Origin of the sequence: Streptococcus infantis, from assembly GCF_047463175.1 — a bacterium.
Classification (GTDB): domain Bacteria; phylum Bacillota; class Bacilli; order Lactobacillales; family Streptococcaceae; genus Streptococcus; species Streptococcus infantis_AC.
Window position 1 is genome coordinate 403,701 of the sequence record NZ_JASHEJ010000002.1, and the last position, 57,373, is coordinate 461,073.

63 protein-coding genes, 1 tRNA gene and 1 pseudogene (3 of these 65 cut by a window edge) are annotated in these 57,373 nt (G+C 39.8%); 5 read left to right on the forward strand and 60 right to left on the reverse strand.

Going from position 1 to position 57,373, the window contains the following annotated elements:
- A protein-coding gene (gene pepA, locus QM859_RS05825; protein ID WP_414262413.1) for a glutamyl aminopeptidase crosses the window boundary here: on the reverse strand, positions 1-122 show its 5' end (the start). The gene continues 943 nt to the left of window position 1, outside the view; the window shows 122 of its 1,065 coding nt (coding positions 1-122); its start codon is at positions 120-122; its stop codon lies beyond the left edge, outside the window.
- A 267-nt stretch (positions 123-389) separates the two neighbouring features.
- Between pepA and galE the strand changes: the two genes are divergently transcribed.
- On the forward strand, positions 390-1,388 hold the full coding sequence (galE, locus tag QM859_RS05830) for a UDP-glucose 4-epimerase GalE (RefSeq protein WP_414262414.1): 999 nt from the start codon (positions 390-392) through the stop codon (positions 1,386-1,388).
- 97 nt (positions 1,389-1,485) lie between these two features.
- On the opposite strand, the gene yidD is transcribed toward galE, so the two are convergent.
- From yidD to QM859_RS05880, 10 genes are all read right to left on the reverse strand, one after another.
- Positions 1,486-1,722 (reverse strand): membrane protein insertion efficiency factor YidD, encoded by a 237-nt coding sequence (gene yidD / locus QM859_RS05835; RefSeq protein WP_414262415.1) that lies wholly within the window; start codon positions 1,720-1,722, stop codon positions 1,486-1,488.
- On the reverse strand, positions 1,722-2,447 hold the full coding sequence (locus QM859_RS05840; protein ID WP_004251725.1) for a pseudouridine synthase: 726 nt from the start codon (positions 2,445-2,447) through the stop codon (positions 1,722-1,724). The genes yidD and QM859_RS05840 overlap by 1 nt, the downstream gene beginning before the upstream one ends.
- Entirely contained in the window at positions 2,434-3,003 is a 570-nt protein-coding gene (gene scpB, locus QM859_RS05845) for an SMC-Scp complex subunit ScpB (protein WP_414262416.1), read from the reverse strand. The genes QM859_RS05840 and scpB overlap by 14 nt, the downstream gene beginning before the upstream one ends.
- Before the next feature lie 12 nt (positions 3,004-3,015).
- Positions 3,016-3,750, reverse strand: coding sequence for a segregation/condensation protein A (locus QM859_RS05850; protein ID WP_414262417.1), 735 nt, complete (start codon positions 3,748-3,750; stop codon positions 3,016-3,018).
- Positions 3,750-4,484, reverse strand: coding sequence for a site-specific tyrosine recombinase XerD (xerD, locus tag QM859_RS05855; protein ID WP_414262418.1), 735 nt, complete (start codon positions 4,482-4,484; stop codon positions 3,750-3,752). The genes QM859_RS05850 and xerD overlap by 1 nt, the downstream gene beginning before the upstream one ends.
- A complete protein-coding gene (cbpB, locus tag QM859_RS05860) occupies positions 4,481-4,942 on the reverse strand; it encodes a cyclic-di-AMP-binding protein CbpB (RefSeq protein ID WP_414262419.1) in 462 nt (153 codons plus the stop codon). The genes xerD and cbpB overlap by 4 nt, the downstream gene beginning before the upstream one ends.
- Positions 4,939-5,460, reverse strand: coding sequence for a metallophosphoesterase (locus QM859_RS05865; protein WP_414262420.1), 522 nt, complete (start codon positions 5,458-5,460; stop codon positions 4,939-4,941). The genes cbpB and QM859_RS05865 overlap by 4 nt, the downstream gene beginning before the upstream one ends.
- On the reverse strand, positions 5,436-6,446 hold the full coding sequence (locus tag QM859_RS05870) for a nucleoside-triphosphate diphosphatase (RefSeq protein ID WP_414262421.1): 1,011 nt from the start codon (positions 6,444-6,446) through the stop codon (positions 5,436-5,438). The genes QM859_RS05865 and QM859_RS05870 overlap by 25 nt, the downstream gene beginning before the upstream one ends.
- Positions 6,404-7,198, reverse strand: a complete 795-nt coding sequence (gene racE / locus QM859_RS05875) for a glutamate racemase (protein WP_414262422.1) — start codon at positions 7,196-7,198, stop codon at positions 6,404-6,406. The genes QM859_RS05870 and racE overlap by 43 nt, the downstream gene beginning before the upstream one ends.
- 207 nt (positions 7,199-7,405) lie before the next feature.
- Positions 7,406-7,651, reverse strand: coding sequence for a YneF family protein (locus QM859_RS05880; protein WP_004251708.1), 246 nt, complete (start codon positions 7,649-7,651; stop codon positions 7,406-7,408).
- 310 nt (positions 7,652-7,961) lie between these two features.
- Here QM859_RS05880 and QM859_RS05885 point away from each other — a divergent pair.
- Positions 7,962-10,717: pseudogene (locus QM859_RS05885) on the forward strand (glycoside hydrolase family 95 protein); the annotation flags it as partial.
- Between the two features lie 363 nt (positions 10,718-11,080).
- On the opposite strand, the gene QM859_RS05890 reads toward QM859_RS05885, so the two are convergent.
- From QM859_RS05890 to QM859_RS05915, 6 genes are all read right to left on the reverse strand, one after another.
- Positions 11,081-11,281: a mechanosensitive ion channel protein MscL gene (locus QM859_RS05890; protein WP_074324326.1), complete on the reverse strand. Its 201-nt coding sequence runs from the start codon at positions 11,279-11,281 to the stop codon at positions 11,081-11,083.
- Positions 11,282-11,434: 153 nt separating this feature from the next.
- Complete coding sequence (locus QM859_RS05895) at positions 11,435-12,361, reverse strand: ATP-binding cassette domain-containing protein (protein WP_195183709.1); 927 nt, start codon at positions 12,359-12,361, stop codon at positions 11,435-11,437.
- A gap of 10 nt (positions 12,362-12,371) precedes the next feature.
- On the reverse strand, positions 12,372-13,439 hold the full coding sequence (locus tag QM859_RS05900) for an ABC transporter ATP-binding protein (protein WP_414262423.1): 1,068 nt from the start codon (positions 13,437-13,439) through the stop codon (positions 12,372-12,374).
- Between the two features lie 8 nt (positions 13,440-13,447).
- On the reverse strand, positions 13,448-14,374 hold the full coding sequence (gene oppC, locus QM859_RS05905; protein WP_414262424.1) for an oligopeptide ABC transporter permease OppC: 927 nt from the start codon (positions 14,372-14,374) through the stop codon (positions 13,448-13,450).
- Positions 14,374-15,870, reverse strand: coding sequence for an ABC transporter permease (locus QM859_RS05910; RefSeq protein ID WP_414262425.1), 1,497 nt, complete (start codon positions 15,868-15,870; stop codon positions 14,374-14,376). Before QM859_RS05910 ends, oppC begins: the two co-directional genes overlap by 1 nt.
- A gap of 65 nt (positions 15,871-15,935) precedes the next feature.
- The gene (locus QM859_RS05915; RefSeq protein WP_414262426.1) at positions 15,936-17,930 is read right to left on the reverse strand and encodes a peptide ABC transporter substrate-binding protein; all 1,995 of its coding nucleotides are present in this window, start codon (positions 17,928-17,930) and stop codon (positions 15,936-15,938) included.
- A gap of 178 nt (positions 17,931-18,108) precedes the next feature.
- On the opposite strand from QM859_RS05915, the gene QM859_RS05920 reads away from it, so the two are divergent.
- A tRNA-Cys gene (locus QM859_RS05920) sits at positions 18,109-18,179 on the forward strand.
- Between the two features lie 84 nt (positions 18,180-18,263).
- On the opposite strand, the gene QM859_RS05925 is transcribed toward QM859_RS05920, so the two are convergent.
- The 11 genes from QM859_RS05925 to QM859_RS05975 all read right to left on the reverse strand — a co-directional run bounded on the left by QM859_RS05925 (position 18,264) and on the right by QM859_RS05975 (position 27,040).
- Entirely contained in the window at positions 18,264-19,595 is a 1,332-nt protein-coding gene (locus QM859_RS05925) for a hemolysin family protein (protein ID WP_414262427.1), read from the reverse strand.
- Between the two features lie 118 nt (positions 19,596-19,713).
- Positions 19,714-20,541: a DNA/RNA non-specific endonuclease gene (locus tag QM859_RS05930; protein ID WP_414262428.1), complete on the reverse strand. Its 828-nt coding sequence runs from the start codon at positions 20,539-20,541 to the stop codon at positions 19,714-19,716.
- 46 nt (positions 20,542-20,587) lie between these two features.
- A complete protein-coding gene (locus QM859_RS05935; protein WP_052689733.1) occupies positions 20,588-20,782 on the reverse strand; it encodes a DNA-directed RNA polymerase subunit beta in 195 nt (64 codons plus the stop codon).
- Complete coding sequence (murA, locus tag QM859_RS05940) at positions 20,769-22,061, reverse strand: UDP-N-acetylglucosamine 1-carboxyvinyltransferase (RefSeq protein WP_414262429.1); 1,293 nt, start codon at positions 22,059-22,061, stop codon at positions 20,769-20,771. Before murA ends, QM859_RS05935 begins: the two co-directional genes overlap by 14 nt.
- Positions 22,062-22,085: 24 nt before the next feature.
- A complete protein-coding gene (locus QM859_RS05945; protein WP_033587493.1) occupies positions 22,086-22,316 on the reverse strand; it encodes a DUF1146 family protein in 231 nt (76 codons plus the stop codon).
- 57 nt (positions 22,317-22,373) lie between these two features.
- Complete coding sequence (locus tag QM859_RS05950; protein WP_049494509.1) at positions 22,374-23,411, reverse strand: SepM family pheromone-processing serine protease; 1,038 nt, start codon at positions 23,409-23,411, stop codon at positions 22,374-22,376.
- On the reverse strand, positions 23,395-23,883 hold the full coding sequence (gene coaD, locus QM859_RS05955; protein ID WP_004251661.1) for a pantetheine-phosphate adenylyltransferase: 489 nt from the start codon (positions 23,881-23,883) through the stop codon (positions 23,395-23,397). Before coaD ends, QM859_RS05950 begins: the two co-directional genes overlap by 17 nt.
- A complete protein-coding gene (gene rsmD, locus QM859_RS05960; protein WP_195183718.1) occupies positions 23,873-24,412 on the reverse strand; it encodes a 16S rRNA (guanine(966)-N(2))-methyltransferase RsmD in 540 nt (179 codons plus the stop codon). Before rsmD ends, coaD begins: the two co-directional genes overlap by 11 nt.
- A gap of 59 nt (positions 24,413-24,471) precedes the next feature.
- Positions 24,472-25,464: an aspartate--ammonia ligase gene (gene asnA / locus QM859_RS05965; RefSeq protein ID WP_414262430.1), complete on the reverse strand. Its 993-nt coding sequence runs from the start codon at positions 25,462-25,464 to the stop codon at positions 24,472-24,474.
- A 97-nt stretch (positions 25,465-25,561) separates the two neighbouring features.
- Positions 25,562-26,245 carry a Bax inhibitor-1/YccA family protein gene (locus tag QM859_RS05970; RefSeq protein ID WP_036752231.1) on the reverse strand — a complete coding sequence of 228 codons (684 nt, stop codon included), beginning with the start codon at positions 26,243-26,245 and terminating at the stop codon, positions 25,562-25,564.
- 54 nt (positions 26,246-26,299) lie between these two features.
- Entirely contained in the window at positions 26,300-27,040 is a 741-nt protein-coding gene (locus tag QM859_RS05975; protein WP_414262431.1) for a TrmH family RNA methyltransferase, read from the reverse strand.
- 33 nt (positions 27,041-27,073) lie between these two features.
- Between QM859_RS05975 and QM859_RS05980 the strand changes: the two genes are divergently transcribed.
- Both QM859_RS05980 and yidC read left to right on the forward strand, forming a co-directional pair.
- Entirely contained in the window at positions 27,074-27,352 is a 279-nt protein-coding gene (locus QM859_RS05980) for an acylphosphatase (RefSeq protein ID WP_414262432.1), read from the forward strand.
- Positions 27,353-27,428: 76 nt separating this feature from the next.
- Positions 27,429-28,355: a membrane protein insertase YidC gene (gene yidC, locus QM859_RS05985; protein ID WP_414262433.1), complete on the forward strand. Its 927-nt coding sequence runs from the start codon at positions 27,429-27,431 to the stop codon at positions 28,353-28,355.
- Between the two features lie 141 nt (positions 28,356-28,496).
- On the opposite strand, the gene QM859_RS05990 is transcribed toward yidC, so the two are convergent.
- Positions 28,497-29,588, reverse strand: a complete 1,092-nt coding sequence (locus QM859_RS05990) for a sensor histidine kinase (protein WP_414262434.1) — start codon at positions 29,586-29,588, stop codon at positions 28,497-28,499.
- Positions 29,558-30,244 carry a response regulator transcription factor gene (locus QM859_RS05995; protein ID WP_414262435.1) on the reverse strand — a complete coding sequence of 229 codons (687 nt, stop codon included), beginning with the start codon at positions 30,242-30,244 and terminating at the stop codon, positions 29,558-29,560. The genes QM859_RS05990 and QM859_RS05995 overlap by 31 nt, the downstream gene beginning before the upstream one ends.
- Before the next feature lie 62 nt (positions 30,245-30,306).
- The gene (locus QM859_RS06000; protein ID WP_414262436.1) at positions 30,307-31,026 is read right to left on the reverse strand and encodes an ABC transporter permease; all 720 of its coding nucleotides are present in this window, start codon (positions 31,024-31,026) and stop codon (positions 30,307-30,309) included.
- Between the two features lies 1 nt (position 31,027).
- Positions 31,028-31,813, reverse strand: coding sequence for an ABC transporter permease (locus tag QM859_RS06005; protein ID WP_014713379.1), 786 nt, complete (start codon positions 31,811-31,813; stop codon positions 31,028-31,030).
- A gap of 1 nt (position 31,814) precedes the next feature.
- Positions 31,815-32,525, reverse strand: a complete 711-nt coding sequence (locus QM859_RS06010) for an ABC transporter ATP-binding protein (RefSeq protein WP_414262437.1) — start codon at positions 32,523-32,525, stop codon at positions 31,815-31,817.
- A 195-nt stretch (positions 32,526-32,720) separates the two neighbouring features.
- Positions 32,721-33,515, reverse strand: coding sequence for a pyruvate formate-lyase-activating protein (gene pflA / locus QM859_RS06015; protein WP_414262438.1), 795 nt, complete (start codon positions 33,513-33,515; stop codon positions 32,721-32,723).
- Positions 33,516-33,647: 132 nt separating this feature from the next.
- Positions 33,648-34,901 (reverse strand): diaminopimelate decarboxylase, encoded by a 1,254-nt coding sequence (locus QM859_RS06020; protein WP_414262439.1) that lies wholly within the window; start codon positions 34,899-34,901, stop codon positions 33,648-33,650.
- Positions 34,902-34,973: 72 nt separating this feature from the next.
- Complete coding sequence (gene purR / locus QM859_RS06025) at positions 34,974-35,798, reverse strand: pur operon repressor (RefSeq protein ID WP_414262440.1); 825 nt, start codon at positions 35,796-35,798, stop codon at positions 34,974-34,976.
- A gap of 102 nt (positions 35,799-35,900) precedes the next feature.
- Complete coding sequence (locus tag QM859_RS06030; protein WP_414262441.1) at positions 35,901-36,842, reverse strand: 3'-5' exoribonuclease YhaM family protein; 942 nt, start codon at positions 36,840-36,842, stop codon at positions 35,901-35,903.
- On the reverse strand, positions 36,832-38,088 hold the full coding sequence (locus QM859_RS06035; protein ID WP_414262442.1) for a DNA recombination protein RmuC: 1,257 nt from the start codon (positions 38,086-38,088) through the stop codon (positions 36,832-36,834). Before QM859_RS06035 ends, QM859_RS06030 begins: the two co-directional genes overlap by 11 nt.
- A gap of 1 nt (position 38,089) precedes the next feature.
- The gene (locus QM859_RS06040) at positions 38,090-38,752 is read right to left on the reverse strand and encodes a thiamine diphosphokinase (RefSeq protein WP_414262443.1); all 663 of its coding nucleotides are present in this window, start codon (positions 38,750-38,752) and stop codon (positions 38,090-38,092) included.
- Positions 38,715-39,371: a ribulose-phosphate 3-epimerase gene (gene rpe, locus QM859_RS06045; protein WP_414262444.1), complete on the reverse strand. Its 657-nt coding sequence runs from the start codon at positions 39,369-39,371 to the stop codon at positions 38,715-38,717. The genes QM859_RS06040 and rpe overlap by 38 nt, the downstream gene beginning before the upstream one ends.
- 10 nt (positions 39,372-39,381) lie before the next feature.
- Entirely contained in the window at positions 39,382-40,260 is an 879-nt protein-coding gene (gene rsgA / locus QM859_RS06050; RefSeq protein ID WP_414262446.1) for a ribosome small subunit-dependent GTPase A, read from the reverse strand.
- Position 40,261: 1 nt separating this feature from the next.
- Positions 40,262-41,134, reverse strand: a complete 873-nt coding sequence (gene rsmA, locus QM859_RS06055) for a 16S rRNA (adenine(1518)-N(6)/adenine(1519)-N(6))-dimethyltransferase RsmA (protein ID WP_414262447.1) — start codon at positions 41,132-41,134, stop codon at positions 40,262-40,264.
- Positions 41,135-41,163: 29 nt separating this feature from the next.
- The gene (locus tag QM859_RS06060) at positions 41,164-42,591 is read right to left on the reverse strand and encodes an SseB family protein (protein WP_414262448.1); all 1,428 of its coding nucleotides are present in this window, start codon (positions 42,589-42,591) and stop codon (positions 41,164-41,166) included.
- 133 nt (positions 42,592-42,724) lie between these two features.
- Positions 42,725-43,288 (reverse strand): ribonuclease M5, encoded by a 564-nt coding sequence (gene rnmV / locus QM859_RS06065; RefSeq protein WP_414262449.1) that lies wholly within the window; start codon positions 43,286-43,288, stop codon positions 42,725-42,727.
- The gene (locus tag QM859_RS06070) at positions 43,285-44,061 is read right to left on the reverse strand and encodes a TatD family hydrolase (RefSeq protein ID WP_414262450.1); all 777 of its coding nucleotides are present in this window, start codon (positions 44,059-44,061) and stop codon (positions 43,285-43,287) included. Before QM859_RS06070 ends, rnmV begins: the two co-directional genes overlap by 4 nt.
- Positions 44,062-44,236: 175 nt before the next feature.
- On the reverse strand, positions 44,237-44,371 hold the full coding sequence (rpmH, locus tag QM859_RS06075; RefSeq protein WP_000831905.1) for a 50S ribosomal protein L34: 135 nt from the start codon (positions 44,369-44,371) through the stop codon (positions 44,237-44,239).
- 144 nt (positions 44,372-44,515) lie between these two features.
- Positions 44,516-45,730 carry a pyridoxal phosphate-dependent aminotransferase gene (locus QM859_RS06080; RefSeq protein ID WP_004251584.1) on the reverse strand — a complete coding sequence of 405 codons (1,215 nt, stop codon included), beginning with the start codon at positions 45,728-45,730 and terminating at the stop codon, positions 44,516-44,518.
- 469 nt (positions 45,731-46,199) lie between these two features.
- Positions 46,200-47,660, reverse strand: coding sequence for a glutamate--tRNA ligase (gltX, locus tag QM859_RS06085; RefSeq protein WP_414262451.1), 1,461 nt, complete (start codon positions 47,658-47,660; stop codon positions 46,200-46,202).
- Between the two features lie 129 nt (positions 47,661-47,789).
- Positions 47,790-49,139, reverse strand: coding sequence for a glucose-6-phosphate isomerase (locus tag QM859_RS06090; RefSeq protein WP_414262452.1), 1,350 nt, complete (start codon positions 49,137-49,139; stop codon positions 47,790-47,792).
- A 178-nt stretch (positions 49,140-49,317) separates the two neighbouring features.
- Positions 49,318-50,007: a gamma-glutamyl-gamma-aminobutyrate hydrolase family protein gene (locus QM859_RS06095; protein WP_247912870.1), complete on the reverse strand. Its 690-nt coding sequence runs from the start codon at positions 50,005-50,007 to the stop codon at positions 49,318-49,320.
- Positions 50,008-50,143: 136 nt separating this feature from the next.
- On the reverse strand, positions 50,144-51,910 hold the full coding sequence (locus tag QM859_RS06100; RefSeq protein ID WP_414262453.1) for an ABC transporter ATP-binding protein: 1,767 nt from the start codon (positions 51,908-51,910) through the stop codon (positions 50,144-50,146).
- A 1-nt stretch (position 51,911) separates the two neighbouring features.
- Positions 51,912-53,618 (reverse strand): ABC transporter ATP-binding protein, encoded by a 1,707-nt coding sequence (locus tag QM859_RS06105; RefSeq protein WP_414262454.1) that lies wholly within the window; start codon positions 53,616-53,618, stop codon positions 51,912-51,914.
- 188 nt (positions 53,619-53,806) lie between these two features.
- A complete protein-coding gene (locus QM859_RS06110; protein WP_414262455.1) occupies positions 53,807-54,508 on the reverse strand; it encodes a histidine phosphatase family protein in 702 nt (233 codons plus the stop codon).
- A gap of 58 nt (positions 54,509-54,566) precedes the next feature.
- Positions 54,567-55,004, reverse strand: coding sequence for a competence type IV pilus minor pilin ComGG (comGG, locus tag QM859_RS06115; RefSeq protein WP_414262457.1), 438 nt, complete (start codon positions 55,002-55,004; stop codon positions 54,567-54,569).
- A complete protein-coding gene (gene comGF, locus QM859_RS06120; protein ID WP_414262458.1) occupies positions 54,982-55,443 on the reverse strand; it encodes a competence type IV pilus minor pilin ComGF in 462 nt (153 codons plus the stop codon). Before comGF ends, comGG begins: the two co-directional genes overlap by 23 nt.
- Entirely contained in the window at positions 55,406-55,708 is a 303-nt protein-coding gene (comGE, locus tag QM859_RS06125; RefSeq protein WP_414262459.1) for a competence type IV pilus minor pilin ComGE, read from the reverse strand. Before comGE ends, comGF begins: the two co-directional genes overlap by 38 nt.
- A complete protein-coding gene (gene comGD / locus QM859_RS06130) occupies positions 55,671-56,105 on the reverse strand; it encodes a competence type IV pilus minor pilin ComGD (protein ID WP_006155689.1) in 435 nt (144 codons plus the stop codon). Before comGD ends, comGE begins: the two co-directional genes overlap by 38 nt.
- Complete coding sequence (gene comGC / locus QM859_RS06135; protein WP_049494534.1) at positions 56,068-56,391, reverse strand: competence type IV pilus major pilin ComGC; 324 nt, start codon at positions 56,389-56,391, stop codon at positions 56,068-56,070. The genes comGD and comGC overlap by 38 nt, the downstream gene beginning before the upstream one ends.
- On the reverse strand, positions 56,392-57,373 hold the 3' portion of the coding sequence (gene comGB / locus QM859_RS06140; RefSeq protein ID WP_414262460.1) for a competence type IV pilus assembly protein ComGB. It continues 62 nt past the right edge of the window; the window shows 982 of its 1,044 coding nt (coding positions 63-1,044); its start codon lies off the right edge, out of view; the stop codon is at positions 56,392-56,394.
- On the reverse strand, positions 57,356-57,373 hold the 3' end of the coding sequence (gene comGA / locus QM859_RS06145; RefSeq protein WP_070676995.1) for a competence type IV pilus ATPase ComGA. 924 nt of this gene lie beyond the right edge of the window; the window shows 18 of its 942 coding nt (coding positions 925-942); its start codon lies off the right edge, out of view; the stop codon is at positions 57,356-57,358. The genes comGB and comGA overlap by 80 nt, the downstream gene beginning before the upstream one ends.

Below are 57,373 nucleotides of genomic sequence, written 5' to 3' on the forward strand. Positions count from 1 at the left end.
GTCACTACTTCATCCACGTGAGGTGTTAATTTTTCACGAAGATAAGCGCGAACAGGTGCTTCATGACCTGAGATAGCAGAAAGCTCTGTTACTTCTTTGATTTTAGAAAATAATGTTGTCATTTCTATCCCTTCTTTCTTTCAACCATTTTACCACTTTTTATAGGAGAAGGGTAGTGGAAAGGTGGATTTCTAAATTTGTATCTTATTCTGCTTTCTACAAATCATATCTTATTTTCTAAGTAGAAAAAACGGTATTCCCTTGTGTATGAGGGAAGGTCTAAAAAAATTATAACACCGACGTCTTTACTTTTATGAAACTATAAAAAATATTTGACTTTTTCTTCTACATTTTTTAAAATAGAACAAAATTAGAAAAAGGAAAAAATCATGACTAAAACAATTCTTGTTACAGGCGGAGCTGGCTACATTGGCTCACATACTGTCAAAGCTCTTTTAAATGCTGGATATCAGGTTCATGTCCTAGATAACCTTTCTACAGGACACCGTTCAGCTGTAGATAATCGTGCAAACTTTAAACAACTTGACGTTTATGATGCTAGTGCCTTAAAAGCCTACTTGGAAGAAAATAAAATTGATGCAGTTCTGCATTGTGCAGGTGAAATTGTTGTTAGCGAAAGCATTGAAAACCCAAGCAAATACTTCACTGCCAATGTTGCTGGCATGAACCAAGTTCTTAAAGTCTTATCTGAAGTTGGTATTCAAAAAATCATGTTCTCTTCAACTGCTTCCCTCTATGGTAATAACTGTATTGACAAGCCAGCGACTGAAGATACCTTGCTCGACCCTGTCAACCCTTATGCAGAAACAAAATTGATGGGCGAACGAATGATTTACTGGATGGCTAATCGCTATGATTGGAAATATGTCATTTTCCGCTATTTCAATGTAGCTGGTGCAGAAATGGATGCTTCAAATGGTCTCCGTGTAAAAAATCCAACTCACATCATTCCGAATATCAATAAGACTGCATTGGGACAAAATGATAGCCTGAAAATATTTGGAGATGACTACGATACGCGCGATGGTTCATGTATTCGAGATTACATCCATGTTTTAGATCTTGCACAAGCCCATGTTAAAGGGATGGATTACCTATTCCAAGAAACTAGTTCTTCTCAAATCTTTAACTTAGGAACTGAAAAAGGTTATACCGTCAAAGAAATCTTTAAAACTGCTGAAGAATTACTTAATCAAGAAATCCCACACGAAATTGTTGCTCGCCGTGCTGGGGATCCAGCTAGCGTCCTTGCAGATGCCTCAAAAGCTAAAAAATATCTTGATTGGGAAGCTAGTTACTCTCTAAAAGATATTATTTTATCGGATTATCATTGGCGTGTTAAAGAAGGCAAAAACATTTTGGAATAAATAACAGAAACATCAATAATAAATAAAAACACAGATAGATGGCACTTGATAAAAACCAAGTATCATCTATCTGTGTTTTATACATTAGGAGCCAATTTTATCTTGTATTTCTCTTTAAAGAAAAGTGATCTGGTACGGGGTCCTTACCTATTTCAGACCAAGGATGACATCGCAATATCCGTGCCAATCCCATCAGAACCCCCTTAAATCCATGCTTTTCAATAGCCTGAATCATGTAGTTTGAACAAGTAGGCTCAAATCTACAAGAAGGTGGGAATGCAGGGGATATAAAGCGTTGGTAAAAGCGCACAGGCGCAATTAAAATTCGTTTCATTATTTATTAGTTGTTACAGCCATGGTGTGTAGTTGGCTGATTTCTTTTTTGTTAAGACGACGGGATTCTCCTGGACGGAGACCTGTCAAGTCTAGGTGTCCAAAACGTGTCCGAGACAACTTATCCACTTGAAGCCCAACTGCTTCAAACATCTTTTTAACCTGGTGGTTACGTCCTTCATGGATGGTCAACTGTACAACAGAACGGTTTTTGACTGGGTCTACTTTAAGAATCTCATAAACCGCTGGCTTAGTTTTCTTACCATCAATCTCAAGACCACGGGTCAAGGGGCGTAGATTTTCCTTGTTAGCAATCCCTTTTACACGCGCTACATAGACCTTATCGATTTCATTACGTGGGTGAATCATCTCATCGGTAAAGTCACCATCATTGGTCAAAATCAAGACACCTGACGTATCCCAGTCCAAACGTCCCACAGGGTAGATACGCTCTTTCACATTAGGCAAAAGATCGACAACCGTCTTACGTCCTTTATCATCTGTTACACTGGAAATCACACCACGTGGTTTATTGAGCAGATAGTAGACCTTTTCTTCGTTGTAGATTGGTTGACCTTCAACTTCTACCTTATCGCCAGACTTAATGGTTGTCGCTAGTTCACGCACTACCTGACCGTTAACAGTCACCAAGCCTTGTTTGATCAACTCTTCTGCTTTTCTCCTACTGGCCACACCTGCGTGGGCAATATATTTATTGATTCTCATCTTCTTCTATCCTTTCACCAAATAATTGGCTTTCTTGTGCTTGAATTTCAAGCTCGTCAATCACAGGCAATTCTTCCAAATGATTAATACCCATGTAATCTAGAAAATAATCCGTAGTTACATAGAGATTAGGGCGCCCAAGAACTTCTTTTTTCCCATCTTCTCTTATCAAATCGAAAGCCTGTAACTTAGCTAGAGCTCCGCTTGAATTAACCCCACGAATAGCATCAATCTCAATTCTTGTGATAGGCTGCTTGTAGGCAATGATGGACAGCGTTTCAAGGGCAGCTCGAGATAGGCTCTGGTTGATTGGCGCCTTAGAGTATTCTTTTAAAATCGCTGCAAATTGAGCCTTGGTTACCAATCTATAAGCACCACCTGTCTCAATCAAGTCTAAACTAGAATCCTGGTCTTTTTCATACTTTTTGGCTAATTTTTCTAAGCTTTGCTGAATTCCTGTTGGTGGAAGCGATAGGACCTCCGCCAGCTGGCGGACTCTAATGCCATCCTCCCCCGCTACAAACAGGAGCGCTTCTATTTTTGCTAAAGTACTCATACTTCCTCTCTATCAAGCCTGACTTTGCTCTGCTTGATTTTCGTCTTTCTTTTTCATGAGATAGATATCTCCAAAACTCTCTTTTTGAATCAAGAGAATTTCTTGGGTTTTAATCAACTCCAGGGTCGCTAAAAAGAGTGTAATAACCTCTTGCAAATCCTTTGTTTCTTTAAACAAATCCTGCAAGCATAATTGCTGACCTTCAACCAAGGCTTCTCGAACGATAACCATCATATCCTCAATCTTATACTCATCTCGTAAAATGGTTGTATGGTTTTTCGAGAATTCTTCCTTTTTCTTGGTCAATAAAGTTGAAAAGGCTAAGAAAAGATCGATCGTGGTCTTATCATGCACAAGTTCAGCATCTTCGTAAATTAACTCTGTCGGTGCTTTTGAGTAATACTGGGCTCGATCTTGGTGCTTGACTTCCAACTGCTCTCCCAAAAGTTTAAACTTGCGGTATTCTTCGATTTGAGAAAGAAGGTCCTGTTCAAGATCATCTTCTAAATCTGTCACTTCCGCAACCTTTGGCAAGAGCTTACGACTTTTGATCAGCATGAGTTGGCTAGCCATCACCATATATTCACCTGCCACTTCTAAACGCATGGCTTGTAAGGTTGATACATAGGCTAGATACTGCTCAATAACTTCTGTAATCGGTACATCATAGATATCCATCTGATACTTTGAAACCAAGTGTAAGAGCAAGTCCAAAGGCCCTTCAAAATCTTTTAATTTAATATCCATTATCTATACTTTTCTAAGGTCATGACTGTTTTTAATCCCAATTTTTTAGCGATTTCATACAAATCAACCTTCTCTTCAATTTGTCTCAGTATAAACTGTTCTCTCAATCCTTGAGCCGATAAATCTGCAAAACCTTTTTCCTTTAGAACGGCTTCTAACTGACGAAAGGCCCATTGACGAGAGTATGGCTTACCAGTTTTTTCAAAGAGGTAGGTCTTTCCCATCAAGGGTTCTAACTCTGCAAGTAATTTTGTGGGAAGACTCAAGATTCTTTGTTGAGAGGCTTTATTGATTCTCAACACTTGAAAATCTAGATTCACATCACTTATTTTTATGGCTAGAATTTCACTAGGCAAGAGGCCCAATTCAACTATCAATAAGGCTATTAAACGCCCTTCTGGATAGGTACTTTCTTGCCAGAAAGAACTCAAGTCTAAAAGCTCTGACTTGACTTGTTTTTTCTCAGCCTGTTTCGGCAATTCCAAACGATAAAAGGTGCCAATCTTTCCTTTCTGGTATAAAAAGTAAAGAAATTGATTGCAGGCAGAAACTTTACGCTTTTGGGCACTAATTTTAAAATTTGATAGTTGAGCTTGGTAGATTTTTAAACTTGTCTCAGAAATTCGTTCTCCAATAAGGTCTAAAAACTGCTCCAAGTCATATTTATAAGACTGTTTAGAATTACTAGATAGATTTTGCTTTTCTTCTAAAAATGATAAAATCCATTCTCTCATTTACTTCGAATCTCATATTCCTTACTAAAGTCATGTAAGAGGGCATTAACAGCCTTTAGGATAGACTTACGTGTGATAATTCCCTGGAAGACACCATCCTTATCTACGACAGGGAGGAAGGACTCATCCACTAGCTTGTGCAATACATCCGTTAGATGATAATCTGGCTCCACAACTGCAACATTCTTTTTAGTCATATGAACAATGTCTGTATCCGCCATGGCCTCTTGACTCAAGCCATTCTCCATTTGGTAGGCTAAAATATCTCTTAGGCCAATTGTTCCGACAAATTTTCTCTTATCTGTTACTACTGGAACCCTACTATAGGTCATCTGACTAAGCAAGAGGATTGCATGATCTGCATTGTGAGTATCAATGAGTACAGCCAAATTTTCAGCAGGAGTCAAAAAGGTTTCCTCTTGTTCCAGCAAAAAGAGTTCAAATTCTTTGGCAATCATCGAGCAAACTCCTTGGACAAACCTGGATAAACCTCATGATCACGTGTCAAAAAGTCCACTTTGAAATAGCTGTCATCAATTTCCACACGAGCGTAGAGGCATTCTCTGATGGTTCCACGTGGTTGGCTGATAGAACCTGGATTTAGAAAGAGGGTCTTCCCTTCCATCCAAGCATTTGGTACATGCAAGTGACCATAGAGACAGATATCAGCATCTTCCTCTTGAGCCCAGAAATCTAGTTTTTGGAAATTGAAGTTAATGTTAAATAAGTGTCCGTGAGTCTGGATAATCTTGGTAGGACCCAGTTGAGTCACTAAGCGTTCTGGATAATCTGAATAGAAATCCATGTTTCCTCTAACTACCTGAATCCCTTCCCAGAGTGGTGAATCTGGGCGAAGCTCCGAGTCACCATCGTGAAAAATGGCATCAACTTTCCCAAGATAGCGATCACGTATTTCTTCTACAATCAAGCTATCTCCATGGGAATCGCTCATTACAATGATGGTTTGCTTTGCCATGATGGAAATACCTCCAAAAGTTTCTTAACGGCTAAGGCACGGTGAGATTGACTATTTTTTTCTTCAAGGGTTAATTCAGCTGATGACTTGCCTGTTTCTCCTACTAGGAAAAGAGGATCATAGCCAAAACCATTTTCACCCTTAGGTTCAAAGTTAATGTATCCTGGCCAATCAGCTTCGACCACCAAGCTTTCCTTACCTGGGCTAGCCACAACCAAAGTGGTGTGGAATTGTGCCGAACGGTCCTTGAGTTCAAAGACCATGGCTAATTCGTGCAAGAGTTTAGCATTGTTTTCCTGGTCAGTGGCTCCCACTCCTGCAAATCGAGCTGACCAAACGCCTGGCAATCCACCGAGGACATCGACTTTAAGACCTGAATCATCTGCTAGAACCATCTTGCCTGTTAACTGTGAAATAGTTTCTGCCTTAAGGCGAGCATTTTCTTCAAAGGTCATACCAGTTTCAGCAACTTCAGGCAGATCTGGGTAATCATTGAGATTCTCCACATCATATCCAAGTTTGTCAAAGATAGCACGAAATTCCTTGGTCTTCCCTTCATTACGAGTCGCTATCAACAAGGTTTCTCTGACTTTGCTAGTTTCAAAGAAGGCTTCGACATCTACTCCTTCTTTAGGTAATTCCACATGCAAGAGTTGTCCATTTTCAACTAAGAGCAAGGCACCTTGGCGTTGAATGACTTCCAAGTTTCGACCGGCTTCTGCATTTAAAATCTCAACGATAAAAGAGAGTAAACGGAAGTTGGAAGACCAGCGCATTACCGTAATCGTGATTGGAAAACCATTTTCCTCATCACGGAAAATGCGAGCCAAATCCATAAAATCGAGATCAAGAGGATCTTTTATGAGACTATAGATTCCACCGTAGACGTCCCAGACACCTACATACCAGTCCTGGTCATCCTTGTATTCATAAATTTTGTTTGTCATAATGTTACATGCTCCACATGAATCTCTTTTTCTAGCCATTCCGCTCCAATCTGAGCAAAACTATGGCTATTTGCAGTAGTATAAAAACGGTGTTGTAAAGGCCCTGCATCACGGCTACGATTGATTTCAAAATAATTGAGTAAGACAGAGATATCTCGTACACACTCTGCTCCACTATCAATCAGTTTCACTTCCGGTCCCATCACATTTTGGATAATGGGTCTGAGAAGCGGGTAGTGGGTGCAGCCCAAAATCAAGCTGTCTACCTTGCCCACTAATGGGCGCAAGGTTTCATAAACTACTTTCTTGGTCACACTGGTTGAAAGTGCACCAGACTCAACCAAGGGAGCAAACTTAGGGCAGGCTAAACTTTCAACTTGCAAACTTGGATCTAGGTCATGAATTTTTTGACGATAGATATCTGATTGTACTGTCATCGGTGTTCCAATCACACCGATTCTCCCACCCTGACTAGCTTTGATAGCAGCTGAAGCACCCGGTAAAATCACTCCAAGAACAGGAATATCGAGTTTGGATTTAATTTCTTCCCAAACAACTGCTGTTGCAGTATTACAAGCGATGACAATCATCTTGACATCCTTAGTCAAAAGAAAGTTGACCAACTGCCAAGTATATTCACGAATTTGCTCAGCAGGACGAGGCCCGTAAGGTGCCCGTGCCGAATCTCCAATATAGACGATTTCTTCATGAGGAAGCTGGCGCATGAGTTCACGTACAACAGTCAAGCCTCCAACGCCCGAATCCAAAAAACCAATTGGTCGATTATCCATACAGTCTTCTTTCTAGTCTTATTTTTCTGATTGATAGTTCATTATCATTACATTTCTCACTGAAATTTCTGACAGACTGGTAAACTCCAGACTATCTCCCTCTTAATCATAATCAAATATCAATAGAATGCAAGGAAAAAGTCTTATCCTTAAATATCAGTTGAACATAGTGAGAAGTCTGGAATTTTCATCCCAGACTTTTCCTATTTATTTCTTTTTATTGTTAGCAAGGGCTGCTTTTTGTTGGCGAATGATTTGGTGGTACACTTGTTGTACCTTAGCTTCGCTTGGCTTTTGACCATTTGCACTCAACAGAGTACGAACTGCTTCTGCATTCAAACGTGGGTTATCAGCAAATTCTTTTTCGATTTGCTTGCGCACCAAGTACATTCCTCCAAGTGCTCCACCAAGAAAAGCTAAAACAATCAATACAATTGCTAAAATAAGGTCCATAATATTTCTCCTGTTTCTTTTTGAATCTTCTATATTATACCATAAAGTCCCACGCCTGACTAGTTTGATTTACGCTTTCAAAAGGGTAGGGCATTCCTCAGATTCTTTTTCAGCTCTAATCTTTTTTAATTCAATAAGATTAAAAAAATAACTAAAATTTGGTAAAATAATTCATTTTTTCCTAAAAAACCTTGCATTGGATTGATTTATTTGCTATATTAAAATTATACAAAACAAAGAAACATCTTTCTGCAAGACTTATTTTTTACAGGAAAATGTATGCGCTTACAGATTCAAGAAAGGAGTTTTTTTGGAGAAGAGCTATTGGGAAAATCCTGTAAGTATAGCATCCGAAAATTGACCGTTGGAACTGCTTCTGTTTTTCTAGCGACACAGAATGTAGCTGCCGATGGCATCGAAGTGAAAGAAAATCAAGCAAGTGTCAGTGAGAATACGGTTCAAGTGAATACAAAAGTAGAGGAACCCACTCAAGAGGATAAGGAAAATCAACCAAGCACAGAAAATCCAACTTCTACTGAATTAGCTGCCAAAGAGGTAAAACCTGAAAAGGAAACACCTCAAATACATCATCAATCAGAGACTAACGCTGTAGTTGAACCTTCTGAAAATAAGGAGAGTGAAAAACCAGAACTTCCTATGACTAAGCAAAAAAACTATCAACTTCATTATGACCAACCAACTGCTCCTTCTTATGACGGCTGGGAAAAACAAGCCCTGCCAGTCGGAAATGGAGAAATGGGGGCAAAAGTTTTTGGGCTCATCGGTGAAGAAAGAATCCAATACAATGAAAAAACTCTCTGGTCTGGTGGACCGCAACCGGATAGCACCGACTACAATGGAGGGAATTATCAAGACCGCTATAAGGTCTTAGCAGAAATTCGTAAGGCATTAGAAGAAGGAAACCACCAAAAAGCAAAACAATTAGCGGAGCGCAACCTAGTCGGACCAAACAATGCTCAGTATGGTCGTTACTTATCTTTTGGTGATATCTTTATGGTCTTTAACAACCAAAAGAAAGGCTTGGAGAATGTTACCGACTATCATCGTGGTTTAGATATTTCTGAGGCCATCTCGACCACTTCTTATACCCAAGATGGTACAAACTTTAAACGCGAAACCTTCTCTAGCTATCCTGACGATGTTACTGTGACCCACTTGAGTAAAAAAGGTGATAAAACCCTTGATTTTACACTCTGGAATAGTTTGACTGAAGATTTGATTGCGAATGGCGACTACTCCTGGGAATATTCGAATTATAAACAAGGAGCAGTTACGACTGATTCTAATGGTATTTTGCTCAAAGGAACTGTCAAAGACAATGGTCTGAAATTTGCTTCCTATCTCGGAATCAAGACAGACGGACAAGTCACTGCACAAGATGGCTATTTGACTGTCACCGGAGCCAGCTATGTGACCCTTTTACTCAGTGCCAAGACCAACTTTGCTCAAAATCCAAAAACTAATTATCGCAAGGATATTGACCTAGAAAATACTGTTAAGTCTATCGTAGAAGCTGCCAAGGCAAAAGATTATGAAACCCTAAAAAATAACCACATCAAGGATTATCAAAGTCTCTTCAACCGTGTTCAACTAAATCTTGGTGGCAACAAGTCTAGCCAAACTACAAAAGAAGCTCTGCATACCTACAACCCAGAAAAAGGGCAAAAACTAGAAGAGCTCTTCTTCCAATACGGACGTTATCTACTCATTAGTTCTTCTCGTGACCGGACAGATGCCCTTCCTGCCAACTTGCAAGGAGTCTGGAATGCTGTAGACAATCCACCTTGGAACTCAGATTACCACCTCAATGTCAACCTTCAGATGAACTACTGGCCTGCCTACATGAACAATCTTGCAGAAACTGCTAAGTCAATGGTCAATTATATTGATGACATGCGCTACTATGGTCGTATCGCTGCTAAAGAATATGCAGGTATCGAATCCAAAGAAGGCCAAGAAAATGGTTGGTTGGTTCATACTCAGGCAACACCATTTGGCTGGACAACTCCAGGTTGGAATTATTACTGGGGTTGGTCTCCTGCTGCCAATGCTTGGATGATGCAGAACGTCTATGACTACTACAAATTCACCAAGGATGAAACCTATCTCAAAGAAAAGATTTATCCAATGCTCAAGGAAACAGCCAAGTTCTGGAATTCCTTCTTGCACTACGACAAATCTAGTGACCGTTGGGTTTCTTCGCCATCCTACTCACCAGAGCATGGAACTATCACGATTGGAAATACCTTTGACCAATCTCTAGTTTGGCAACTCTTCCACGACTATATGGAAGCAGCCAATCATCTCAATGTCGACCAAGATTTGGTGACAGAAGTGAAGGCTAAATTTGACAAACTCAAACCACTTCATATCAACCAAGATGGCCGAATCAAGGAATGGTACGATGAAGACAGTCCTCAATTCACTAATGAAGGACTTGAAAACCATCACCGTCACGTTTCTCATCTGGTTGGGCTCTTCCAAGGAACCTTATTTGGCAAGGATCAGCCTGAATATCTGGAAGCAGCACGCGCAACCCTAAACCATCGTGGAGATGGTGGAACGGGTTGGTCTAAGGCTAATAAAATCAACCTCTGGGCTCGTCTGCTTGATGGAAATCGTGCCCATCGTTTGCTGGCAGAACAACTCAGATCCTCAACTCTAGAAAATCTCTGGGATACGCACGCGCCTTTCCAAATTGATGGGAACTTTGGTGCAACTAGCGGTATGGCAGAAATGCTCCTTCAGTCTCACACCGGCTACATTGCCCCATTACCAGCCCTTCCAGATGCATGGAAAGATGGGCAAGTTTCAGGTTTAGTCGCTCGTGGTAACTTTGAAGTCAGCATGAAATGGAAAGAAAAGAATCTTGAAACGCTATCCTTCCTTTCTAATGTGGGTGGAGACTTAGTCGTAGACTATCCAAATATCGAAGCTAGCATTGTCAAGGTAAACGGTAAGGAAGTACAAGCTACCCTCATCAAAGACAATCGCATCCAGCTTGCTACTCAAAAGGGCGATGTCATTACCTTTGAAAACTTCCCTGTGCCTATACTGTCTGAATTTGATTAGACTAAATCTAATCTATATCATAGACTCTCTACGAATCTATTATTTGCATCAGCTTTTTAAAACTTCGCCTTAATCTTATTGCTATAAACAAAAAAGATGGAATATCTTCCATCTTTTTTGTGATAATAAAGTTATATATGAGTATATATATGTACGTACTTCCAATTTCTAGTCTCTAAAATAAACTAAAAAGCCAGTTATAAATCCAGTTAAAAATCGAATATAACAAATTCAAAAGGAATTCATAAAAAATTAAACAAATGTGATACCAAATGAATTCTACAATCGTAATCAGTGGCTTGACTAGGACATAAAACAAAATATCCAAAATAAATTTCATTTTCTGTCTTCTTTCTTAGGAAGTCCCACAATCCAAGGCAGAGTAGATATCATTTTATAAGTCGCAAGAAATTTAGCAACCTCTAGGGCTTTTGGCTCAGATTCCTTCTTCTCAGTCAGCACTTCCATTCCTTTTACCCAGAGGCATATCCCAATCGTTCTAGCCATTCCTGTAAAAAAATTTGGTTGGTTGTCCATGTGATTCTTCCGTAGTTCATATCATTTCTAACAGATTAGTTCTTATTGTATTCAGTATATCAAATTAATGTAGATTATCAAGTTTTTATCTGCAAAATAAAAAAGTTTCATAACCTTTCTAGAATAATACTAGGAAGATTATAAAACTTTTCATTAGTTCATATCTTTTTTATAGCGTTCCAATTCTGCTTGGTTAGCCCAAACATAATGTCCTGGACGAATTTCAACCATAGACGGTTTATCAGTTTCGTAGTCATGTTGATTAGGATCATAGACTTTCAAAACTTTCTTTCGTTCCAAGATTGGATCTGGAATCGGCACAGCTGATAAAAGCGCTTGTGTGTATGGATGAACTGGATTGTTAAACAATTCTTCAGTTTCAGCCACTTCAACAATGACTCCCTTATAAATTACCGCGATACGATCAGAGATGAAACGAACTACTGACAAATCGTGAGCGATAAAGAGATAAGTCAAGCCCAATTCTTTTTGAAATTTCTTGAGCAAATTCAAAACTTGGGCACGCACTGAAACGTCCAAGGCTGAAATTGGCTCATCCGCGATCACGAAGTCAGGTTGCATAACCAAGGCACGAGCAATCCCGATACGTTGACGTTGTCCACCTGAGAACTCATGAGGGTAACGTGTCAAGTGTTCAGCCAAAAGTCCTACTTCACGAATGATGTTTTGAACTTTTTCTTTTCTTTCTTCTTCATCTTTAAATAAATGGTGATTGTAAAGACCTTCTGAGATGATATAGTCAACTGTTGCACGTTCATTCAAACTTGCAGCTGGGTCTTGGAAAATCATTTGAATGCGACGGATTAATTCCGCTGCTTGTTCACGTGATTTTTTACCATTGATTTTTTGCCCATCAAAGATGATATCCCCTTTGCTGGTATCATTAAGGCCGATAATGGCACGACCAATTGTTGTTTTACCACTACCTGACTCACCAACTAGAGAGAAAGTTTCACCTTTGTTGATAAAGAAGTTAGCATTTTTAACGGCTACAAACTTTTTGCTTCCTTCACCGAAGGAAATCTCTAAGTCTTTAATTTCTACTAATTTTTCAGACATTTCCTTCCTCCTAGTTTTCTAGATGAACAAGACCCATTCTCTGACGAATCTTGTCATGTAAATTTGAAATTACTGCTGGTTTTTCAACTTTTGGAGCTCGTTCATCAAGCAACCAAGTTTTAGCCCAATGAGTATCTGACACAGCAAATTGAGGTGGTTTTTCTTCGAAATCAATCTTCATCGCATAGTCTGAACGTAGAGCAAAAGCATCTCCCTTCAATTCAGTATAAAGCGATGGAGGTGTTCCAGGGATTGAGTACAATTCACCTTTATCATCAGCTAATTGTGGCAAACTTGATAGTAGGCTCCAAGTATAAGGATGACGAGGATCATAAAAGATTTCTTCAACAGTACCGTACTCAACAATCTCACCAGCATACATAACTGCAACTTTATCTGCAATACTTGCTACAACACCGAGGTCGTGTGTGATAAAGATTGTTGTAAAGTGATATTCATTTTGAAGAGACTTAAGCAAGTCAATAATCTGAGCTTGAATGGTAACATCAAGGGCCGTAGTTGGCTCATCACAGATCAAAACATCTGGGCGACATGCAAGAGCAATAGCGATAACGATACGTTGACGCATCCCTCCAGAATATTGGAATGGATACTCCTCAAAACGCTTTTCAGCATCAGGAATACCAACCTTATTCATGTAGTCAATAGCCATTTCTTTTGCTTCTTGAGCTGTTTTCCCTTGGTGTTTAATGATAACCTCAGTAATTTGGCTTCCGATTGTTTTGATTGGATCCAAACTAGTCATCGGATCTTGGAAGATAGTTGCAATCTTTGCCCCACGAATTTGTTCCCAATCCTTGTGAGACGAAAGTGCTGTTAGGTCTTGTCCACGGTAATCGATGCTCCCCTGAGCGATACGCCCGTTTTCTTCTAACATTCCTGTAAAAGTTTTTGTCAAAACTGATTTACCCGAACCAGATTCTCCAACCAAGGCAAGAACTTCTCCTTCAATCAACTCCAGAGATACTCCACGAATAGCGGTCAAAACTTTGTCACGAACATCAAATTCCACGACAATATCTTGAGCAGATAAAATTACATTTTTATTGTTCGTCATTTCTACTCCTATCTGTGTGTACGTGGATCACTAGCATCGGCTAAGTTTTGTCCAACAATGAAAAGTGACAAGGAAACCAAAACCAAAATTGTCAATGGAATCCAGAAGAGGTAGGCATTTGTAGTTACGTTCTGAGAATAATCTGAGATCAAACGTCCCAAACTTGGTACTGTGATTGGTAAGCCAAGTCCAAAGAATGATAGGAAGGCTTCATATGAGATAAATGCAGGGAGCATTTGTGACATAGTCGTAACAATAACAGATACCAATTGAGGCATGATGTTTTTTATGACGATTTTGTAAGTTGGTGTTCCGAGTGTACGTGAAGCAAGGTTGTACTCCAAATCACGGTAACGCATGATTTGAATACGGATTGAATAAGCAATACCAATCCATGTAGTCACACTCATGGCAAAAATCAAGTTCCAGAAACCTGCTCCGATAGAGTAAGTCAAAACGATAACGATCAATAGCGATGGAATATTGTTGATAACGTTGTAGACTTCCATCATGATACGGTCTACCGATTTTGAAATACCCCAGATTCCACCTACAATCACACCGATAACAAGGTTGATAAAGGTCGCAATTACAGAAATCAAGATAGAGTTACGAGCTCCAAACCAGACACCATCAAAGAGAGATTTCCCGTTACTATCTGTACCGAACCAATATTCACCATTCGGTTTGATATAGCGAGCACTAAAATCATTTACCTTACTTACATCGTTAAAGTCAAAATCTGAGAACATTGGATAGATGAAACTCATCAAAACGATGGCAATCAAGATACCGAGCATGATGACTGTTGATTTTTTCTTCAAAAACTGTCTAAAGACAGAACCCCAGTATGAATAAGCAGGAGTATCAATTGCTTCAGAGGCAAAATCATCACGTTTTACAAATTGAAATTTATCATTATTCATTGTAGACATTATTTGCCTCCTTTCTCTGTCAGTTTAATACGTGGGTCAATCATAGTCATCCAAATATCCCCAATTAAGTAAGAGAAGATTGAGACGCAAGTAAAGATGAAAACTAGACCAACTACCATGTTATTATTTGACGCTTTTACAGAGTCAATCAACATTTTACCCATACCTGGGAAGGCGAAGACTGTTTCTGTAAGAGTTGCTCCACTGATAACACCAATAATAGAACCTGGAATACCTGAAACGAGTGGTACCATAGCGTTCTTAAAGATGTGTTTGTTTGAAATTTCTTTCTCAGATAGACCTTTTGCACGTGCAAAACGAACGAAGTCTTGAGATTGTAAGTCAATCATGTAACGACGAATCCAAATTGCCATACCAGGTGCACCCAACAAGCCCAAAATCACTACAGGTAAAACATATGAACGCCAGTCTCCAGCACCCAAGATAGGGAATGAATCTGGGAATCCAATTGAAGAACCAATCAAACGAATGATGTATACAAGGGCAATCGTTGGAAGAGCAAGTAAGAAGGTCAAAGCTCCTGTAGAGAAACTATCAATCCATGTATTTTTGTAACGAGCCATTGCAGAACCAAGTGGAATTGCAATCGCGTATGAAATAGCAAGACCAATCAAACCTGTGATAGCAGAGCTTGTAATCATTGAAGGATATTGATAATTACTTTCAGTAGCTGTATAAGGATCATCCTTACCATAGTTTGCTACTTCACGTGCATCTGCTTGACTTGGAGATTTGTAGGTTCTTGAGTAAATGTTAACTGATGATGTTTTCTTACCAGTTGGGAATTGAACTTCTGAAGTCTTGGTTTGTCCTTGACCTTGTGTGATAACTTGAAGAACAGGAGTATTGGCATAAGTTGGGTAAGAATCTCCTAAGTTCAAGTTGACAAAGTTTTGGTGAACAAATGGGAATTGACTGTTGAAGTACAAGAGGTATTTATGTTTAGTCCCTGAACCTACTAGAGACCATCCAATAGCCGGATCGTTTTCAAATCGCAAATAACGCTCTAAATTAGGATTTTCCGGGTCTTGAATCTTGTTTGTATGGTCAATGTCAAGCAAGTTTGCATAGAATTTGAACACACGCTCGAAAATAGGGATTTCACGAGTAGCATAGAATTGTCCGCTCTCTGTGAATACACCCAAAGTCCAACCGTTACCAAGTTGTTGGATATATTTTTCGTAGATAGCTTTATTTGTATCGTTTGCATCAACGGTTACAGAAGGGTCAATGCTACTAGCTTTTTCCTGCAACTCTTTCGTATCGTAATATTCGATATAACCCATACGCTCAAAAACGGTATTTTCATAGTTATCACGTTTATCAGCTGTTGTTGCAATTTTATTGTAGTTAGTATCTTGTTTGAAGATCAACTTCCGTGGAACTAACGTATAGATAATCGTGTAGATCAAGGTCGTTACTAAAAAGATAGAAACTAATGACCGCAAGATACGCATAAAAACATATTTTTTCATATTATTTCCTTTAAAATCCCAAAAGAACCTTCTCCTTTTGGAGAGAAAGTTCTGATGAGCATTATTTATTTCACGTGGCTCGCTAATTCTTTTTGAGCTTTTTCATTTGCTTCTGCTTTTTCTTTAAGCCATTTCTCACGAGCTTTTTGGTATTCTTCTTTTGTAATAGGTTTTTCACCAACTTCAGTGTACTTCAAGTAACCTGAGGTTTCTCCTTTAAGACCCGCAACTGAGTATGAAGAAGTAAATGGAATAACTTTAGATACAAATGATACAGCAGTTTCTTTCGGACCTGCCATTACAGGAATTGTCAAACCGTTGTCTGTTAACCAAGCTTGTGCAAGGGCATATTTTTCATAACGTTTTTGAACGTCTTGATTTTCTTTGTTTGCTTCATCAAGTAATTTTTCATAGTCAGACAAACCAAGTTTTTGGATAACTGATGCATCAGTATCTTTATCGATACCCATAATCAAACGAGTATTACCGCCTTTAATCGTGAACTGGTCTAAGAAAGTTGATGGATCTTGGTAATCAGGATTCCATCCAGTCAAGGTATGAATATCCCAGTCTTGTTCTTTAGCTGTTGGAGCACTAAATGAAAGTGGTAATGCTTCTGCTTGAGTCATTTGTTGAAGATCGATGACAACATTGTCAGCTCCAAGTACGTTTTCAATAGACTGTTTAAGTGATTGAACACGGTTTACAACTGCTGTAGACTCTTGGATTGTTAGAGCATCCAAGTGAATTGGGAATTCTACCCCTTCTGCTTTCAAGCTTTCTTTTGCTTTTGCAAAGGCAGCTTTAGCCTTTTCTTCGTTGTAGAGACCATTTTGCGAATCAGCAAGCGATACGTTTGACCATGTGCTTGAGTTTGTCTTCGCAAGACTTTCTTCTACAAGTTTACCAAACTGTTTGTCTCCAACTTGAAGATCATATGGTGAGAATGTATTACGGATTGCAACTGCAGCACCATCTGTACCATTTGTCTGAGCTGAGTAAGAATTACGGTCTACCGCAAAGTTAAGGGCTTGACGGAATTCTTTGTTTAGCAAAGCTTTTCTTGTAGATTCTTTTTGGCTATCTGTTGTTTTTGAGGTATGGTTATAAGTTGTACGACCATAGTTCACACTTACAGTAGCGATAGCTGATCCTGGTTCGTTAAAGAAGATATTATCTTTGAACTCGGAAGCATATTTTTCATATGTTGAGCTAGTAGGATAGATACGAGCTTTACTGTATTGTCCTTCTGAGAATCCTTTAGCAACGATATCTTGGTCTTTCCCATCCCAGTAAGTAAATTTGATGTTTTGAATTTTAACAGCATCTTTATCCCAATAAGCGTCGTTCTTAGCCATTTCAATTGATGATTTAGCTGTGATTGATTTCAAAACAAATGGTCCATTGTACAAAATAGAAGATGGATCTGTAGGTGCACCAAAGCTTTCCCCTTTTGATTTAAGGAAATCTTCGTTAATTGGCATCATCACGCCGTTTGTTGTTTTGTCATTCCAGAAAGTTTCTGGTTGGTTCAATGTATATTCAAGAGTGTTGTCGTCAACTGCTTTTACACCAACCGTTGAAAAGTCGTTTGTTTCACCGTTAATGTAAGCGTTGAGTCCTTTAATTGAAGAACTAATAACTGACAAACCTTTTGATTTGCCTTCTACCGCGTGTTTCAAACCTGTCACAAAGTCTTGGGCTTTAACTGGAGCATATTCTTCTCCTTCAGCAGTAACCCACTTAGCATCCTTGCGGATCTTATAAGTGTAAGTCAAACCATCTTGTGAAACTGTCCATGATTCAGCAATCGATGGCACAAGGTTTCCATATTTATCATTAGCAAGCAAACCATCTACCGCATTTGTAGTGACAAAAGAAGTAGAGTCAACGTTGTTAACAACATAATCCAATGTTTCAGGATCAACTGAATAAACGTATTTATAATCTGATGCTAATTTTGTGTTGCTTGAACCTGCATTTGAATTTGAACATGCAGCAAGTACTCCGACAGCAAGCAAGGATACTCCCGCTACCGCAAGAATCCGACTTTTTTTCATTTTTTAAACTCCTCGTTTTAAATAGTGGATATTGAAGATTATACCACAGTTTTCGTAAAAAGTAAACGAATTTTCAGAATATTTTGTCGCATGTTTTTTTAAACATTTGAATCTTATGTTTTCAGAAAAGAAAACTATTGACGAGAAACAATTTTCAAGGTATAATAATAAAAGTTAAGGCGGTATAGCCAAGTGGTAAGGCACGGCTCTGCAAAAGCTTGATCGTCGGTTCAAATCCGTCTACCGCCTCTATATAAACGAAGACTCCTAACGGAGTCTTTTCTTTTTTGCACTTAAAAAGCTTTATCAGTCTTCTCTGATAAAGCTTTTGTTTTATTCAGTTTCTTCTTCTGATTCAAGTTCTTGGATTTGAACCTTAAGCTTGGTTACACGACCATTTTTTACCTTGTCATTTGTCAAGGTGATATGCTTGTTGCCACTATCTAACTCATAACTGAGTTTTTCTGATGTTGGGATAGTTCCCACACCAGTCAAATAGTATCCAGCAATTGTATCTACATTGTCACTTTCAAGCTCGACATCAAAATAATCATTGAAATCGTTCAAATTCATTGTCCCTTGGACAATATGAGTGTCCTCGCCGATAGTATGAACATAAACTTCAGCACGGTCAGTTTCATCATCAATCTCACCGACAATCTCTTCAAGGAGATCCTCTAGTGTAACTAGACCAGCCATACCACCATATTCATCAAGAAGAATAGCCATCTGTCTTTGTGAATTTCTCAGTTCTTTTAACAAATCGTCCACAAAAATGGTTTCAGGCACAAAGAGTGGATCTTGTAAGATTCGCTTCCAGACGATATTATCGAACCCACTGACAAAGGCTTCTTTAAGGAGACTCTTTGTATGAATCAAACCAATGACATTGTCCTTATCGCCGTCATAAACAGGAATTCGAGAAAAGTTTTGTTTTAAGATACTTTCGATAATGGTCTGAGTGTCATCTTGGATATCTACCATGAAGGCATCTGTTCGAGGAACCATAACTTCACGCGCCATAAGCTCATCTAGTGAGAAAATCCCCTGCAACATCTCGATTTCATCAGCATCCAAAGTTTCTTCGCTTTTAGTCAGCATGTACTCAATCTCATCACGAGTCATTTTTTCGTCTGCATCGTCAAATGTCATCGGCGTCAAACGGCTCAAAAGATTGGTTGATGCAGATAGCAACCAAACAAAGGGACTCACAATCTTACCGAGAGCAATAATAAATGGTACAGTTCGGATTGCCAAGGCATCCTTAAGATTTAGAGCAATGCGTTTAGGATAAAGTTCACCAAAAACGATAGAAATATATGTCAAAAAAGTAAGTGATAGGAAACTTGCGATTGCGTGCGCAGTTTCGCTATTTCCCATCCATGAGGCTATCAATTGTCCTAGAGAGTCTGCTAGTTTAGCCCCTGACAAGATTGTAATTAAAGTAATACCAACTTGAATGGTTGATAAAAAGTGATTGGGGTTTTCAAGTACCTTTAGCAAACGGATATAGCGTTTATCTCCCTCTTCAGCCTTTTGTTCAACACGTGAGCGACTAAGAGAAACCATAGCCATCTCTGTAGCAGAGAAAAAAGCATTTAAAAAGGTCAAAACAACTAATAATACAAATTGCAGTAACAAATCCTGACTGCTCGGGTCTTCCATTTTCCTTCTCCTAAAAAGTATAATTGTGACTATTATACCATATTTTTCAACTTCTACACATTAAATTGTGATTTCTATAGTAAATCCCCTACCGAAACAATAAGGGACCGACTATCTATTAGTTCTTTGTAACAGTTACTTTTCCTGTTCGGTAATCTAACTGAATTCCCTTTTGAACGTTAGGAACTACGACGTTAAACTCCAATTCACCATCAGATGATTTGGCTTCAATCTGAGATGCAGAAGGAACCAAATCTTCTTCTGTAGCGTAGAGCAATGTGACACGGTAACGCACGCGCTTATTTTGATCCAAAGCCTTTCGAACTAAACTTTCATAGTAGTTTTGTCCAGTCGAATCTTCTGCGCGTGCTTGGTTGGCCCAGGCTGTTTGTACAGCGATATTTTTGGGATTGCTAGTAGATGCATCAAAACCATCTAAACCACCAATCAAGGCATAGCCTAATAAATGTCCTCTATCTACAGCGTGATTATAAGTCCCTTTTAGGTTTTTGACCTGATGCCATCCTGCCGGGGTCCAAGAAGTTGAACCATTCCCGGTTTCTTCACGGTCTTTGTACTGTCTTGTTGCTTTTGACATAAGGGCATTAGCAACAGTTGGGACCGTCTCCCCACCTACAGTTTTTGTCTTGTTATCAGCATAGGGTTTACTTGAAACCTTTGCATCTAAGTTCGTTTTGTTCCCATTTACGATAAAGGCACCTGCTCCATTCCACTCAAGAGTACCCTTTATTTGTTTTTTGACCGAATCAGTCAGTACACTCTCTGCCAATTCTTGACTTGGAGTATCAAGCGACTGGGATTTCTGGTTAACCTGTGTTTGCGGTGTAACATTGGAAGCCTGCATTTCTTTTATGTAGTAACTTCCTGCCGACAAAAGTAGGAAAAGCAGAAGACCTATTAGTGCCTGCCTTGTTTTTTTGTTCATACTTTCTCCTTCATTTCACTTCCTAGAAAAAGGCTGGTCACCCAGCCTATTTCCCTGTAAATTTCGCAATTAACTCATGCCACTTTTCTGGAGCTAAAATCGCCCATGGATCTTGGCCCTTGCCTAAGATACCGTAGCCAATCATCAAGCCAATTCCAAGTGCTAAGACACCTAAAAGTAAAACAATGATGACTAAAAGAAATCGACGCAGCACATAAGATACTTCTTTATTCATCTTCATCTTCATCAGCTTCCACACTTACCCGTTCAATATTAGCTCCTAACTGAGCTAATTTTTCATGAAAACGATAATAACCTCTATCCAAATGGACAAGTTTCCCAACAACAGTCTCACCTTCAGCTATTAAACCTGTCAGAATCAAGGCTGCACTGGCACGAAGGTCCGTAGACAGCACTTCTGCCCCTTGGAGAGGTTGCCCGCCAACGATACGAGCTGTATCACGGATAATCTCAGAATGCAAGCCCATGCGACGCATTTCCTCTAGATGTTGGAAACGATTCTCAAAGACTGTCTCAACCATAGTTGATTCTCCTTGAGCAACCGTCATAAGAGCAGTAAACTGCGCCTGCATGTCCGTAGGAAACCCTGGATGTGGTAAGATCTTGACATGAACTGCTTTTAGTTTGTCTCGTTGAGAACGGATGCGGATTCCTTCATCCTCATCGATGACTTCAACACCCATTTCTTGTAATTTCGCCAACAAGGGACGGTTGTGTTCCCAGATAGCATCTTGAATCAGGACATCTCCACCTGTCATTGCAGCAGCAACCATGAATGTCCCTGCTTCGATGCGGTCTTGAACAACGTTATGGGTTGCACCATGCAAGTTTTCAACACCAGTGATGGTAATGCTCTCTGTTCCCGCACCTTTGACTGTAGCTCCCATTTTATTCAAGAGGACAGCCAAGTCTACAATTTCAGGTTCACGCGCAGCATTTTCGATAACAGTTACGCCATCAGCCAGCGTTGCAGCCATCATCAAATTTTGGGTTGCCCCAACACTAGGAAAGTCCATATAGATATGGGCTCCATGCAAGCGTTCTGCCTTAGCTTCGATATAGCCAGCTGTTTGGGTGATCTTAGCCCCCATTGCTTCCAAACCTTTAAGGTGAAGGTCAATAGGACGACTACCGATCGTACAACCACCTGGCATCGAAACTTTAGCGTGACCAACCCTAGCCAGGATTGGACCCAAGACTACAATAGAAGCACGCATCTTGCTGACATACTTATAGGGAGCTTCTTCTGTGATATCATCTGTCGCATCAACTTCAACAATGTGTGCATCTTGATCAAAATTAACTTTCGCATTTAATCCACGAACTACTTGGTTCATGGTAAAGACATCCGATAGGATAGGAACATTTTTTAAAACTGTTTTTCCTTCGCTTGCTAAAATTGTCGCCGCAAGTAGTGGCAAAACTGCATTTTTCGCGCCCTCAATTGTAACACTTCCGACAAGGCGATTATCGCCACCTCGAACTACAATTTTTTCCATAAATATTTTCCTTTACTTTCGAGTTTAGAATAATGTCCGTACGGCTTCTTGCCATAATTGGTAGAGATTTAGGAAAAAAGAACTGATTAGATATCCTAAACCAATACTACACAATACTACTAAAAGTCGTACCTTCCTCGCATTGTCCTTAGTCACCTTCAAAATTTGATCCCATTTGACCAAATCTTTCAAAAGTTGAAAAACTAGGTAGACAAAAAACATATGACTACTGAGGGTAAAAAACAATTGAATCATCTGCCTATTATACCATCTTCTCTTTTTCTACGCTAGTCTATGGACTTGCACTATATTTTATGGGTTGTTTTTCAAGTAGTCAATTGCATCCTGAAGTGTTTTTACAGGAACAATCTTCATGTCTGTTTTAATCATTTCAGCCGCTTCTACAGCCGTGTCATAATTACTTTTGGCATTTGGGTTTGCCTTTTTAGCTTCTTCAGAAACCGGATTATTTGGGGCAAAAAATACAGTAGCTCCTTTTTTAGCAGCAGCAACCACCTTTTTATCAATGCCACCAATATCACCTACATTTCCATCTCTGTCGATACTTCCTGTACCAGCAATGATACGGCCATTTCGAAGAGTTGGATCTGCAATTTGCGTATAGATGGATAAACTAAACATCATTCCTGCACTCGGACCACCAATGCCAGCCGTTGAAAACTTGATTGGCACATCACTTGATACTTCTGTGCGGTCAATCAAACCAATTCCGATACCATTTTTCCCATTTTCAAGAGTAATGATTTTCCCTTCAGCCGTTTTAACTTTCCCATCCTCTTGGTAAGTAACCTTAACCTTGTCACCTAGAGTTTGAGAGTTGACGTAGTCGACCATCTCCTTAGAACTCTCAAAAGTCTTATCATTTACAGCCGTCACGGTGTCAGCGATATTGAGAATTCCCTTGAAAGTCGAGTTATCCGTCACAGTCAAAACATATACCCCTAGGTATTTGAGCTCTATTTCCTTACCAGCAGATTTCAGACCTTGATATTTGGCCATGTTTTGCGAAGTTTCCATGTAAAACTGGTTGATTCGCATAAATTCCGCATCTGACGAACCACCAGTCATCTCTTTAGCACTATGTATGTCCGTAAAAGGTGTTAGCCAAGCATAAACCAAGTCAACCAGTCTAGCGTGCTTAACTCCAACTGTTACAAATTGGTAGGAACCTTCTTCTTGGTCAGATTGGTTATTTACTTGTAAAACCTTTCGAATATCTTCTGAAGTCCCTGGCACCTCAATGTAATAAGGAAGTGGTACCGTAAAAGCTATAAAAGTGATAATGAGCCCGATGATTAAATATATGGGCCATCTAGTTTTTTTCTTCATTCTTTAACTCCTCTAAGACAGCATTTGGTACATACTTGCTAATATCTTGACCAAACTTCAATAGTTCTCTCACAGCTGAAGAGCTGATGTAAACATGCTCTGGGCGACTATGGAGATAAACTGTCTCAATCTCTCCTGCTAATTGATGGTTGTAAAAATCAAAACTGGCTTCATACTGAAGATCCGCAGCGTTACGCAAACCACGAACAAGAACATGGACACCCAGTTTTCTAGCAACATCAACGACTAATTCATCATGAGAGGCAATGACTTGGACATTTTTAAGGTGTCCCACCGCTTTTTCAACCGTCTCTAGCCGACTTTCTATCGGTAAAAATCCATTTTTGTGTGGATTATAAAAAATTCCCACATACAATCTATCAAAGAGCTTACTTGCGCGTTCAATAAGGTCCAAATGACCATTGGTAATTGGATCAAACGAACCTGTAAATAGCCCAATTTTATCTGACATAAACCGTCACCTTACTAATCCCATATATTTTTTCCTTCCAGATGCCTAAACAGGCGATTTCTTCTGGAAGCTCTACTGATTTATCGGTCTCGCAGACCACCATGACATCTTCTGAAAAAAGATTTCTCTCAGCCATTTTTTCAATGTCGGATACGATCTGTTCCTTTGCATAGGGAGGATCCAAAAAGATGAGATCAAAGACACCATCCACTTGCTCCAATGCGCGACTGGATTCCATTTTCAATAATTGAAATTTAGAGGTTTCCTTGGTCATCTGAATGTTTTCTGCCACAATATTCTGTGCTCGGCGATCCTTCTCAACTAGGATAGCGCTGGACATCCCTCTTGAAACTGCTTCAATGGATAAGCCCCCACTACCAGCATAGAGATCTAGCACACGCCCTCCTTCAAAGTAAGGGCCAATCATATTGAAAATAGCCCCTCGGACCTTGTCCGATGTCGGCCTCGTTGTTTTCCCGTCCAAGGTCTTTAAAGGACGTCCTCCGTAGATTCCTGATACGATTTTCATAAGGTATATTATACCAAATTCTGATGAAATAAGAAAATCGAACCTCTCGGTTCGATTGATTAAAGAATATTCTCGTAAGTATCTCTAACTTCTTGTGGCCAAACACTGGTTTGAACTTCACCGATGTGCTTCTTACGAAGTAAGAACATGGCCATACGAGACTGTCCAATTCCTCCACCGATTGTCAATGGGAAGAGTCCATTCAAGAGAGCCTTATGCCATTCAAGAGATAAGCGGTCTTCATCTCCTGTAACAGCTACCTGACGACGAAGAGTGTCTTCATCGACACGAATCCCCATTGAAGACAATTCAAAGGCTGCACCCAAATTATCATTCCAAACAAGGATATCTCCATTTAGGCCCTTGTAGCCATTTTCAGACTCAGTTGTCCAGTCATCATAGTCTGGTGCACGGCCGTCATGAGGTTTTCCATCTGACAATACACCACCGATACCAATTAGGAAGACCGCACCGAACTCCTTACAGATAGCATTTTCACGTTCTTTTGGAGTTAAGTCTGGGTAGCGTTCTACCAATTCTTCAGTATGGATAAAGGTAATTTGCTTCGGCAAGATTGACTCAATATCATAGCGGGCTTCGACTGCCAGCTCTGTTAAACGAATGGCCTTATAAATCTTTTCAACGGTTTCCTTGAGGTAGGCTAGATTACGCTGTCCATTAGGAATAACCTTTTCCCAGTCCCACTGGTCCACATAAACCGAGTGAGTCGCATCTAGTGAATCTTCGTCTGGACGAAGAGCCTTCATGTGAACAAAGAGGCCTTCTCCTTCACCGAAACCAAAACGAGCCAAGGTATGACGTTTCCACTTGGCAAGTGAATGCACCACTTCATAGGTTTCATTAGGAATCTGCAAAACCTTAACTGAAACTGGATTTTCAATACCTGAAAGGTTGTCCTGCATTCCATCACCAACCTTACTCAAGATTGGTCCTTGCACTTCTACTACTTCTAACTTATCTTTTAAATACTGGGTAAAGGTATTTTTTACAAATGAAATCTCTTCCTGCTGGTGAATAAAACTTTTTTTCATATGTATCCCTCCTTTTGAATAATAAAAAGATTATACCCTTTTGCTAGTAAAAATGAAAGTAAAAATTAAAAAAGAGCTCATTTGAGCTCTAAAAGTATTAATCGTCTCTTCCAAAGATACGTAGGAAGCTAAGGAAGAGGTTGATAAAGTCGAGGTAGAGGCTAAGTGCTAAAGAAATTGCCCAGCCTGTAGCTACCTGTCCATCTGACTCTTCGTAAACATAACGAATTTTTTGATTATCCCAAGCAATCAAACCTGCAAAAACAAGCACCATAACAATACTAATAATGTAGTCCATTAGGCCACTATTTAAGAAGATATTAACAACCATGGCCAGTATCAGACCAAATAAGGCTGCAATCAAAGCACGACCGATTCCACTCAAATCCTTTTTAATGACTACTCCTACGATAGCCATCACAAAGAAGAGGGCTGCACTGGAGATAAAGGCTGTCAAAACTGTCCCAGGAAGATAGAGCGAAACAATGAAGCTTAGTGAAAAACCATTAACCGCTGAGTAGAGCAGAAATATTGGAAAGGTTGCTGGACTATTCTTTACCGCTAAACCACTCGCAAAAATCACTAGAGCTACTTCTACAATTCCTGTTACGATTAGCCATATACGGGCGTTAATCATTAACTGAACAAGAAGATCTTGGAAGGTTGTTAACATCAAGGCTGAAACAATTGCAGATAAGGCAATCCCAATCCCGACAAAAGCATAGACTTTTGCATAAAATTGATTCAGACCAGAACGTTCTTGAATAATTGTTTGATTCATATCTTTTTTCTCCTTATGAAATCTTTTTACTTATTATAACAAAAATAAAACAATTTAACTCAAATAAAACATGAGTATGCCTGCAGCAATGGCAACGTTGAGACTTTCCGCTTGCCCTTTCATGGTAATATGAACCAGTTGGTCTGCCTGATTTGTCATGAATTGACTGATTCCTTGACCTTCATTTCCCATGACCAAGGCGAAATCTTCTAGCTGAGCAAGCTCACGATAATCTTTAGAGTTTTGGGACAAAGTAGTTGCCAGAATTGGTAAATTGCCCTTTTTAGCCTCTTCAACAAAAGTTTCAATAGGCATCCGATAAATCGGTACATGAAAATGACTGCCCTGCATGGATCGGAGAGTCTTCAAGCTGTAAATATCTGCTGACTTGCTTGAAACGATGACTCCAGAAAAACCTGCTGCATCTGCCGTTCGGATCATTGTGCCAACATTTCCAGGATCCTGCACGTCTTCCAAGAAAAGATATTTTCCAGAGGTAAAATCCGGCAACTGCTCTTCTTCCTTTTGAACAATGGCTACAATGCCCTGAGGAGTTTGTGAATCTGCCAAATCAAGCAAAATCTCTTCGGCCACAAAGACAGTCTGAGGGTAGTCCGTTAATTTTTCACCATACTCTGAAAGGGTAAAAATCCTCTCTATCTTTGCACCTGCTTGAACAGCCTCTTCAAACAAATGCCATCCTTCAATTAAATAAGAAGATTTTCGATATTTTTTTTGATGCAATTTCTTGGCATTTTTTACCACAGAATTGGCTTTAGAGGTTATAATAGTCATAGGAGTATTATAACACAATCAAGGAGGTTTGGTATGCAAAAGGTCAAAATGATCGCACAGGGTCGCGTTCAAGGTGTTGGTTTCCGCTGGGGCGTTTATACCCTTGCACTCGAAATAGGTGGAATCACTGGTCGTGTCTGGAACAACGATGACGGAACCGTTGAAATTCTTGCCCAAGCAGAGTCTTCAGCTCTCATGGCTAAGTTCATCCAAGAGATCCGAAAAGGACCTACTCCCTTCTCAAAAGTAACCTATCTAGATGTTCAATTGAGCAGCTTCCCATCCTATTCAGATTTCAAAGTAGCAAATTAGGTCTCTAGAACTATTGTATATTTTCAAAAAAAACAGTAGAATAGAAAGGTATCATTTTTAAGAAGGAATTAAAACAGTGAAATCAATTAAACGAATCGCCCTCTCTATCATGGGAGTGGCCATGCTATTAGTCTTGACAGGCTGTGTCCAGGTTGATAAAGCAACTGGACAACCAACAGGATTTATTTGGAATACAATCGGAGCACCTATGGCTGAAGCCATCAAGTACTTCGCTACTGATAAAGGACTAGGCTTCGGGGTCGCTATTATTATCGTAACCATTATCGTCCGCTTGATTATCTTGCCACTTGGTATCTACCAATCATGGAAGGCAACGCTTCATTCTGAAAAGATGAATGCCCTCAAACATGTCCTTGAACCACACCAAACTCGTCTCAAGGAAGCAGAAACACAAGAAGAAAAACTGGAAGCCCAACAAGCTCTCTTTGCTGCTCAAAAAGAGCACGGTATCAGCATGTTTGGCGGAGTAGGATGTTTCCCTCTCCTCATTCAAATGCCTTTCTTCTCAGCTATCTACTTTGCAGCTCAACATACAGAAGGTGTTTCTGAAGCTAGCTTCTTAGGAATCGCACTTGGTTCTCCAAGTTGGATTCTTATCGCCTGTGCAGGTGTTCTCTACTACGTCCAATCCCTCCTTTCACTACATGGAGTTGAAGACGAGACTCAAAGAGAACAACTCAAGAAGATGATTTACATGAGTCCAATGATGATTGTCATGTTCTCAATCTTCTCACCAGCCAGCGTTACGCTTTACTGGGTTGTCGGTGGTTTCATGATGATCCTTCAACAATTCATCGTCAACTACATCATTCGTCCAAAACTTCGTAAAAAAGTGCGTGAAGAACTGGCTAAGAACCCACCAAAAGCAAGTAAAACTTCTGCTACTCGTAAAGATGTAACTCCTGAATCAGCAGCAGTTATCCCAACTTCTAATAAAAAGAAAAACAAAAAACGCAATTCTGGAAAACAACATTCTAGATAAAGCTACGTGTGCTATCCAATAATTAAAAAAACGAATGAATGACAATTAGTTTTCATGAACTAGGTATCATTCATTCGTTTTTATTATCTACTTTCACATCTTAATTTATTTAAATCCTATGACAACAAATTAGTAAGTGAATCACTTTGATTTAATACAATTAAGAGCCATTAAAACTTCTGCTCCCTCGTCTCTATTTCTAAGCTCAACTCGGCCTTTGTGCAGTTTTGCAACTCTACATACAAAACTAAGTCCAATACCAAAATGTTGCTCTTTAACCGATCTAGCTTTATCCATACGATAAAAGAGCTTCCCAAAATTAGTTAAAACTTCATCTGGAAATTCAGAGCCATTATTCCATATCCCTATTTTCAATTCCTTCCCCTCTTGCTCTACCCTAATTTTAATTTTAGGATTCTGTTTATCCGCATACTCCAAAGCATTTGTTAAAATATTTTGTATTGCACGAATCAGAAGAGATGGATTTATATAATAACCTTCAGTTCCTTTCAAATTTTGTTCAAAAGAAAACTTAATCTGATTTTTTATCAAAAAGGAGACTTCTTTCTCTAATTCATTGATAAAATCTGAAGAGGAATACTCCGTCCAACCTGTCTCATCATCATAGTAAGTTTTAGAATAATGAATCAACTGATTAAAATAATCAAGCAAGCGTTGACTAGCATGAACTATATCTGCTAAACATTCTTTAGACTGCTCATCTTTAGTGGAAGTGTGCAAAAATTCTGCATTCCCTTTGATGATAGTTAGAGGTGTCTTTAAATCATGAGAAGCTGCTGAAACCTGAAACATCAAATCTTCTTTCTGTTGCTTCTCATCATCTAATAGCTGTCGAATACGATCTTGCATCACAATAATGCGATTACCAGTCTCACGAAATTCCTTAACTGTTAATCTTTCTGTACATTCGCTTTCAAGCCACATACTATTTTCATAAATCAAATTCATTTCATAACTTAGTTTTTTCAACAATTTACCAATGTGATAACTTATTAGAATAATCAATAAAACACAAATATATATCCATGATGACACATTGAAAAAAATTGATTGAACATCATTATTTTTAAGAGATTTCCCATCCTCCATTATTTGTATGGATACAGAAGCTAAGGGAATAAGATAGGCCATTAGTAAGCCAAGACTAAACTGCCAAATAATTCTCCAACAGGCTTCTCGAATTAATTGTCTAAAACTTTTGATTCTATCCATTGATATCCTCCACCGTACAAGGTTTTAATCGGATTTAATTGATAAGGTTTCAGCTTTTGACGAATTTGATAAATGTACTCTGAAACCGAACGTAAAAGAGCTTCTGAACTTTGTGGATATAAATAATTATAGATTTCCTCTATAGAATATATTTTACTTGGGTTACTTGCTAAAAGATTCACTATATCAAATTCCCTCCTTGTCAAGGCGATCTTATCTTCGTTTACAAATAGTTCCTTACTATCCGTATATAGTATAAGCTTCCCAATCTTTATTTGATGAACATTTCCTTTAGTCCGTTCTTCACGACGTAAGTGCATTTTAACACGTGCTAAAAGCTCTGGTATACTAAAGGGTTTCATAATATAATCATCAGCTCCTGCATTGATTCCAGCCACCAAATCTTCATCCATATCCTTAGCAGTTATAAAACAGATAGGAACAGATATCTGCTTGCGAATCATCTGACAGACTTCTAAACCACTAACAGGCATCATAATATCTAATAAAATCAAGTCAAATCCTGTAAAATCACAAAGATCAATCTCTTCTATCTTATTTCGTATGACTACTTCATACTTTTCATACTCTAGTACCCTTTTTATTAGGCGAAGAATAGCAAGATCATCATCTACCACTAAAATTTTATAAGCCATAACTCACGCTCCTAAATTATATTATATCATTAACTGAGAAAAAGACAGGATAGCCCCTGTCTTTAGCGTACATTTCTTCCTATAAGTATCAGTGTAGCTAGTAGAAAAACAATTAATAACCAAATTATTTGTATCCCCAGACCTTGCCAAACTGGATAATAAAGTGATAAAGGATGGATATAGTAACAGTTCATACTAGCTAGTAATGGTAAATTTCTAAAAAAAGAACTGAATTGTAGTAGCATTTGTCCCAATCCCAATAAAAGAGATAAGCTTATTCCCAAAATTAAGGTAAAAGATCGGAAAATAAATACAAAAATACCACTTAAAAGAGAGAAGGTTAAAATAGAAATACAAACTGGAAATAGGATTGCTAGAACATTTTTAATATTGCTCAAAAGATTGATATTATAATATCCTTGAGTAAGTAGTATACATACTGATATTACAGCTAGCAATAATGCAATTTCCACACATAACACAATAGCTAATTTACATATTATAAATTTTAAACGATTTGGACATGTAAGAAAACTTGTACGAAGGCTAGAACCTGTAAATTCCTGACCTATAAATAGGACAGCTAGACTAATAAAACCCGCCTGTCCTAAATAGAGACTTTGCAGTAGCTGTTCCAAAACAAAGTGTAGGGTCAACTGATCTGGTTTACTATTTAAAAAAATAACCATCGGCGGAACACAAAGTAATAGAGCACCTATAATCAACCAATGCCAAGGATTCATAATAAACTTGAGATACTCACTTTTAAATTGCTCTTTCAACTCATTCCCCTCCTCCAACATCTGACTTAAGTAACCGGTAAATTGCCAAAACCAAGAATGACAAATTCCAACAAAGTAAAAGCAAAATATTTTGTAAGCTATTCTGTTCTAACATTTGAGGAGATGTAGCAATCAGTCCATAGCTCAATGAAACTGGAAGAAATTTCGCAATTGATATATGATCGGCTAAGAATGTTCCTAAATTGTAGACTTGAGGAAGCAAAAACAATAGGGGAACAAGGGCTTTTTTAAATGTTAAAGCCAGAATATAGGCTAAAAGCCCCAACAACGTCCAAGCTATACTGTCCAAAAACATATAGAACCAAACTGTCCCATTTAGTGAAAAAAGTAATAAACCATCTTGTCCTAAAACATAATGTGTCATGTTAATCGTCAGAAATATTGATAGGAAGGAAATGACAAAAGAAAATACCAGCCAAACTAATGTTTTTGAAACTAGGAAAGTACTTCTACTCGTATTAGAGAGGAGGCTTGTGCGAATAACAGAGCCTTTATACTCTTCTGCTCCGTAGATTGATCCTAAGATAATCATAAAAAAAACGCCAACTAAAGTAACATCAAAACCTAAAAATTCAATAGGGGGAATAGCTTCTACTAACTCTGGGGTTGTCTCTGGGGTAGCATGTATACCAACTGAAACAATTTGAGATGCACCAATATTTGCTAAAAACGTTTGAAATACTAGTATCAAGAATAGTACAATATGAGTAGCTCTCTTATAAAGTAATTTCAATATTTCAGAATGAAGAGAGTAAATAAGTGCCATGTCACTTTCCTCCCTCTGTTAATCTAAAGAAGACTTCCTCCAGTGAAGAAAGATTTTTCATCACTTCTTGTAAAGTCCCTTTTATAAGAACTTTGCCTTTATTTATGATGACCACATCATCTGTTACTGCTTCCACTTCTGATAATATATGAGATGATAGCAAAACTGTCTTCCCTTCTTGAGCCTGTTTTTTTATAAACTCTCTAAACCAACGAATTCCTCTTGGATCCAACCCATTTGTCGGTTCATCCAATACCAGATACTGAGGATTCCCTAATAAAGCTGTTGCAATTCCCAAGCGTTGTCCTTCCCCTAATGATAATTTCCCAATTTTAGATTTTTTCTTATGGCTAATATCCACCATATCCAAGACTTGATCAATTCGCTGACTGGATATCCCATTACTAGCAGCAACAATTTTCAAATGTTGATAAACAGTCCGATCATCAGGAGCTCCGACACTGTCAAATGAAGCTCCTACAGTCTTTAGAGGAAATTTTAATTCCTTATAAGTTTGATCTCCAATTTTGGTAAGACCAGATGTTGCTTTGTCTAATCCTAATAAGATACGTAAGGTTGAACTTTTACCAGCTCCATTTGGACCCAGGAAAGCAGTCACTCTACCTGCTTTTGCTTCAAAAGAAATATCTTTTAAAATTTGAGTTTGACCATATGACTTACATAGATTTTTAATGGTAATACTTTGTTCCATGATATTCTCCTATTCAATTTGTTGTATCAATTTAAACAAGTATATATTAACCAATAATTTTCGGATTTTTTTCAGAATTTTAAATCTTTATAAAATCTGTATTGTCATATAAATCATAAAAATTTTGCTTAATTTAATCTTATTTGTATTTATTTATGTAAACTTAAAAGCCCGATGTTCCCATCAGGCTTCTTTTTATCCATGTACACGTTTCATGTAATCTTGATAGCTTTCTGTATCCATCAATTCCTTAGCGTTTTTGACACGATCTGCTGTTGGAGGTTTAACCCCTTCAAGGGAATATGGAATCCCAAGTTCACGCCATTTGAACTCACCCATAGTGTGATAAGGCAAGATTTCAAACTTATCAACATTCTTGAGAGTTTTTACAAACTTACCAAGTTCAATCAAATCTTCATCGCGGTCTGTCAATCCAGGCACAAGAACGTGACGAATCCAAACAGGTTTACCGATTTCTGACAAGTACTGAGCACAAGCCAAGATGTTTTTATTAGTTTGACTGGTTACAATCTTGTGTTGTGCTTCGTTGATTTCCTTGATATCAAGGAGAACCAAATCTGTCACGGCCATTAACTTGTTGAACTTTTCTAGATAGCGTGGTTTGTTACGGAATGGAAGGGCACAAGTATCCAAGGTACAGTGGATACCCTTTTCTTTTGCCTTAGTAAAGAGGGCAATCAAGAAATCAATCTGCAAGAGGGCTTCTCCTCCGCTGACTGTAATACCTCCCTTGTCTCCCCAGAAACCACGATAACGAAGCGCTTCTTCTAGAACATCATCTACTGTTCGTACACGAGATTTATTGGTTTCCATAGCCCAAGTATCAGGGTTATGGCAGTATTGGCAACGCATCTGACAGCCTTGCAAAAAGACAATAAAACGAATTCCAGGGCCATCTACCGCCCCAAAACTCTCTGTCGAATGCACCATTCCTGTCACTTGTCCATAGTCAATTGTTTCTTCAGACATCACGTCACCTTCCTTGAAACCGTTTTATAGCTTTATTATATCATGCCTGAAAAGAAAAACCACAGATTTTGTCCATTTTTTAGAAAACAAACTGTTTTTCACTTTCAACTTTCATGATTTTCAAAAATTCTTCTAATCCTTGTCAAAGTCGAATCCATAGAGAGTTGCAAAATAGTCCTCAGGTCGCTCTGCTCTACGGATTAGCCGTGTACTACCGTCCTCTGCATAGAGGACCTCTGCTGAACGAAGCTTGGCATTGTACTGGTAGCCCATAGAGAAGCCATGCGCACCTGTATCATGAATGACTAACAAATCACCAATTTCTGTTTGAGGTAGTTCACGATTAACTGCAAACTTATCGTTGTTTTCACAAAGAGAGCCAACAACATCAACTACTTCAGTCTGACCATCAGGATGCATCATATTAGTAATGTGGTGATAAGCGCCATACATAGCCGGTCTCATCAGGTTGACAGCTGACGCATCTACTCCTAGATAAGTACGATAGGTTTTCTTTTTATGAGTAACTTTTGTAACTAGAATTCCATGGGGTGCCAACATAAAGCGACCTAGTTCTGTAAAGATTTTAACCTGACCAAGACCTGCTGGTGTGAGGACTTCTTCATAAACCTGACGAACTCCCTCACCAATCAAAGCGATGTCATTAGGCTCTTGATCTGGTCGATAGTTAACTCCGATACCTCCAGAAAGATTGATAAAGTCCAGTGAAATACCTAACTTTTCCTTGATTTCTACTGCTAACTCAAAAAGCTGACGTGCTAATTCTGGATAGTAGAGATGAGTCACTGTATTGGAAGCTAAGAAGGAATGAATTCCAAAGGTTTTAGCTCCCTTTTCTTTCAAGATAGCAAAGGCTTCAAAAAGCTGTTCCTTAGTCATCCCGAACTTAGCTTCACCAGGATTATCCATAATGTCCGTACCCAGTTCAAATACGCCACCAGGATTGTAACGGCAAGAGATAATCTCAGGGATGCCTGCTGCACGTTCCAAATGATCGATATCTTCAAAGGCATCTAAATTAATCGTTGCACCTAATTCACGAGCATAGGCATATTCTCTATCTGGGGTGTTATTAGATGAGAACATCATATCCGCCCCTGTAAACCCAAGCTTATGACTCATTAAGAGTTCTACATAACTAGAACAATCCACTCCACATCCTTCTTCTTGCAAAATTTTCAAGATAGCTGGAGTTGGGGTCGCTTTAACTGCGAAGTATTCTTTAAAGCCCCTATTCCAAGAAAAGGCCTTGTTTACTGCGCGTGCTTTCTCGCGGATCCCTTTTTCATCGTAGAGATGAAAAGGGGTTGGAAACTCCTCAACAATCTTTTCTAAGGCTTCACGTTTAATAAATGGTGTTTTCATAGAACTCCTTCATATTCATTATCAAAGAAAGGCTGGGACGAAAGTTCCAACCTTTGTATTTCAAGTCAATTCTTATTTTTCTGTATCGAAGATATTTCCAACTTCAACAGCAATTTGTTGGTTCTTCACATCAATATTTGTGACTCTCAAGAGTGACTTGTAGTCGAACTGTTGTTCACGGTCTTCCTGTGCATTATCAGCAAAGACAGCTACACCAGCTAACTCAGAGTCAAACTCTGTTAAAAGGCTAATCATACCGTTAATCGTTCCTCCGCCTTTCAAGAAGTCATCAACAATCAAGACACGACTTCCTGCCTTAAGACTACGTTTTGAAAGGAACATTTTTTCAATACGGTCGCTAGAACCTGAGACGTAGTTAACACTCACAGTTGAACCTTCTGTGATTTTCAAGTCACGACGGACAATGACAAAAGGTACGTTGAGAACATTTGCTACTGCATTTGCAAGCGGAACCCCTTTTGTTGCAACAGTCATAACAGCATCAATCTTTTGGTCCATAAAGCTCTTGGCAATAATGCGGCCGATATTTTTCAAAATAGCTGGAGTGCTAAGGAGATCAGACAAATAAATGTAGCCTCCTGGAAGAATGCGGTCGCTCTCTGAAAGTTTATCGCGAAGCTCTTTGATGATTGTTTTGGACTCAAGGGTAGAGATAGATGGTGTGAAAATAACCCCACCACCAGCACCTGTCACCGTTTGAATATGGCCGATTTCAATTTCTTCAAAGGCGCGCTTAATAATGACAATATCTTCTGAAATAGAAGATTTGGCAGATTCATACTTTTCCGCGAAGGTATTGAGACTGGTTAATTTGTATGGATTGTTAATCAAATAATTGGAAATAACAACCATCCGATCACTTCTTCTTAATTTCATTAGTTATTCACCATTCTTTTTAATTAGTCTTTTTCTCATTATAACACACTAAAGCAAAAAAAACGAACTTTATCGTCTAAATAAAGCTCATTTTTTTAGTTTCTAGTCTAATTTTGGCTTGTAGAAGGAACGATTGTCCATTGCAAAGACTTTATTGGTCATTTCACCCTCGTCAACAAGGGCCAGAGCTGTTGACATCATCATCATACTCGCATCCAAATTATCAATCATATGAATAATTTCAGCTTCCATCACACGAGGACGAACAGGACTACCATACTCGAGTAATCCATGGTGGCTGAGGATCACATGGCGCAGAAGCACCACTTCTTCTCGAGTATCATCAATGCCAAGTTCCATAACTGCTTTGGTAATCTCGCTATCAATCAAGGCGATATGCCCGATAAGATTTCCTCTCACTGTATACTCTGTCTGGTCCGGACCTGTTAACTCAATAACCTTAGCCAGGTCATGAAGCATAATTCCCGCATAGAGCAAGCTCTTATTGAGTTGTGGGTAGACATCTGCAATTGCCTCTGCTAAACGAATCATAGTCGCTGTATGATAAGCAAGCCCTGTTTCAAAGGCATGGTGATTGGTTTTTGCAGCTGGATAAGAATAAAATTCTTTATCATATTTGGTATAGAGGGCCCGAACGATTCGTTGCCAGATGGGATTTTCAATCTTGAAAATCATCTGTGCCATGTACTCACGGATTTCTTTAACATCCACTGGTGATTTGACCTTGAAGTCTGCTGGGTCATTGGGTTCGCCAGGCTGAGGTAAGCGAAGGGTGATTTGATTTACCTGTGGAGTGTTGTTGTAAACTTCACGACGCCCTTGCATGTGGACTACTTTTCCTGCAGTAAAGGCCTCAACGTTATGAGGTTGGGCATCCCAAAGCTTTCCTTCAATTTCCCCACTATCATCTTGGAAGGTGAAAGCTAGGTAATTTTTCCCAGCACGCGTCTGTCTCAGATCGGCTGATTTGATCAGGTAAAAGCCCTCGAACAGTTCATCTTTTTTCATGTGACTAATCTTCATATTCTTCCTCATCTTCTTGGAACTGGAGCAAATCAAGCATAGGTTCACCTTCTGACAATTCAATATGTCGGAGAGTTCGCTCGATAGCTGAAGTACGACGGTTTAGTAATTCATCAATATTACCAGTGGCATGTTGGAGGTGTTTTTGCGCTTTAACCAGAATACCACCAAACTTGCCAAATTCGGTTTTGACGTTGGCTAGAGTTTGGCTAATATGGTCAGCACTCTTTTGGATATTTAGAGTTTTGAAGCCAACAGATAGGGAGTTAAGAAGGGCTGACAAGGTACTTGGTCCAGCTACGATAATCTGCTCCTCCCGTCTCAAACCATCAAAGAAAATCGGATTTCTAACGATTTCTGAGTAAAGACCTTCTGTCGGAACAAACAGAACTCCAAAATTGGTCGTCCTTGGCGGTGCTATGTACTTGCTCTTGATATCTTTGGCAAAACGCTTAACGCTTGTTTGGAGGGATTTGCGACAACTTTCGATTTCATCCTTATCACCTGCTTCATAAGCCTCTTCTAAGCGGTAATAATCCGCCAGTGGAAACTTAGAATCAATCGGTAGATAAACATATTCCTGGTCACCTTGCCCAGGCAACTTGATGGCGTACTCGACTCGCTCACTCGAATTTTCAACCGTTGCAAATTCTCGTTCATACTGAGCAGGTGTCATGATATCTTCGATAATCTGCCCCAGTTGTAATTCTCCTAGAATCCCTCGGGTCTTAGTTCCGGAAAGAACTTTATTTAACGCACCAACATCACGCGCCACCGTCTGCATTTCTCCAAGGCCACGATTGACAGATTCCAGTTGTTTTGAAACTGTCTCGAAAGACGCTTGCAAGCGTGTCTGCAAGGTCTTTTCTAACTTTTCCTCGACCGTTTGGCGCATCTGCTCTAAACGTTGCTCATTTGACTCCTGCAAGGCCTGTAGTCGTTGGTCGGTCTTATCTCTGGTTTGGAGGAGGTTTTCATTCATCTCCTGTCGAACCTGAGTCAAACCTTGGTGCAATTCGATTCGCACCTCCTGCAAACGGTCACTGACAGCCACTTCAAGATTTTTTTGGTCAAGCTGATTAGACTGTCTGGCTTGCTCAAATCGATAATCTAACTGATCTGAAAGATTATCTGCCTGGTCTTCTAAACTCTTGGTCAGATATTTCTCCTGCTTTTCCTGCCTCTGCCAAATGAGAAAGAGGCCGGCTAGGTTAGCAATTAGTAACAGTAGTAATATAATCTCCATCCTATCTCCTGTCCTTGCTATGCAGTACAACCACATAGCCATCTGGGCAAGTCACCGAAACTTCCCTATCTATATATTCGTTAGAAGCATAAACTTTCTTAAAGAAAAAATTCGCCTCCGTCAGTTCATACTTGGCTCCAATAATAGTCAACTGACTATCCCTCACAGGCATAAAAGCAAGATAATCATAGTCCGAACGTGGCTCTAGTTGACTGGTACCTTCTGGACAATAGCTAATCAAATTTTGTCCATCCTCAATCTCTATTTGACGCATATAGGGCGCCAATTTAGGATTGCTAGGCAGAAAGACATTAGCCAGCATATGGTCGATGCGACCACCTAGGGCGCCAAAAATAGTGACCTGAGCCTGAGGATTTTGCTCAAAGATGGTCAAGAGAGCCAATTCCAAATCTGTATCATCCTTTTCTGGCTGGGCTTGGACAAATTGTCGCGCACGTTTTTGAATCAACTGACGTTCTTCTACAGTCACAGAATCAAAATCCCCAACTACTAAATCAAGAGGAAGTTCTTCTTCCAATACCCAGAGTGAGCCTCGATCCACACCGACAAAACAGTCAAAATCTGTCCGGTAGTGACCGCGGTCTCCCCCCGCAAAAACTGCAGCTTTAGTCCAGTTGATTTCTGAGAGCTTGCACTCGTTCATTGACATCTCCCTTAAAGACATAAGATCCCGCTACAAAAACTGTAGCGCCAGCTCCTTTGGCTTGAGCAATGGTTTGGTCATCAATACCACCATCGACTTCGATTTCAAAATTCAAGGCTTTTTCCTCACGAAGGGCAACTAACTCACGAATCTTATCCATGGTTTCAGGCAGAAAAGCTTGCCCGCCAAATCCAGGATTAACCGTCATGACCAATACTTGGTCAACCAAATGAAGGACATGTTTAATCGCCTCAACAGGCGTACCTGGGTTAATGACAACCGAAGGTTTAACACCGAGAGAACGAATCTTTTGAAGAGCGCCATGGATATGAGGTGTCGCTTCAACATGGATGCTGATGATGTCAGCTCCTGCACGCGCAAAATCCTCTAAATGATGTTCGGGATTTGATACCATCAAGTGGCAGTCAAATACCATCTTACTATGAGGTCGAAGACTTTCGACTACACCTGCACCAAAGCTGATCTGAGGTACAAAGTGACCATCCATGATATCGATATGGGCGTATTCTGCCCCAGTTGCTTCTAGGCGTTTAATTTCACGTTCAAAGTTGGCATAATCTGCTGCCAGAATTGACGGAGCAATCTTGTATTGAGACATAGGTTTCTCCTTATTTTGGAATTTTTTTGCTGACTTTTTTATAGGTTTCTCTGCGATTTTCAATCTCACTGAGGAATTGCAGATAGTTGTCGAAACGGAAGTTTGCAATGATGCCCTCTTCTACTGCTGGTTTCACTGCACAAGATGGCTCATGAGTATGCGTACAAGTACGGAACTTACAGTCGCGACTGACACTAGCAATCTCTGGAAAGGCCTGGTTCAGTTCTTCAGCACTTGATACTTCATAATCTAGCGACGAAAAACCTGGTGTATCTGCGATTTTGCCTCCATTGAGGTTGTAAAAACTAACAGCTCGAGTGGTATGACGACCACGGCCTAGACTATCAGAGATTTCTCCTGTTTCGAGATTGAGGTCAGGTGCGATTTTATTAAGGAGGGTTGACTTCCCAACACCTGTCTGCCCCATAAAGACTGTCACTTTGTCTGTCAACAAGAGCAAGAGTTCCTCTTTACTAGTCACAAAATCGTAACCAATAGAACGATAGGTTTGCTCGTAAAAGTCCAGTTCTCCCCCATCTTCCAGTAAGTCCATCTTGGAAATATAGACGATAGGATGAATGCCCTTGTGCTCTAAAAGAACCAAGAAGCGATCCAACAAGTTGCTGTTAAAATCAGGTTCTTTAACGGACATAATGACAACGGCTTGGTCAATATTGACAATGGGTGGACGAACCAGACTATTTTTTCGTTCATGAATTTCCAATATATAGCCTTCTGAGTTCTCCTCTGCAGAAAAATCTACCCAATCCCCAACATAGGGTGTGTGGCCTTTTTTACGGAAATTCCCACGCGCGCGTGTTTGATAAACCTGGCCATCACTCTCCACATAGTAGAAACCCGCCAAAGCTTTAATGATTTGTCCTTGCATCTTATAGTCCTTGTCCTTTAAGCGCATCTGCTAGACTGGCAAATTCTGCCAAGCTGAGAGCTTCACCACGTACACTCGGTGCCAGTCCAGCCTGATCCAAAGCCTTGGTCAGTTTGTCCTTGATTTCCTCAGTTTTCCCAAAGTAACCTGTCAAGTTGTTCCACAAGGTCTTACGACGATGGGTGAAACTAGCCTTGGAGACTTTAAAGAAGAAGTTCTCGTCTTCCACTGCTACAGCTGGCTCTGGACGGCGCACCATTTTTAAGATAGCTGAGTCCACGTTGGGCGCTGGCACAAATACTGTACGAGGTACGATAAAGGCAACCTTGGCCGTCATATAATACTGAACTGCAATCGACAAGCTACCGTAAGCCTTGGTATTTGGTTGAGCAGAGATACGATCTGCCACTTCTTTTTGCATCATGACCACAAACTCACTAAAAGGAATCCCACTTTCAATCAAGTGCATGAGAATAGGAGTTGTGATATAGTAAGGCAAGTTTGCCACTACCTTAATTGGTAAGTCAGGATTTTTAAAATTCTGGATATGTTGCGCTAGGTCAACTTTTAGAATGTCCTCGTTGACTACGGTCACATTGTCAAAATCACGCAGGGTATCTGCTAGGATTGGCACCAAACGGTGATCAATCTCAAAGGCCATGACTTCAGCTGCACGCTCAGCTAAAAATTCCGTCAAGGCACCAATCCCTGGCCCGATTTCGATAACATTGACTTGATTATCAATCTCAGCCGTATCCACAATTTTTTGAAGGATATTGGTATCGGTCAAGAAATTTTGCCCGAAGGATTTTTTAAAGGTAAAACCGTGACGCTCTAGCACTGCCTTAGTCACGCTATAATCTGCAATTCTCATCTATTCTCTTTCTAATATTAAAGAACTTTCTAATCTTGAGCTCTTCCTTCTTGTTCCTCACTAAGTTTTTGCATGTCTCTAAAAGCTGTTAGGCTAACATAGGCACCCGCTTCATAGTATTCCGTTGGGTTTATGGCATAGTCAAAACCTTCAATCATGCCTCCTGCTTCTTCAATCATGCCATTCCATTTTTCATCAAAAACCATTCTCAGACGTTTCCAATCGGTAAAGACTGGAACAGAGTTTCGCCCATCTTTTCCTTCTCTAACGGGAATATTAAAGTTAGCATCTTTTTCCAAAACAAAGGAATTTCCTTCTGAATTATCTTCTGGGAATCCTGATGTTGCATCTAATGGAAGCAAGAATTTTGCTTTAGGCATAGCCATAGAGAAGAACTTGTAGTAAAGTCCATAAACTAGTTCTTGCTCTTCTGTAGTCGGTTGGTCCATCTGCCCCATCAAGAGCATCCATCTTAGCAGGTCAGGATTCATAACAGGCACTTGTATTTCTGGTAAATCAGAAAAATCTGGTTTTTGAACCAAGGCAGAGGCACTGATGCTGACTTCCTTGGAATTAAAGATTGCTCCCAAGGCACCATTTATGTAAAAGGCTGTCCCAAGGAAATTTTCAATCCCTTTTTTATCTTCCGTATTTTCAATCAGTTTTACGACTGAGTTTGGTCGGCTGTCAATGGTTTCCTTGAATTGGCGATACCAAGATGGTGTCAAAAGCATGATTATGGGATCAGTGCAGAGATACCCTTCTTCTCCTCTGTCATAGGTCGTTGAGAAAAGATAGGGTTCTCCTGTTTTTTCCGAATAAACAGCATAAATTGAATCTGCTGCTAACAACTTGTCCTTGACGATTTCCGCTAGACGTTCCAACTTGCGAGTGTTGGATTGATAGCTTTCTTCACTTTCAGTTTCCTGATTTTGACGGCATTTCCATAAAAAGAGACGTAAAATCTCTACGCTGTCATCAAGGGTAGCTGCCAAATAGTCTTCATTTGTTAACTGGCCCTCTTGGATGGCTACAAAAGCACGATAAAGAGCATCTGAATAGCTAGATAATTTTTGCTCTTCCTCAACACCTGAACTAAAGAGCACACTTCCTTTTTTCAGTTTATCCAAAGAAGGAATCCTATCAACCACTAGATGGGCAAGAACTTCATCAGTTAGACTATCTGCATCTTTGTTTTGACTGCTGAGTTTTTTAACCTCTACAGTACCAAGACTTTCCATTCCTTGGTCGGGATTGCAAAACTGCAACTGACCTCCAACCTTGAGAGTCCCTTCTAAACTCCCAACAATCAATAATTGGTTCGTTTCCTTCATCGGGAACAAATCTAGAACACCTACGCAAGCATTGCCTTTCGCCTCTTCTGATTCCTTATTGGATTCAGTTATTTCAGTTATTTTTGTTGCTTCTGTCTTTTTTAAAAAATCAAAGATTCCCATAACTTTTCCTCATCATCTCCACTTAGCTCAATTCCTATGGAGTCACTTTTCTAATGCTTGCAAGCAAGCCTGATTAGACCGTATATGCTTACTTCTATTGTATCACATTCCCTCTACATTTTGGGGGAGTTTTTCAATTCTCATATGATTTCATAGCTTCTTCAACTTCAGCTAGACTGATTCCAAATAACTCTAAACGTTTAAGGAGTTGTTTCCCATTGGAATAACCGATACGAAGACTTTCTCCTAGATATTCTCTGCGTTTTCGGCTATCTACTCCGGCTAGAAAACCAAGGCGAATCAAGTCACTACGTCTAATATCAAAGTCACTTTTTACTTTAAACTGCCCAGTTACTTGCTCTAGTGCTGTCTTCAAGTCTTCGTAGCTAGCATGCTCAATTCCTAGAGAACGTCCCTTGGTCTTAGACTTAGGCACTGCCTCGTCTCGTTTGAGAAAGGCGTGCTGAGCTGTCGGAATGGCCGTCATAATCATCCGACGAATGCGTTCCCCATTAAAATCAGGATCCGTAAAGACAATCACCCCATGACGTTGGTGTAGACGTTGGATCCGTTCAAGGTCCTGTTCATTGATAGCCGAGCCACGAGTCTCATAGGTCTCCACATCAAAATAACGTTTGAGATTGGCCGTATCATCACGTCCTTCGACTACGATGACTTGGGAAATTTTCTCTTTCATGATTTACGTTCCAATCCAAAGATGCCTTCTGCATTGGCACTTGTCACTGCTGCCAATTCTTCTGTCGTCATGCCACGCAAGTCCGCAATAAAGTCTACTACATAGCGCGTGTAAGCTGTCTTGTTTTCACGACCACGCTTGGGTACTGGGGCTAAATAAGGTGCATCCGTTTCTACCAAAATCTTATCCAAAGGCAACTCTTTGGCCGCTTCCTGAATATCTGTTGCCTTCTTGAAAGTCACCACTCCAGAAAAGGAAATAATCATCCCAAGATCTACAAACTTCTCCGCCCAATCCAAAGAACCTGAGAAGGAGTGCATAATCCCGCCACGGGGACCAACTCCCTCGCTCTTGATAATCTCATAGGTGTCTTCGAGCGCATCACGGGTATGAACCACAAAAGGCAAGTCCAGTTCCTTAGATAGCTGAATCTGACGACGGAAAACTTGTTCCTGTACTTCTTTAGGCGCTGTCATCCAGTGATAGTCCAAACCAATCTCACCCAAGGCAACAACTTTAGGATGTTTTAGTTTTTCTAGCAAGTAATTCTCAACATCCTCTGTATAGGTCCCTGCCTCTGTCGGATGCCAACCAATCGTCGCATAGAGTTGATCATACTTATCTGCTAGTTCTATGGCCCGCTCAATAGTAGGCTTGTCAAAACCCACGATATTCATCCGAGTCACGCCCATTTCAGCAGCCAAGGCTAATTCTTCATCTTCCCTTCCTGCAAAATCTTCTATATTTAAATGTGTATGAGTATCAAAAATCATTTATATTCCCTCGTTTTTCTACCTTCTATTATACCAAAAAAGAGAAAGAGGCGGAGCACCATCTTTCTCTTACTTGTTCAAAATTTAATAACAGAGTCTTGCATACATCCTTTTAGATAAAAGAAAAATCAGTAGGCTCGAGTTCCTACTGACTTCTTTGTTTCATTTGTTTGGATTATGCAGCCAAAACTTTGCGTCCTTTACGACGACGAGCTGCCAATACGCGACGACCGTTTTTAGTTGACATACGGTTACGGAATCCGTGTTTGCGCGCACGACGAAGTTTACTTGGTTGATAAGTACGTTTCACGATGAATACCTCCTCATAGATTTTGTATTCGTTTAGCCGGCTATAAAGTGATCAGTTACTAAACATACTTTACTATTCTATCTGATTCTTACGTATTTGTCAATAGCTCTGACAAATGTTTCCAGCTTTTTTGCTATGAAAGCCTTATCTACGATACTGCTTCAAGAAGCGAGTCATCTTTTCCTGTATTTGGGCCAACTCATCGACACGTGGTAGATAAACGATACGGAAGTGATCTGGTTCTTTCCAGTTAAAGCCACGTCCATGTACCAAAAGCACTTTTTCTTGTTTCAAGAAATTAAGGACAAATTGTTCATCGTCATCGATACGGTACATATTGCGATCGATTTTAGGGAAGATATAAAGACCTGCTTTTGGCTTAACAGCTGATAAACCAGGGATATCTTGAATGGCATTATAAATAAAGTTTCTTTGTTCATAGATACGACCACCTGGCAAGAGCAACTCATCCACTGACTGGTGACCACCTAGTGAAGTTTGAACAACCTGTTGAGCAAGCACATTCGAACAAAGTCGCATGTTTGAAAGCATGTTGAGACCTTCAATGTAGCCCTTTACATGATGTTTAGGTCCAGACAAGACCATCCAACCAACACGGAAACCAGCGATACGGTGAGATTTAGACAGACCATTCATGCTGACACAGAAAAGGTCTGGAGCCAAACTTGCGACTGGTGTGTGGACATTGCCATCCATAACCATACGGTCGTAAATTTCATCCGCAAAAATAATCAAGTCATTTTGACGAGCAATCTCGATGATATCTAGTAAGAGTTCTTTAGGATAGAGAGCCCCCGTTGGGTTATTCGGATTGATCAAAACAATGGCCTTGGTATTTGAACTAATCTTAGACTTGATATCATCTAGGTCTGGATACCATTCCGCTTCTTCATCACAGACGTAGTGAACGGCATTTCCCCCAGCCAAGCTGACAGCAGCAGTCCAAAGAGGATAGTCAGGCATAGGAACCAAGACTTCATCGCCGTTGTCCAAGAGACCTTGCATAGACATAACGATTAGCTCACTAACCCCATTTCCAAGGTAGATATCATCAATATCCACATTGGGGAATTTCTTTAGTTGGCAATACTGCATGATGGCCTTACGAGCTGAAAAGATACCTTTTGAATCTGAATAGCCTTCACTATCACGGGCATTCATAATCAAGTCGTGGATAACCTCATCTGGTGCTGTAAAGCCAAACTCAGCTGGGTTTCCTGTATTTAGACGCAAAATCTTTTCACCATTTGCGCGCATGCGCATAGCTTCTTCCAAAACTGGACCACGGATATCATAAGCCACATGCTCTAATTTTATTGATTTGTTAAATTCTTTCATTCGAGTTCCTCTATTCATCAGGATAGTTAATATTATACCACTCCAAAACGAAATCGTAAATTTCTCAGTACTATTCCACAAAAAAACCTTGCTTAACGCAAGGTAACAGGACAAATCCGATTTCTTTCTATTTTTGGAGAAGAAAGAGTAGATATACTTCTCTAAAAAGCTGGACAAATTGGACCAAAATCTTTGTAGTGAAACTCTGGTGATCGAAAACAAAGTCATTGTAAGGGATGGTAACTGCATGAACAAAAGAATTTCTGCTTCTATTCAGCAAAACGCAAAGAAAAAATAAGTAGACTGACCAACATTAGGAATAATGTTAGACTAAGCCGAGTCTAGTTGTAAAAATACCATCTCACCAACTTATTTCCTTGCCCTGTCAATTCATATTATACACTATAATCTTTGCATTTTCAAACAAGTATACATATAAAAAGAGCTCAATATTTAAGCTCTTTTTATGCTATTTTGCAATTTCCGCCAACATTTTTTCGATGTGTTGGATGGATTTTTCACGTCCAAGCAAGTAGATGGTATCTGGTAATTCAGGACCATGCATTTCACCTGAAACGGCGATACGGATTGGCATGAAGAGATTTTTCCCTTTGATACCAGTTTCCTTTTGGACCGCTTTGATTTGTGGGAAGATATTTTCTACCACAAACTCATCGTCTGACATGGCTTCGAGTTTGGCTTTAAAGGCTTCAAGTACAGTCGGAACGGTTTCACCAGCCATGACTTCTTTCTCAGCTTCTGTCAATTCTGGGAAGTCTGAGAAGAAAAGGTCTGTCAATGGAACAATTTCGTCCACTGACTTCATTTGTGGTTTGTAGAGTTCTACTAATTTCTCAGCCTTATCAGTCAATCGTCCTGCTTCTTCAAGGAATGGTTTGGCCATTTCAAAGATAGTCTCAAGATCCGCATTCTTAATGTACTCATTGCTCATCCAGTCCATTTTCTTCTGGTCGAAGGCTGCTGGAGACTTGCTGAGACGGTTTTCATCAAAGAGGTTAATGAGTTCTTGACGAGAGAAGATTTCGTCTTCCCCACCAGGATTCCATCCAAGAAGAGCGATGAAATTAAAGACTGCTTCTGGAAGGTACCCTTTCTTACGGTAATCTTCGATAAATTGAAGGGTGTTCGTATCCCGTTTAGATAACTTCTTACCAGTTTCAGAATTGATGATAAGTGTCATGTGCCCAAACTCAGGTGCTTCCCAACCAAGCGCTTCATAGACCATGAGCTGTTTTGGTGTATTGGCAATGTGGTCATCTCCACGAATAACATGAGAAATTTGCATATCGTGGTCATCAATGACAACGGCAAAGTTGTAAGTTGGGTAGCCGTCTTTCTTTTGGATAACCCAGTCACCACCGATATTACCGCCTTCAAACTCGATATCACCTTTGACCATATCATGCCATTTATAGATACCAGACTCATTCACTGCTAAACGAACAGTCGGGATGATGCCCGCTGCTTCACGTTCTGCAACGTAAGCTGCTTTTTCTTCTTGGCTCATGCCAAGGTATTCGTTAATGTAACGAGGTGTTTCACCGGCTGCTTCTTGACGTTCACGTTCTGCTGCCAATTCTTCTTCTGTAACGTAAGATTTGTAGGCTTTTCCTTCAGCTAAGAGTTGGTCGATATATTTTTGATAGAGTTCCAAACGCTCAGACTGGCGGTAGTTTTCATGAGTCTCTGGACTTTCATCCCAGTCCATGCCTAACCAACGAAGGTTTTCAAGCTGTGAACGCTCTCCGTCTTCGACGTGGCGCTTACGGTCAGTATCTTCGATACGGATGATAAAAGTTCCACCATGATGACGTGCATACAAGTAGTTAAACAATGCTGTACGGGCATTTCCGATGTGTAGTAGTCCTGTTGGACTTGGTGCGTAACGTACGCGGATATCTTTTGACATAGCTTCTCCTATAAAGTCTCTAGGCGTCTGCCTTTTTGCTCTCTATATTATATCACAAGTCTTGCCAGAGTCCAATTTCTCTTTTCGAGAAAAAGCAAAAAGAGTGGTAAATCCACTCTTTTTAGTCAATTATAGACGAGCGTTGAGTTCTTTGCTCAATTCTTCAAATCCTGGTTTACCAAGAAGGGCAAACATGTTGCGTTTGTATGCTTCAACACCTGGTTGGTCAAATGGGTTGATAGCGTTCAAGTAACCTGAAAGGGCGATAGCCAATTCGAAGAAGTAGATCGTGTAACCAAGAGTGAAGGCGTCTTGCTCAGGAAGAGTTACGTACATATTTGGTACGTCACCGTCAGTGTGGGCAAGAAGAACACCGTCAGTTGCTTTTTTGTTAACGAAGTCAACGTCTTTTCCTTGAAGGTAGCCAAGTCCGTCAAGGTCTTCTTCCAAAGTAGGGATGATCACATTCTTACGTGGTTTGTCAACGCGGACAACTGTTTCAAACATGATACGAGTTCCTTCTTGGATAAATTGACCCAATGAGTGTAGGTCTGTTGAGAAGTTAGCTGAAGTTGGGTAAATCCCTTTTTGGTCTTTCCCTTCTGACTCACCAGCCAATTGTTTCCACCATTCTGAGAAGTATTGAAGTGATGGCTCGTAGTTTACCAAGATTTCAGTTGCATAACCTTTACGGTAAAGGATGTTACGAACAGCTGCATATTGGTAAGCTTCGTTTTCAGAGATTTTGTCTGAAGTATAGTCTTTACGAGCTGCGTTAGCACCTTCCATAAGGGCTTTGATGTCTGCACCTGACGCAGCGATTGGAAGCAATCCAACTGCTGTCAATACTGAGAAGCGTCCACCGATATCATCTGGAACAACAAATGTTTCCCAACCGTTAGCATCTGCTTCAACCTTAACAGCACCTTTTTGACGGTCAGTTGTTGCGTAGATACGTTTGTTAGCTTCTTCTTGTCCGTATTTCTTAACCAAAAGTTCTTTGAAAACACGGAAAGCGATAGCTGGTTCAGTTGTTGTTCCTGATTTAGAAATCACGTTTACTGAGAAGTCTTTCTCTGCAACATACTCTACCAAGTCAGCAAGGTAAGTAGATGAGATGGAGTTTCCAGCGTATAGGATTTGTGGTGCTTTGCGTTCTTCTTTTGTTTGCAAGTTTGCAAAGTGGTGGTTCAAGAAGTCAATGGCAGCTTTCGCTCCAAGGTATGATCCACCGATACCGATAACCACCAAAACATCGCTGTCTGATTTGATTTGTTCAGCAGCTCTCAAGATGCGGTCAAATTCTTCACGGTCGTAGTTTTCAGGAAGGTCCAACCAACCCAAGAAATCGCTACCAGCACCAGTTCCTTTACGAATCAATTCGTCTGCTGCTGTAACTTGTGCTTGCATGTATTCCACTTCATGCGGAGCTACAAATTTATCTAACACTTTTGAATAATCAAATTTAATATGTGACATAGTATTCCTCCAAAATTTCTTCTTTTCTATCATAACGCTTACTAACAATTTTTTCAAGTTTTTATACTAAAAATTTCCAATTTTTATTACAATTCAAACGTTTGCATAGAATCTTACAAAATTTAAAAACTTGAGGCATCAAACCCTACGAATAATAAAACGACTAGGATTCTAGTCGTTATAATTCATTCAATAAATATTCAAATAATTCTAAGTTGCCATCTTCTTCATTAACCAGAAATTCTGGATGCCACTGGAGACCAATAATACGGTGTTCATCGATAGATTCGATTGCCTCAATGGTTTGGTCGCGGGGATCCACAGCCGTCACACGGAAATTAGGTGCCAGATCTTTAATACTCTGACGATGCACTGAATTAACCTGACTTTCTTTGCCAAACAATTTAGATACAACACTGCCATCCACTGTCTCAATAGAATGTGAAGTCCCAAAAGGTAGGCCTTGCCAATGACCTTCAATATCCTGATTGAGTGTCCCACCAAAGGCAACGTTGACAAGCTGAACGCCACGGCAAATGGCTAAGATTGGCTTGTTCTGACGCAAGGCTTCTTGTAGAAGAGCTAGCTCAAACTCGTCGCGAGTTAGGTTATAGTCGTCGCTATCAATTGTTTTTTCCTCACCATAAAACTGAGGATGAACATTTTGTCCCCCAGTCAAGATGAGCTTATCAATCATTTCTACATAGTCGTGCACAACTGACTCATCACCAACCGGAATAACCAAGGGAAGTCCGCCAACCTGACGAATACTCTCAGCAAATTTACAAGAGACTGATGAATGAATATTTTTTCCTTCTGCGTCCACAGGACATAGGTTTGCCGCTACTCCAACAACTGTTCTTGCCATCACTGATTTCCTTTCCTTTTCCATTGATAATCTTATCTTATCATCCTTGCCCACTCCTGTCTAATATGTATTTTTTAAGTCCGTGATAAAATTTCTTTATAAGAAAAAGTTGCCCTAGTCTAGGACAACCTTCTGTTTATTCAAAGACAAATTGATTATGATACAATTCTGCGTAGAATCCACCAAGTTTCAGCAATTTCTGGTGATTTCCTTGCTCAATGACTTGACCATCTTTGAGAACGATAATCTGATCGGCATTGAGAATGGTCTTCAAGCGATGGGCAATCACAAAACTAGTTCTTCCTGCCACGATAGCTTCCATGGCATTTTGAATCTTGCTTTCCGTTACAGTATCCACGTTTGATGTTGCCTCATCCAAAATTAAGACCTGTGGATCTGTCATCAAGGTACGAGCGATAGAAATCAACTGCTTCTGACCGGTTGAGAATACGCTCTGATCATCATTAATCAGAGTATCGTACTTATCTGGTAGACTTTCGATATATTCATGGATATGCGTAGCCTTAGCAGCTGCTTCTACCATCTCCTGACTAGCATCCGGCACACCGAATCGAATATTGTCCCGAATAGTTCCACTAAACAAAACAGAATCCTGTAGAACAATTCCCACCTTGCTTCGCAAGCTGTCTAAATCAAACTCGCGAATATCTGTTCCATCAAAACTGATACTTCCTGCATCCACATCATAAAAACGATTAATCAAGTTCATGATAGTTGTTTTCCCTGAACCTGTCGGACCAACTACCGCAATCATTTTCCCTTTTGGAGCTGAAATGCTGACATCTTTCAAAATGGGTTTTCCTGGCAGGTAGGAGAAGTCCACATTACAAATCTCCACACCTTCTTTTAATTCGTTAAATACTGGAGCATCTTGAGGACGAATTTCTTCTTCTGCATCAAACATTTCTTGGATACGTTCTGCACCTGTAAAGGCCAGTTGCAAACTTCCCCAGCTCGCCGCTAATTGGATAATGGGTTGGTAATATTGCTGAGAAAACTGGGTAAACATGACAATCAAACCCAGAGCAGTTGCTGTCTCGATGTTCTGATCATTCAGTAAGACAGCTGAACCGACAAAAATAACAATAGCTGTATTGACCAAGCTCATTCCGTTCATGACAGGAAAGAGAATTCCTGAAAACATTCTGCCCTTAAAAGTTGCTCTACGGACACGCTCGTTTTGCTCAACAAAACCTGCAATCACATCTTCTTGAATGCCTTGAACAATAACGGCTTTTTGACCTGAAATACTCTCATCCATATAAGCGTTGAGCTTCCCAACCTCTTTTTGCTGAAGATTGGTATACTTTCTTGCCAATTTCAAAATGACAATCAACATGATAACTGCTATCGGAGTGCTAGCAATCGTAATCAAAGCCAAGGTGACATTCTTTGCGAACATGACAATCAACAAACCAATATAAAGGGCAATATTAGTCATAACGGACACCAGACTTTCGTTGAAAGCCTGTAGGATATTATCCAAATCACTGGTAAAACGTGACAGGATATCACCATCTTGATGGCGGTCAAAGAAGGAAACAGTCAAGCGAGAAAGCTTGCCAAAAAGTCCCTTACGCATCTCATTTGTCGATTCGGCAATAATACGGCTCATCAAAACCATATAGATAAGACTCGACACCACGAGCACAATCAAAATATAAGCAAGATTGATTAGGAGTCCCAATAGACTTTGCCAAACCATATCAGGATTTCCATTTTGATAAGCTATAACCAAATTAGCCAGTTCTGTGACTGTTTGACCTGCAAATACTGGAAAGAGGGCTTGTGCAATCGTTGCAATGATAATCATAGCAATAACAACGACAAAGGATATCTTATAAACTTTAAAATAGTTCCAAAAGAATTCAAATGTCTTCATCCTACTCCTCCTTTCCTTTTTGCGTTTCGTAAATTTCTCGATAAACTGCGTTTGTTGCAACCAAGTCAGCGTGTTTGCCTTGACCAATCAAACGACCTTGGTCAAGCACTAAAATTTTATCAGCATGCACAACAGAGCTAATCTTTTGTGCGATGATAATCGTAGTCGTCCCCTTCAAATCCTTGTTGAGAGCTTCTTGAACCAAACGTTCCGATTTGGCATCAAGGGCAGAGGTTGAATCATCAAAAATCAAGATACGAGGATTGCTGACAACCCCACGCGCAATGGACATTCTTTGTTTTTGTCCACCAGAAAAGTTGGTCCCACGTTCTTCAACTGGACTTTCAAAGGCCAAGTCCATGCGACTGATAAATTCACTTGCCTGGGCAATACGAGCTGCGCGTTCTAGTTCTGAAACTGTCGCATCTCCCTTTCCTTGTCTGAGATTATCTGCGATGGTTCCACTAAAAAGAATAGCTCTTTGTAAAACGATAGAAACTGTCTTGCGAAGCGTCCCTTCACTAACTGTACGAATATCCTTTCCACCAATTTTGATAGAACCTTGCTGGGGATCAAACAGTCGTGGAATCAACTGAGCCAAGGTCGATTTCCCTGCACCAGTTGCACCGACAACCCCAACCATCTCACCAGGTGCGATATCAAAGGATACATCTTTTAGGATAGGCTCCTCATCATTTGGATAGGTAAAGGTTACATTTTCAAAGCTGAGACTTCCTTCCAATTCTTCATCTTCCACATCCTTAAAGGTCATAGCCGGTTCTGTATCAAGGATTTCACGGATACGACGGAGGGAAATCATGGCACGAGTGACTGAATTCCCCAAAAATCCGACCATGACAATGGTAAAGATAATCTGACTCAGATAGTTCACAAAGGAAGCAATGGAACTAACTACCGATGGATCTGACTCTGCCATACCGGCTACAAGCCAGATTGAGAGAAAAACAGCCCCGTAAGAAATCAACATCATTGCAGGTTGCATAACAGAAAAGGCATAACCGATATAAAGATTTTCTCCCAACAATTCATCTGACACCTGCGTAAATTTATCAAACTGATCTTTTTCTCGGACAAAAGACTTAACCACGCGCACACCACGCAAATTTTCTTTAGCAATGGCATTGATACGCTCTAGTAAGGTCTGGAATTTTGCAAAGCGTGGTCCCACAACTCCCATCATAAAACCCATTATGGCAACAATCAGAACGACCATGAGAACTAGCACCCACCACAGAGAAGGTAGGGTGACAACTGCTAGAATAAAGGAACCGATAAACAAAAGTGGCAGCCGAAAGAGAATTTGGAAGGTCATCATAACGACGTTTTGAATCTGGTTGATATCGTTGGTCATACGAACGACAAGGTTCCCTGCATTAAACTTCTCAATATTGGCGTATGAAAAAGTTTGAATCTTACGAAAGGCATCTTCCCGTAAGTCAGACGAAACTCCTTGAGCAATGTAAGCTGCTAACACTACATTGATCCCACCCGCAACCAAACCAATCAAGGCAACTAGAATCAACCAAAATCCGATAGTATAAATAGCTTCATTATCACCCGTTAGCAGTGCCTCTAAAACCTCCTGCAAATAACGTGGTTGCAAGAGTGAACTCGTTACCATTAGACCTGTCATGACCAAGGAAGCCAGGGCCTGCCATTTATAGGCTTTTATTTTCTGAAACAGCATATTTCCCCCTTATAAGATAGACAAAAGGGGACGACAGTTCTGTCAGTCCCTTCTTATGCTTTCATGTTGATACTATTCTAACAAAAAAGAATGCTATTGTCAAAGCACTCAGCTCTCTCAAGCTTGTGCAAACACGACATTAGCATTCTATCAATCCTTTAAAAATTCTTCTAATTTAGTACTGAATTTTATTGTTCTGAACTAGCTTGCTCGTCTAATTGAGCTCGTCCAATTTCACGGTAGCTACAGTCCCCAACAATCTTGACTGAAAACTGACCATCTTCGTACTCAAGAATCGTCACACTTCCGTTATCAAGACCATGTGGATGCATGCCGTTAATGAGGTAAACAATGGTACCAATAGTCATTCCATGACTGACAACGAGAGCATTTCCTCCACCATTGGCTTCCATTTCCTTGGCAATGGCTTCAAAGCCTTCCCAGATACGGCCACTTAGCTTTTCCCATCCTTCAGCCCAACCTGCTGTGTCTACTTCTACCAGACCTTCAGCCAGCTCAGCATAGGACAAACGATGCACATGATCGACATTAAAGATACGAGGAATAATCCCCATAAATAAGTCCCCATCATAAGCACCATCAAAACTACCAAAGCACCATTCACGGATTCGCTTATCCATACGATAAGGAATTTGACCTGTCAGACCTAGTTCCTCAAGGATAATTCCCATAGTTTGGATGGTACGTCCTGAGTCACTCGAGTAAGCACTCTCAAACTTTAAGCCTGACTCACGCAAACCAATTCCCAATTCGTGAATACCTCGCTCACCTTCAGCTGTTAAAGGAGTATCACTCCAGCCTTGAGCACGCCCAATCGTATTAAACATTGTTTTCCCATGACGCACTAGATACAATTTTACACTTGCCATTTTTGGTCCTCCATATGTATCTATTATAGCATGATTTCAGGTAAAAACCTCGTCCAAACTACTCTGTGCCGTTCTTTGAAGGTGCTAATTTTGAAGACCTAGCATTCTCTTTTTTGCTCACTTCTTCTGTTTTCTCCTCATTTCCTTCTTTGGACTTGTTTTCTGTTTTCTCAGATTTTTGACCGGTCTTTTTTAAAGGAGAAAAGTGAAATTCAAACTTATTTTTTCCTGTGTCAATAGTCGTTGTGAAGAATTTTTCGTCATTTCGATAAGTTGACTTCCCTACATTAAATGACTGCTCTCCATTTTCAGAAGAAGCTCTTTCATAGGTTCTCTTAGCCATCGCATAAGCCACCAGTTTCTCTTTATTTAAGACATAATCCTGATGATGAGCTACTTGTCGGTTCAGATAAAATTGCAACAGAAGACTAAAAATACCTGCCATTACAAGGGCATAAAGAAGAACGCCAGCTCTAACTTTTTTCTTTTTCAACACGATAGATAAATTCCCTCTCTAGTCCCTTTTCAAACTGAAAGTGAAAGTGCAGTTCCTGCCCTTTTTCTTGAATTCGAGCTGATTTTAGGCCGTAGACCATTGGTTGATAACCACGTCCACTAGCATCTGTTTTCCGGAAATCATTTGACTTTGATTTACCCATGGAAATGGGGTTCCCTTCCTGTTTGAGGTAAAGCCTATCATTCTCCACTTTTTCAAATTGGGCTCGATTCAGCTCTGCTTCTAGCTGATCCACAAATAAAAGCCATTCTTTTTGCTCACTTCTCTGCTGGTAGCGAACCTCTGAAATCAAGAGTCGGCTCATAGCTTGAAAAAGAAGCAAGCTACCACTAATAACGATAAGGGCAACCAAGGATTCTAAAAGTGTAAAAGCTCTGACCCTACTTGTCTTGAATCGCCAGTAATTTCTCCGTTCCATGGTATACCTCCAAACCTCGCTCATTCGAGACAACATGAACCGTAAGGCCATTGACAGTCAACTGCTTTTGTCCAGTCTGCAAAGCCATACGAGCCACTCGCAAAACTTCTTCCTGTTTTAGAAGTTCTACTTCTCTTTTTCTACTTTCTTGAATTTGTCCTAGCAAGAGGGTTGCAATACTTGCAAAAATTGCGAGCGAAATCACTGCCTCTAGTAAAATAACAGCCTTAATTTTTTGCTTCTTGAATACGTTTAATTTTTCCATTTCCTAGATATAGTTGGTAGCGAACCACTTCTTTCCTTGTTTGAAATCTCACGCTAGCTAGAGACGAATTACCTCCAGCCTTATCAAAGGTAATTGACTGATTTGACTGCAGTTGAACTCCTTTAGGAATAGCCAATTTCTGATAGCCATTTCCAATACTTCTCTCTTCTAGCATTAAGTTCATCTTTTGCTGACTAGCCAGACTTCGCTTCTGGGTTTCTCGATAAAGTTCCTCAAACTCCATAAAGAAAATCTGTTCTTCCACAGCTGCAAAAGTTGATTTAACTGAACTTGACAAACCCAAGGCTAACAGGCTAACTATTCCTAAGACCAATAAACTTTCTAGCATAGTAAAAGCCCTAATCCGAAACTGTTTGACTTGTCTTTTGTTTTGCATGATATTCCTTATAGGCTTTTGCTTGCTCAGCAGTGATACGTCCATCTGCCTGTAATTTGCTTAGACTGGCATCTTCATTTTTATCCAGACTATAGAGTTCTGCTTGACTTTCTACCACCTTGACGACAGCTGCTTTACCCTTGTCATTCACTGCATCCTTTTGCTTAGTAAGATTTGGCACAAACAGTAAGAGTAGGACGCTAATGATAAGAAGGACCACTAACATTTCTACCAGTGTAAAAGCTTTTGCCTTCGTTTCTTTTAATTTCATCATCATTTTTTTCATCTAAAAATTTACCTCCATATTTTGATACATTGGCAGCAACATAGCTGCATACAATAAAACGATTAGCAGGGCTACAAAAATAAAGACCAGTGGTTGAACAAGGTTCATGGTCCGATTGACTCGGGTAAAGAAGGATTCCCAGGTTTTTTCCGCATATATTTCCAATTCGCTTCCCAACTTGGATTTAACCTCTCCATATTCAATGATTAATCCCAACTCCTTTCTAAAGAAGGGATAGTTCTGAACAACCTTAGAAAATTCATGCCCATTTTGCAAAGATTGATCTAAATCGTATCCAATTTCCTTAAAAAGAGGATCTCCTTGCTCCTGCATCATCTGGAAAATCTGTGTCAACTCTAAACCTTGTCCAATCATATTTCCCCATTCCCGAGCATAATAGGCAGTTAGATAATACTGAACAAACACACCTAAAAAGGGGATTCTAGCCAGATAAGAAAAGACTTGTATCTTCTTAGATTTCCTGTAGAAAATCAGCCCTGTTAAAGATAGTAGACCTAACGCTAGAACAAGCCCAAGAAAAATATGTGGCAGCTTACTTATCACTAAGGTAGCTATGTTACTACTATCCAGTTGGGGCAAGAGATAATTCCGCAATCCTAGCATAATTAACAGTAAAAAAGCAAGCAAAATAAGTGGGTAGGTCGCAACTTCAATTAACTTCTTCTTGACCTTAGCAAGATTATCCAAATATTCTTCAATTTTCCCCAAACTCAAATGGAGATTTCCATGAACTTCAGCCAATGAAAGCTGAGTGACAATCGCACTCGAAAAACCTAAATTCCCCATCATTTCCGAGAAAGATTTTCCTTTCGATAGTCCTAGGCGCATCTGCGAAACATATTCCTTCTCCAACAAAAGACTTCTATCAAGAAAGGAAATGATTTCTACCAAGTGAAAACCACTAGAAAACAAATTGTTAAAGAGAGTGATGATTTTCTTCTGCTTACTGGTAGCTAATTTT

Excerpts from the sequence above, each read along its gene's own strand:
- QM859_RS05865 (WP_414262420.1), bottom strand. The coding sequence starts at position 5,460 with ATGGCAAAGCAAACCATCATTGTAATGAGCGATTCCCATGGAGATAGC.
- QM859_RS06095 (WP_247912870.1), bottom strand. The coding sequence starts at position 50,007 with ATGGCAAGAACAGTTGTTGGAGTAGCGGCAAACCTATGTCCTGTGGAC.
- gltX (WP_414262451.1), bottom strand. The coding sequence starts at position 47,660 with ATGTCAAAAGATATCCGCGTACGTTACGCACCAAGTCCAACAGGACTA.
- QM859_RS05980 (WP_414262432.1), top strand. The coding sequence starts at position 27,074 with ATGCAAAAGGTCAAAATGATCGCACAGGGTCGCGTTCAAGGTGTTGGT.
- rsgA (WP_414262446.1), bottom strand. The coding sequence starts at position 40,260 with ATGCAAGGACAAATCATTAAAGCTTTGGCGGGTTTCTACTATGTGGAG.
- rpe (WP_414262444.1), bottom strand. The coding sequence starts at position 39,371 with ATGTCTCAATACAAGATTGCTCCGTCAATTCTGGCAGCAGATTATGCC.
- QM859_RS05930 (WP_414262428.1), bottom strand. The coding sequence starts at position 20,541 with ATGAACAAAAAAACAAGGCAGGCACTAATAGGTCTTCTGCTTTTCCTA.
- QM859_RS05990 (WP_414262434.1), bottom strand. The coding sequence starts at position 29,588 with ATGGATAGAATCAAAAGTTTTAGACAATTAATTCGAGAAGCCTGTTGG.
- QM859_RS05900 (WP_414262423.1), bottom strand. The coding sequence starts at position 13,439 with ATGACGAACAATAAAAATGTAATTTTATCTGCTCAAGATATTGTCGTG.
- comGC (WP_049494534.1), bottom strand. The coding sequence starts at position 56,391 with ATGAAAAAAATGATGATGAAATTAAAAGAAACGAAGGCAAAAGCTTTT.
- QM859_RS06105 (WP_414262454.1), bottom strand. The coding sequence starts at position 53,618 with ATGCTGTTTCAGAAAATAAAAGCCTATAAATGGCAGGCCCTGGCTTCC.
- yidD (WP_414262415.1), bottom strand. The coding sequence starts at position 1,722 with ATGAAACGAATTTTAATTGCGCCTGTGCGCTTTTACCAACGCTTTATA.
- QM859_RS05950 (WP_049494509.1), bottom strand. The coding sequence starts at position 23,411 with ATGAAGAAAAAAACTAGATGGCCCATATATTTAATCATCGGGCTCATT.
- QM859_RS06100 (WP_414262453.1), bottom strand. The coding sequence starts at position 51,910 with ATGAAGACATTTGAATTCTTTTGGAACTATTTTAAAGTTTATAAGATA.
- comGD (WP_006155689.1), bottom strand. The coding sequence starts at position 56,105 with ATGCAAAACAAAAGACAAGTCAAACAGTTTCGGATTAGGGCTTTTACT.
- QM859_RS06035 (WP_414262442.1), bottom strand. The coding sequence starts at position 38,088 with ATGGAGATTATATTACTACTGTTACTAATTGCTAACCTAGCCGGCCTC.
- coaD (WP_004251661.1), bottom strand. The coding sequence starts at position 23,883 with ATGTCAGATAAAATTGGGCTATTTACAGGTTCGTTTGATCCAATTACC.
- comGF (WP_414262458.1), bottom strand. The coding sequence starts at position 55,443 with ATGGAACGGAGAAATTACTGGCGATTCAAGACAAGTAGGGTCAGAGCT.
- QM859_RS05870 (WP_414262421.1), bottom strand. The coding sequence starts at position 6,446 with ATGGCTAGAAAAAGAGATTCATGTGGAGCATGTAACATTATGACAAAC.
- QM859_RS05975 (WP_414262431.1), bottom strand. The coding sequence starts at position 27,040 with ATGACTATTATAACCTCTAAAGCCAATTCTGTGGTAAAAAATGCCAAG.
- QM859_RS05995 (WP_414262435.1), bottom strand. The coding sequence starts at position 30,244 with ATGGCTTATAAAATTTTAGTGGTAGATGATGATCTTGCTATTCTTCGC.
- rnmV (WP_414262449.1), bottom strand. The coding sequence starts at position 43,288 with ATGAAAGAGAAAATTTCCCAAGTCATCGTAGTCGAAGGACGTGATGAT.
- QM859_RS06020 (WP_414262439.1), bottom strand. The coding sequence starts at position 34,901 with ATGAAAACACCATTTATTAAACGTGAAGCCTTAGAAAAGATTGTTGAG.
- QM859_RS06090 (WP_414262452.1), bottom strand. The coding sequence starts at position 49,139 with ATGTCACATATTAAATTTGATTATTCAAAAGTGTTAGATAAATTTGTA.
- galE (WP_414262414.1), top strand. The coding sequence starts at position 390 with ATGACTAAAACAATTCTTGTTACAGGCGGAGCTGGCTACATTGGCTCA.
- rsmA (WP_414262447.1), bottom strand. The coding sequence starts at position 41,134 with ATGAGAATTGCAGATTATAGCGTGACTAAGGCAGTGCTAGAGCGTCAC.
- QM859_RS06005 (WP_014713379.1), bottom strand. The coding sequence starts at position 31,813 with ATGGCACTTATTTACTCTCTTCATTCTGAAATATTGAAATTACTTTAT.
- QM859_RS05910 (WP_414262425.1), bottom strand. The coding sequence starts at position 15,870 with ATGAAAAAATATGTTTTTATGCGTATCTTGCGGTCATTAGTTTCTATC.
- QM859_RS05915 (WP_414262426.1), bottom strand. The coding sequence starts at position 17,930 with ATGAAAAAAAGTCGGATTCTTGCGGTAGCGGGAGTATCCTTGCTTGCT.
- QM859_RS05925 (WP_414262427.1), bottom strand. The coding sequence starts at position 19,595 with ATGGAAGACCCGAGCAGTCAGGATTTGTTACTGCAATTTGTATTATTA.
- purR (WP_414262440.1), bottom strand. The coding sequence starts at position 35,798 with ATGAAATTAAGAAGAAGTGATCGGATGGTTGTTATTTCCAATTATTTG.
- QM859_RS05895 (WP_195183709.1), bottom strand. The coding sequence starts at position 12,361 with ATGTCTGAAAAATTAGTAGAAATTAAAGACTTAGAGATTTCCTTCGGT.
- rsmD (WP_195183718.1), bottom strand. The coding sequence starts at position 24,412 with ATGAAAATCGTATCAGGAATCTACGGAGGACGTCCTTTAAAGACCTTG.
- QM859_RS05840 (WP_004251725.1), bottom strand. The coding sequence starts at position 2,447 with ATGAGAATCAATAAATATATTGCCCACGCAGGTGTGGCCAGTAGGAGA.
- murA (WP_414262429.1), bottom strand. The coding sequence starts at position 22,061 with ATGGAAAAAATTGTAGTTCGAGGTGGCGATAATCGCCTTGTCGGAAGT.
- QM859_RS05935 (WP_052689733.1), bottom strand. The coding sequence starts at position 20,782 with ATGAAGATGAATAAAGAAGTATCTTATGTGCTGCGTCGATTTCTTTTA.
- QM859_RS06040 (WP_414262443.1), bottom strand. The coding sequence starts at position 38,752 with ATGAACGAGTGCAAGCTCTCAGAAATCAACTGGACTAAAGCTGCAGTT.
- cbpB (WP_414262419.1), bottom strand. The coding sequence starts at position 4,942 with ATGATTGCCAAAGAATTTGAACTCTTTTTGCTGGAACAAGAGGAAACC.
- xerD (WP_414262418.1), bottom strand. The coding sequence starts at position 4,484 with ATGAGAGAATGGATTTTATCATTTTTAGAAGAAAAGCAAAATCTATCT.
- asnA (WP_414262430.1), bottom strand. The coding sequence starts at position 25,464 with ATGAAAAAAAGTTTTATTCACCAGCAGGAAGAGATTTCATTTGTAAAA.
- QM859_RS06010 (WP_414262437.1), bottom strand. The coding sequence starts at position 32,525 with ATGGAACAAAGTATTACCATTAAAAATCTATGTAAGTCATATGGTCAA.
- QM859_RS05945 (WP_033587493.1), bottom strand. The coding sequence starts at position 22,316 with ATGATTCAATTGTTTTTTACCCTCAGTAGTCATATGTTTTTTGTCTAC.
- comGE (WP_414262459.1), bottom strand. The coding sequence starts at position 55,708 with ATGGAAAAATTAAACGTATTCAAGAAGCAAAAAATTAAGGCTGTTATT.
- QM859_RS06110 (WP_414262455.1), bottom strand. The coding sequence starts at position 54,508 with ATGGCAAGTGTAAAATTGTATCTAGTGCGTCATGGGAAAACAATGTTT.
- QM859_RS06030 (WP_414262441.1), bottom strand. The coding sequence starts at position 36,842 with ATGAAGATTAGTCACATGAAAAAAGATGAACTGTTCGAGGGCTTTTAC.
- scpB (WP_414262416.1), bottom strand. The coding sequence starts at position 3,003 with ATGAGTACTTTAGCAAAAATAGAAGCGCTCCTGTTTGTAGCGGGGGAG.
- QM859_RS05880 (WP_004251708.1), bottom strand. The coding sequence starts at position 7,651 with ATGGACCTTATTTTAGCAATTGTATTGATTGTTTTAGCTTTTCTTGGT.
- QM859_RS06070 (WP_414262450.1), bottom strand. The coding sequence starts at position 44,061 with ATGATTTTTGATACTCATACACATTTAAATATAGAAGATTTTGCAGGA.
- racE (WP_414262422.1), bottom strand. The coding sequence starts at position 7,198 with ATGGATAATCGACCAATTGGTTTTTTGGATTCGGGCGTTGGAGGCTTG.
- QM859_RS05890 (WP_074324326.1), bottom strand. The coding sequence starts at position 11,281 with ATGGACAACCAACCAAATTTTTTTACAGGAATGGCTAGAACGATTGGG.
- QM859_RS06080 (WP_004251584.1), bottom strand. The coding sequence starts at position 45,730 with ATGAAAGAATTTAACAAATCAATAAAATTAGAGCATGTGGCTTATGAT.
- oppC (WP_414262424.1), bottom strand. The coding sequence starts at position 14,374 with ATGTCTACAATGAATAATGATAAATTTCAATTTGTAAAACGTGATGAT.
- QM859_RS05970 (WP_036752231.1), bottom strand. The coding sequence starts at position 26,245 with ATGAATCAAACAATTATTCAAGAACGTTCTGGTCTGAATCAATTTTAT.
- QM859_RS06060 (WP_414262448.1), bottom strand. The coding sequence starts at position 42,591 with ATGGGAATCTTTGATTTTTTAAAAAAGACAGAAGCAACAAAAATAACT.
- pflA (WP_414262438.1), bottom strand. The coding sequence starts at position 33,515 with ATGTCTGAAGAAACAATTGACTATGGACAAGTGACAGGAATGGTGCAT.
- QM859_RS05850 (WP_414262417.1), bottom strand. The coding sequence starts at position 3,750 with ATGGATATTAAATTAAAAGATTTTGAAGGGCCTTTGGACTTGCTCTTA.